Origin of the sequence: Pseudomonas sp. Xaverov 259 (genome assembly GCF_019352915.1) — a bacterium.
Taxonomy (GTDB): Bacteria; Pseudomonadota; Gammaproteobacteria; order Pseudomonadales; family Pseudomonadaceae; genus Aquipseudomonas.
The window spans coordinates 101,391-159,061 of record NZ_JAAAFV010000042.1 but is presented as its reverse complement, the minus strand read 5'-3'; the positions used below and the strand labels follow the sequence as shown (position 1 = coordinate 159,061).

Annotated in this window: 51 protein-coding genes and 1 tRNA gene (1 of these 52 only partly in view); 18 read left to right on the top strand and 34 right to left on the bottom strand. The window is 58.8% G+C overall.

Going from position 1 to position 57,671, the window contains the following annotated elements:
- Positions 1-327 carry the start of a DUF1852 domain-containing protein gene (locus tag K0H48_RS19020; protein ID WP_219268682.1) on the bottom strand. 657 nt of this gene lie to the left of the window's left edge, so 327 of the gene's 984 nt are visible here — the first part of the coding sequence; it begins with the start codon at positions 325-327; the stop codon falls past the left edge of the window.
- 295 nt (positions 328-622) lie between these two features.
- Here K0H48_RS19020 and K0H48_RS19015 point away from each other — a divergent pair, with 295 nt between their 5' ends.
- Entirely contained in the window at positions 623-1,999 is a 1,377-nt protein-coding gene (locus K0H48_RS19015; protein ID WP_219268681.1) for a PLP-dependent aminotransferase family protein, read from the top strand.
- Here K0H48_RS19015 and panB read toward each other — a convergent pair.
- Positions 1,987-2,802 carry a 3-methyl-2-oxobutanoate hydroxymethyltransferase gene (gene panB, locus K0H48_RS19010; RefSeq protein ID WP_219268680.1) on the bottom strand — a complete coding sequence of 272 codons (816 nt, stop codon included), beginning with the start codon at positions 2,800-2,802 and terminating at the stop codon, positions 1,987-1,989. The genes K0H48_RS19015 and panB overlap by 13 nt on opposite strands.
- A 140-nt stretch (positions 2,803-2,942) precedes the next feature.
- Between panB and K0H48_RS19005 the strand changes: the two genes are divergently transcribed.
- On the top strand, positions 2,943-3,110 hold the full coding sequence (locus K0H48_RS19005) for a DUF2986 domain-containing protein (protein WP_017136986.1): 168 nt from the start codon (positions 2,943-2,945) through the stop codon (positions 3,108-3,110).
- Here K0H48_RS19005 and K0H48_RS19000 read toward each other — a convergent pair.
- The 8 genes from K0H48_RS19000 to K0H48_RS18965 all read right to left on the bottom strand — a co-directional run bounded on the left by K0H48_RS19000 (position 3,081) and on the right by K0H48_RS18965 (position 10,691).
- Positions 3,081-4,064: a helix-turn-helix domain-containing protein gene (locus tag K0H48_RS19000; RefSeq protein WP_219268679.1), complete on the bottom strand. Its 984-nt coding sequence runs from the start codon at positions 4,062-4,064 to the stop codon at positions 3,081-3,083. The genes K0H48_RS19005 and K0H48_RS19000 overlap by 30 nt on opposite strands.
- A 4-nt stretch (positions 4,065-4,068) precedes the next feature.
- Positions 4,069-4,611 (bottom strand): cysteine hydrolase family protein, encoded by a 543-nt coding sequence (locus K0H48_RS18995; protein WP_219268678.1) that lies wholly within the window; start codon positions 4,609-4,611, stop codon positions 4,069-4,071.
- 114 nt (positions 4,612-4,725) lie between these two features.
- Complete coding sequence (locus tag K0H48_RS18990; RefSeq protein ID WP_219268677.1) at positions 4,726-6,066, bottom strand: MFS transporter; 1,341 nt, start codon at positions 6,064-6,066, stop codon at positions 4,726-4,728.
- Between the two features lie 169 nt (positions 6,067-6,235).
- Complete coding sequence (locus tag K0H48_RS18985) at positions 6,236-7,177, bottom strand: biotin-dependent carboxyltransferase family protein (RefSeq protein ID WP_219268676.1); 942 nt, start codon at positions 7,175-7,177, stop codon at positions 6,236-6,238.
- On the bottom strand, positions 7,174-7,908 hold the full coding sequence (pxpB, locus tag K0H48_RS18980; protein WP_368862168.1) for a 5-oxoprolinase subunit PxpB: 735 nt from the start codon (positions 7,906-7,908) through the stop codon (positions 7,174-7,176). The genes K0H48_RS18985 and pxpB overlap by 4 nt, the downstream gene beginning before the upstream one ends.
- 132 nt (positions 7,909-8,040) lie before the next feature.
- Positions 8,041-8,466, bottom strand: a complete 426-nt coding sequence (locus K0H48_RS18975; protein ID WP_138814599.1) for a VOC family protein — start codon at positions 8,464-8,466, stop codon at positions 8,041-8,043.
- Between the two features lie 111 nt (positions 8,467-8,577).
- Positions 8,578-9,453: a LysR family transcriptional regulator gene (locus K0H48_RS18970; protein WP_219268674.1), complete on the bottom strand. Its 876-nt coding sequence runs from the start codon at positions 9,451-9,453 to the stop codon at positions 8,578-8,580.
- A 26-nt stretch (positions 9,454-9,479) separates the two neighbouring features.
- Positions 9,480-10,691: a YeeE/YedE family protein gene (locus tag K0H48_RS18965; protein WP_219268673.1), complete on the bottom strand. Its 1,212-nt coding sequence runs from the start codon at positions 10,689-10,691 to the stop codon at positions 9,480-9,482.
- Positions 10,692-11,009: 318 nt separating this feature from the next.
- Between K0H48_RS18965 and K0H48_RS18960 the strand changes: the two genes are divergently transcribed.
- Entirely contained in the window at positions 11,010-12,254 is a 1,245-nt protein-coding gene (locus tag K0H48_RS18960; RefSeq protein ID WP_219268672.1) for an MFS transporter, read from the top strand.
- Here the strand turns inward: K0H48_RS18960 and K0H48_RS18955 are convergent.
- Both K0H48_RS18955 and K0H48_RS18950 read right to left on the bottom strand, forming a co-directional pair.
- Positions 12,229-13,095 (bottom strand): DNA/RNA non-specific endonuclease, encoded by an 867-nt coding sequence (locus K0H48_RS18955; RefSeq protein WP_219268671.1) that lies wholly within the window; start codon positions 13,093-13,095, stop codon positions 12,229-12,231. The two genes, K0H48_RS18960 and K0H48_RS18955, sit on opposite strands and share 26 nt — an antisense overlap.
- 47 nt (positions 13,096-13,142) lie before the next feature.
- The gene (locus tag K0H48_RS18950; protein WP_219268670.1) at positions 13,143-13,766 is read right to left on the bottom strand and encodes a TetR/AcrR family transcriptional regulator; all 624 of its coding nucleotides are present in this window, start codon (positions 13,764-13,766) and stop codon (positions 13,143-13,145) included.
- A gap of 135 nt (positions 13,767-13,901) precedes the next feature.
- Between K0H48_RS18950 and K0H48_RS18945 the strand changes: the two genes are divergently transcribed.
- Positions 13,902-14,342 (top strand): hotdog fold domain-containing protein, encoded by a 441-nt coding sequence (locus tag K0H48_RS18945; protein ID WP_219268669.1) that lies wholly within the window; start codon positions 13,902-13,904, stop codon positions 14,340-14,342.
- Positions 14,343-14,345: 3 nt separating this feature from the next.
- Here K0H48_RS18945 and K0H48_RS18940 read toward each other — a convergent pair whose 3' ends face one another.
- Positions 14,346-15,563, bottom strand: coding sequence for an MFS transporter (locus tag K0H48_RS18940; protein WP_219268668.1), 1,218 nt, complete (start codon positions 15,561-15,563; stop codon positions 14,346-14,348).
- Between the two features lie 121 nt (positions 15,564-15,684).
- Here K0H48_RS18940 and K0H48_RS18935 point away from each other — a divergent pair, with 121 nt between their 5' ends.
- The 5 genes from K0H48_RS18935 to phnX all read left to right on the top strand — a co-directional run bounded on the left by K0H48_RS18935 (position 15,685) and on the right by phnX (position 20,743).
- Positions 15,685-16,329 (top strand): TetR/AcrR family transcriptional regulator, encoded by a 645-nt coding sequence (locus K0H48_RS18935; protein WP_219268667.1) that lies wholly within the window; start codon positions 15,685-15,687, stop codon positions 16,327-16,329.
- A gap of 112 nt (positions 16,330-16,441) precedes the next feature.
- Entirely contained in the window at positions 16,442-17,533 is a 1,092-nt protein-coding gene (gene psrA, locus K0H48_RS18930; protein ID WP_219268666.1) for an iron-containing alcohol dehydrogenase PsrA, read from the top strand.
- A gap of 104 nt (positions 17,534-17,637) precedes the next feature.
- Complete coding sequence (locus K0H48_RS18925) at positions 17,638-18,933, top strand: MFS transporter (RefSeq protein WP_219268665.1); 1,296 nt, start codon at positions 17,638-17,640, stop codon at positions 18,931-18,933.
- A gap of 20 nt (positions 18,934-18,953) precedes the next feature.
- Positions 18,954-19,826, top strand: coding sequence for a LysR substrate-binding domain-containing protein (locus K0H48_RS18920; protein WP_017137003.1), 873 nt, complete (start codon positions 18,954-18,956; stop codon positions 19,824-19,826).
- A gap of 89 nt (positions 19,827-19,915) precedes the next feature.
- Positions 19,916-20,743 (top strand): phosphonoacetaldehyde hydrolase, encoded by an 828-nt coding sequence (gene phnX, locus K0H48_RS18915; RefSeq protein WP_219268664.1) that lies wholly within the window; start codon positions 19,916-19,918, stop codon positions 20,741-20,743.
- Between the two features lie 22 nt (positions 20,744-20,765).
- Here the strand turns inward: phnX and K0H48_RS18910 are convergent, their stop codons facing one another.
- From K0H48_RS18910 to K0H48_RS18900, 3 genes are all read right to left on the bottom strand, one after another.
- Entirely contained in the window at positions 20,766-21,689 is a 924-nt protein-coding gene (locus tag K0H48_RS18910; protein ID WP_219268663.1) for a LysR family transcriptional regulator, read from the bottom strand.
- A 113-nt stretch (positions 21,690-21,802) separates the two neighbouring features.
- The gene (locus K0H48_RS18905) at positions 21,803-22,858 is read right to left on the bottom strand and encodes a D-isomer specific 2-hydroxyacid dehydrogenase family protein (RefSeq protein WP_219268662.1); all 1,056 of its coding nucleotides are present in this window, start codon (positions 22,856-22,858) and stop codon (positions 21,803-21,805) included.
- 173 nt (positions 22,859-23,031) lie between these two features.
- A complete protein-coding gene (locus K0H48_RS18900) occupies positions 23,032-23,928 on the bottom strand; it encodes a LysR family transcriptional regulator (RefSeq protein ID WP_219268661.1) in 897 nt (298 codons plus the stop codon).
- Between the two features lie 122 nt (positions 23,929-24,050).
- On the opposite strand from K0H48_RS18900, the gene K0H48_RS18895 reads away from it, so the two are divergent.
- The 4 genes from K0H48_RS18895 to K0H48_RS18880 all read left to right on the top strand — a co-directional run bounded on the left by K0H48_RS18895 (position 24,051) and on the right by K0H48_RS18880 (position 29,285).
- Positions 24,051-24,716 carry an RraA family protein gene (locus K0H48_RS18895; RefSeq protein ID WP_219268660.1) on the top strand — a complete coding sequence of 222 codons (666 nt, stop codon included), beginning with the start codon at positions 24,051-24,053 and terminating at the stop codon, positions 24,714-24,716.
- 2 nt (positions 24,717-24,718) lie between these two features.
- Positions 24,719-25,927 carry a pyridoxal phosphate-dependent aminotransferase gene (locus K0H48_RS18890; RefSeq protein ID WP_219268659.1) on the top strand — a complete coding sequence of 403 codons (1,209 nt, stop codon included), beginning with the start codon at positions 24,719-24,721 and terminating at the stop codon, positions 25,925-25,927.
- A 94-nt stretch (positions 25,928-26,021) separates the two neighbouring features.
- Entirely contained in the window at positions 26,022-27,302 is a 1,281-nt protein-coding gene (locus tag K0H48_RS18885; protein ID WP_219268658.1) for a cation:dicarboxylase symporter family transporter, read from the top strand.
- A 120-nt stretch (positions 27,303-27,422) separates the two neighbouring features.
- Positions 27,423-29,285 (top strand): DUF3857 and transglutaminase domain-containing protein, encoded by a 1,863-nt coding sequence (locus K0H48_RS18880; protein ID WP_219268657.1) that lies wholly within the window; start codon positions 27,423-27,425, stop codon positions 29,283-29,285.
- A 230-nt stretch (positions 29,286-29,515) separates the two neighbouring features.
- Here K0H48_RS18880 and K0H48_RS18875 read toward each other — a convergent pair whose 3' ends face one another.
- The 9 genes from K0H48_RS18875 to K0H48_RS18835 all read right to left on the bottom strand — a co-directional run bounded on the left by K0H48_RS18875 (position 29,516) and on the right by K0H48_RS18835 (position 43,256).
- Positions 29,516-32,350 carry a TonB-dependent receptor gene (locus tag K0H48_RS18875; protein WP_219268656.1) on the bottom strand — a complete coding sequence of 945 codons (2,835 nt, stop codon included), beginning with the start codon at positions 32,348-32,350 and terminating at the stop codon, positions 29,516-29,518.
- Positions 32,351-32,446: 96 nt separating this feature from the next.
- Positions 32,447-33,412, bottom strand: a complete 966-nt coding sequence (locus K0H48_RS18870; protein WP_219268655.1) for a FecR domain-containing protein — start codon at positions 33,410-33,412, stop codon at positions 32,447-32,449.
- Positions 33,409-33,915, bottom strand: coding sequence for a sigma-70 family RNA polymerase sigma factor (locus K0H48_RS18865; RefSeq protein ID WP_219268654.1), 507 nt, complete (start codon positions 33,913-33,915; stop codon positions 33,409-33,411). Before K0H48_RS18865 ends, K0H48_RS18870 begins: the two co-directional genes overlap by 4 nt.
- Before the next feature lie 1,082 nt (positions 33,916-34,997).
- Positions 34,998-35,480, bottom strand: a complete 483-nt coding sequence (locus K0H48_RS18860; RefSeq protein WP_219268653.1) for a toxin-activating lysine-acyltransferase — start codon at positions 35,478-35,480, stop codon at positions 34,998-35,000.
- Positions 35,477-37,201, bottom strand: coding sequence for a hypothetical protein (locus K0H48_RS18855; protein ID WP_219268652.1), 1,725 nt, complete (start codon positions 37,199-37,201; stop codon positions 35,477-35,479). The genes K0H48_RS18860 and K0H48_RS18855 overlap by 4 nt, the downstream gene beginning before the upstream one ends.
- Positions 37,198-38,319: an SbmA/BacA-like family transporter gene (locus K0H48_RS18850; protein ID WP_219268651.1), complete on the bottom strand. Its 1,122-nt coding sequence runs from the start codon at positions 38,317-38,319 to the stop codon at positions 37,198-37,200. The genes K0H48_RS18855 and K0H48_RS18850 overlap by 4 nt, the downstream gene beginning before the upstream one ends.
- An 80-nt stretch (positions 38,320-38,399) precedes the next feature.
- Entirely contained in the window at positions 38,400-39,818 is a 1,419-nt protein-coding gene (locus K0H48_RS18845) for a TolC family protein (RefSeq protein ID WP_219268650.1), read from the bottom strand.
- Complete coding sequence (locus K0H48_RS18840; protein WP_219268649.1) at positions 39,818-41,971, bottom strand: peptidase domain-containing ABC transporter; 2,154 nt, start codon at positions 41,969-41,971, stop codon at positions 39,818-39,820. The genes K0H48_RS18845 and K0H48_RS18840 overlap by 1 nt, the downstream gene beginning before the upstream one ends.
- A 10-nt stretch (positions 41,972-41,981) precedes the next feature.
- Positions 41,982-43,256 (bottom strand): HlyD family efflux transporter periplasmic adaptor subunit, encoded by a 1,275-nt coding sequence (locus K0H48_RS18835; protein ID WP_219268648.1) that lies wholly within the window; start codon positions 43,254-43,256, stop codon positions 41,982-41,984.
- A gap of 239 nt (positions 43,257-43,495) precedes the next feature.
- On the opposite strand from K0H48_RS18835, the gene K0H48_RS18830 reads away from it, so the two are divergent.
- Both K0H48_RS18830 and K0H48_RS18825 read left to right on the top strand, forming a co-directional pair.
- Positions 43,496-43,690 carry a response regulator transcription factor gene (locus K0H48_RS18830; protein ID WP_257627034.1) on the top strand — a complete coding sequence of 65 codons (195 nt, stop codon included), beginning with the start codon at positions 43,496-43,498 and terminating at the stop codon, positions 43,688-43,690.
- A gap of 499 nt (positions 43,691-44,189) precedes the next feature.
- Positions 44,190-44,333 carry a hypothetical protein gene (locus K0H48_RS18825; RefSeq protein WP_219268647.1) on the top strand — a complete coding sequence of 48 codons (144 nt, stop codon included), beginning with the start codon at positions 44,190-44,192 and terminating at the stop codon, positions 44,331-44,333.
- A gap of 475 nt (positions 44,334-44,808) precedes the next feature.
- On the opposite strand, the gene K0H48_RS18820 is transcribed toward K0H48_RS18825, so the two are convergent.
- Positions 44,809-44,884, bottom strand: a tRNA-Asn gene (locus K0H48_RS18820).
- 86 nt (positions 44,885-44,970) lie between these two features.
- Positions 44,971-45,855, bottom strand: a complete 885-nt coding sequence (locus K0H48_RS18815) for a LysR family transcriptional regulator (RefSeq protein ID WP_219268646.1) — start codon at positions 45,853-45,855, stop codon at positions 44,971-44,973.
- Positions 45,856-45,956: 101 nt separating this feature from the next.
- Here K0H48_RS18815 and lldD point away from each other — a divergent pair, with 101 nt between their 5' ends.
- Both lldD and K0H48_RS18805 read left to right on the top strand, forming a co-directional pair.
- The gene (gene lldD, locus K0H48_RS18810) at positions 45,957-47,099 is read left to right on the top strand and encodes an FMN-dependent L-lactate dehydrogenase LldD (RefSeq protein ID WP_219268645.1); all 1,143 of its coding nucleotides are present in this window, start codon (positions 45,957-45,959) and stop codon (positions 47,097-47,099) included.
- Between the two features lie 282 nt (positions 47,100-47,381).
- Entirely contained in the window at positions 47,382-48,308 is a 927-nt protein-coding gene (locus tag K0H48_RS18805) for a GGDEF domain-containing protein (protein ID WP_017137791.1), read from the top strand.
- A 21-nt stretch (positions 48,309-48,329) separates the two neighbouring features.
- Here K0H48_RS18805 and K0H48_RS18800 read toward each other — a convergent pair whose 3' ends face one another.
- From K0H48_RS18800 to K0H48_RS18770, 7 genes are all read right to left on the bottom strand, one after another.
- Entirely contained in the window at positions 48,330-49,136 is an 807-nt protein-coding gene (locus tag K0H48_RS18800) for a TenA family transcriptional regulator (protein ID WP_138814581.1), read from the bottom strand.
- Between the two features lie 45 nt (positions 49,137-49,181).
- Complete coding sequence (locus K0H48_RS18795; RefSeq protein ID WP_219268644.1) at positions 49,182-51,656, bottom strand: EAL domain-containing protein; 2,475 nt, start codon at positions 51,654-51,656, stop codon at positions 49,182-49,184.
- A gap of 65 nt (positions 51,657-51,721) precedes the next feature.
- The gene (locus K0H48_RS18790; protein ID WP_219268643.1) at positions 51,722-53,524 is read right to left on the bottom strand and encodes an ABC transporter ATP-binding protein; all 1,803 of its coding nucleotides are present in this window, start codon (positions 53,522-53,524) and stop codon (positions 51,722-51,724) included.
- Positions 53,514-54,119: a DsbA family protein gene (locus K0H48_RS18785; RefSeq protein WP_177034541.1), complete on the bottom strand. Its 606-nt coding sequence runs from the start codon at positions 54,117-54,119 to the stop codon at positions 53,514-53,516. The genes K0H48_RS18790 and K0H48_RS18785 overlap by 11 nt, the downstream gene beginning before the upstream one ends.
- Before the next feature lie 36 nt (positions 54,120-54,155).
- The gene (locus K0H48_RS18780; protein ID WP_219268642.1) at positions 54,156-55,097 is read right to left on the bottom strand and encodes a rhodanese-related sulfurtransferase; all 942 of its coding nucleotides are present in this window, start codon (positions 55,095-55,097) and stop codon (positions 54,156-54,158) included.
- Between the two features lie 118 nt (positions 55,098-55,215).
- The gene (locus tag K0H48_RS18775) at positions 55,216-55,512 is read right to left on the bottom strand and encodes a BolA family transcriptional regulator (protein ID WP_219268641.1); all 297 of its coding nucleotides are present in this window, start codon (positions 55,510-55,512) and stop codon (positions 55,216-55,218) included.
- Between the two features lie 6 nt (positions 55,513-55,518).
- The gene (locus tag K0H48_RS18770) at positions 55,519-56,037 is read right to left on the bottom strand and encodes a DUF2059 domain-containing protein (protein ID WP_219268640.1); all 519 of its coding nucleotides are present in this window, start codon (positions 56,035-56,037) and stop codon (positions 55,519-55,521) included.
- Between the two features lie 192 nt (positions 56,038-56,229).
- Between K0H48_RS18770 and K0H48_RS18765 the strand changes: the two genes are divergently transcribed.
- Positions 56,230-57,618, top strand: coding sequence for a class II fumarate hydratase (locus K0H48_RS18765; RefSeq protein WP_219268639.1), 1,389 nt, complete (start codon positions 56,230-56,232; stop codon positions 57,616-57,618).
- The last annotated feature ends 53 nt before the right edge of the window (positions 57,619-57,671 follow it).

Below are 57,671 nucleotides of genomic sequence, written 5' to 3'. Positions count from 1 at the left end.
AATGCGCTCGTTGGTTTTACGGTCCACGATCGTGGTTTTCAACACTTCGATCAGTGGAATCGCCTGTCCATTGCTTTCAACACCGATCTGCATCTCGGCGGACACGATTTCGAGTTCGAGCGCATACCGATCACCGTTGGCATTATCCCAATGCGCCAAGGCGTTAAAGCGGTTATTGATCATCTTCAAGGTATTGCGCAAGTTCTCCTGGCGGCGCTCGCCCCTCGCCAAATTAGCGAAATTGGTGGTGATACGCGTGTTTTCGGAGGGGCGATAGTGTTCGTCAAAACAAATACTTTTAATCGTAAATTCAAACGCGTTGTTCATGACCACCTGGCACCTTAAAAAGTTGAGACAGACTTGAGTTCACTGTTTGCCTTTTAGCAACACGCCGACGTTTGACCCAAGTCTTTACAGTTTCAATAATTAAGGTGGAGTGTATGCTGGCCTTAGAGCAAGAGATAATGAAACGATTTCACTAAACCTTTAGCCCTGTTCATGATCGGTTGCCTGAAACCCAATGGGCCGTAGCCGTGGGCTGTTTAAGCCCTGGACGCGCGCAAATGAGATCGCCTTGGGTGATACTGGCAGGCCCTCTTCGTTTTGCGCAGCGCAAAGGATCATGGATAAACCCAAAGACGCCGGCTTTGCCTATCAAGCGGTCTACCGCTACCTGGTCGAGTTGATCGACGCCAGCCCATCGCGAGGCGAGCGCAAACTGCCGTCCCTGCGCCAATTGGCCGAGCGCCTTGGCGTATCTGTGTCCACCACCAAATACGCCTATGCCTTGCTTGAGGATGAAGGGCGGATCTACGCCCGGCCCAAACAGGGCTATTTCATAAAGGCCATGCCCGCGCCAGTATCTACTGACACCAACCTGCTCGATCAGGTGTTTACCAATGCCCGCCAGCCGGGAATGCTTGCCTTGAGCAGCGATGCACCGGCGATGCTGTTGTCGCTGGAAAACCCGCTGCTGATGCTTGAACGTGAACTGACCCGCCAGCACCCACGCTCCCTCGCGCCGCTTTATTTACCCTTCGGTGAGCCCGAGCTACGCGCGGCACTGGCCGAGCGCTACACCCAATCCGCCGACCGCTACTGGCAGGCCGACCAGGTGTATATCGGTGCGGACTTGCACAGCGTGCTGGATGCGGCACTCAATGCCCTGGACCTGTGCGGCACCGTGGCGCTGGTGGAGTCACCCTGTTCGTGGGCGATCCTGCGCCAGTTGCAGACGGCGAAGATTCGTGTGATCGAAATGCCCCTCGACGCCCACGGGCGTTTCGACCTGGCGGCGCTGGAAGGCGTGCTGATGCGTGAGCCGATTCGCCTGGCGGTGCTGTCGTCGACGGTGAATATCCCCCAGGGCGGGGTGATGCCGGCACAGGACAAGCAGCAGATCTGCTGCTGGCTGGCGGCGCGGGATATCTGGCTGTTGGAAAACGACACCTACGGCGAGCTGTATTTCGGGGCGTTGCCGGCGCGTTATCGCGACTTCGCCGACCTGCAGAAACTGCTGGTGTTTTCGACCTTCGATAAAGTCATCGGCTCGGAAGCGCCGTATGGCTATGTGTTGTGTCGCGGGCACGCGGCGCAATTGCAACGGGTGTTTATGGAGCGCGGGTTTCGGCTGTCACCGATCCGGCAGCGGGCCATTGCCAAGTTGCTCACCTCCAAGCGCCTCGACACGCATTTGAAAGCGCTGCGGGCGCTGCTGCTGGAGCGCATGACCGGCATGAAAGCCTTGCTGGAGCAACACTGGCAGGTAATCGCGCCCCAAGGCGGCGCCAGCTTCTGGCTGCAGGCGCCGCACGCGGTTGATATGCGCCAGGTGTTTGCGCGCCTGCTGGCCCAGCGCATCGTCATAGCCCCCGGCGAGCTGTTCAGCCAGCACGGCGCCTGGCCGCAGCACCTGCGCCTGAGCTACACCCTCGACTGGAGCAAGGACATCGCCCAGGCCGTGAAACTATTGGCAGAGGCGATCGATCAAAGCCCGTAGCAATGCCGCGCTTCAGGGAAACGGCCATGGCGCACGTCATCGGCAAACCGTTCGCAGGCATCGCGAATTACCGCGCCTACATCCGCGTACTGTTTGACGAAGCGCGGCAGGTGCTCGCCGCCCAACCCCAACAGGTCTTCGGTCACCAACACTTGGCCATCGCACGCAGGCGAGGCGCCAATGCCGATGGTGGGCATTTTCGAGTCCAGGGTGATCTGCCGCGCGACGCCTTCGGCTACCCCTTCGAGCAGCAGGCCGAAGGCGCCCGCCTGCAGGTTGGCACGGGCATCTGCGGCAATCACTGCAGCGGTTTCGGCCGTGAGCCCTTGGGCCTTGAAGCCGCCCATCACGTTGACGAACTGCGGCATCAACCCCACATGGGCCATCACCGGAATGCCGCGCGCCACCAGAAACTCCACGGTGCCCGCCAACGCCACGTTGGCCTCCAGCTTCACCGCATCGCAACCGGTGCGCGCCAGCACTTGGGCACAGTTGCGAAACGCTTGCTCGTTGGATTCCTGATAGCTGCCAAAGGGCATGTCGGCAATGACGCAGGCCAGGCGCGTGCTGTCGACCACGGCGCGGGTATGGCCGATGATTTCTTCCAGCTGCATGCTCAAGGTCGAGGCTCGGCCATAGCCGACCATCGCCGTGGAATCACCCACCAGAATGAAGTCGACCAGCGGGTCGATCAGCTTGGCGATGGCGCTGGAATATGCAGTGAGGGAGACGATTTTCTGTTGGCCCTTCATGGCGACCAACTGCGGGACGGTCAGGCGTTTGGTGCGGGTGTGGATGCTCATCGGTGCTTTCCGTTTGTGCTGAATTCACGGCCCGATTATTGGTAAAACCCCAGGGCGTTCAATGCACAGATTGACGCTAAAAAGCGACCCAGGTTTTTAACCTGATATCATCCGCGCCTTCACCCACCAGGCACCGACACATGAACCGCCAGAAAAAACTCAAGCAGCTCTTCAAGGCCAAAGCCAAGAAGGCCAGCGCCAAACTGGCGCCCAAAAGCAAAGATAAATACATCAGCAAAGCCGACCGCGCCAAACTCGAAGCCGAGGCCGATCAAGCCTCAACCAGCGGCGCCGACACGCCCGCTTGAAGGCGTGCCTACCGCATACTTGCTCCAGATACGTCGCAGGTGCCGGGCTGACCCAAAACCTGCGCGCTCGGCGACGGTTTCCATGTCCAGGCTCGACGCCATGAGCAGTTCACGGGCCACGCTGATACGCAGCGTGTGCAGGTAATCCAGCGGGCTGATGCCCACGTGCTCGTGGAACAGCCGCGCCAGGTGGCGGCTGCTGGTACACGCCAGTTCGGCCATGCGGGTGACGGTCCAGGCCTCACAGGGCGCAGCGGCGATGGCGTCCTGCACCCGATGCACCGCCGGGTGCAGGTGGTTGCGACCGGTGATCCAGGCTGAGAGCTGCGGGTCGGCGCCGCTGCGGCGCATGTACACCACCATGTCGCGCGCCACGCTGCAGGCCAGGCGTGGCCCGGCCAACTCGGCGAGCAGGTGCAGCATCAGGTCGATGCCCGCCGTCACACCGGCGCTGCAACTGACCGGGCCGTCGGTGACATACAGCCGGTTTTCCAGCACCCGGGCCTTGGGCGCCAGGGCCTGCAATGCCGCGCACAGTGCGTGGTGGGTGGTGCACTGGCGGCCATCGAGCAACCCGGCGCGGGCGGCACTCAATGCGCCGGCGCACACGCAGACCAGCCGCTGGCCCGACGGTGCAAACACGTTTTGCAGCCATTGGGTCAAGGTGTCGCTGGCCGACTCGAACGCCTGTTGCTGCGCCTTGCTCACCGTCGACGTGGAACCGACCAACACCACCAGCGTGCCGGGCGCCAGGCTGGGCGGCAGTGGCGCCAAGCCGGCCAGCGGCAAGCCGATGGAGGTTTGCAGGGCCGGCACCGGGCTGACGTACTGCAAGTCGAAGTCAAGGGCTGCCGGGTCCTCGCTTTGCGCGGCCAGGCGCAGCACCTCGGCGGGGCCGGCCAGGTCCAGCATCAGCACATTGGGCAACAGCACGAACAGCACCGGCACGCTCACGGGTTCAACTCTCCAAGGCCTGGGCGACGGTGACGATGCGCGCAAAGCGGTCTTCCAGCACCAGCTCGGTACGCTCGCGAATCTCGGCGGCGCTGTACTCGCGGCCAGTGCGCGCGTGGGTCATGGGGAAGGTCAGGGTCGCTTCGCTGACAAAATCCACGCTGAAACCGCTGTCCGACGCCTGCCGGGTGGTGGTTTCACAGCACTGCTCGGTGCGGATGCCACTGATGATCAGCGCGCTCACGCCCATCTGCGTAAGCCGCGCAGCCAAAGGCGTGCCGGCGAAGGCGCTGTGAAAGCGCTTGTGGATGATCAGGTCGGGGTTGATCGACAACTCGCTCAAGGTTTTGACATTGCCCGATGCCATCGAAAAGTGCCCTTGGTCTTCAACATGGAAGACTTGTATCACCGGGATGCCCTGTTGAACACACCCATCGATCAGCGCTTGCTGTTTTTCCAGGAACAATGGCAGGTCATTTTCGGACCAGTAAGCAGAATGACGGAATGAATGCTGCACATCGATAACGATAAGGGCTTTGCGGCTCATGAGAGGTCCTTGTGGCTTGCATCACAGTGGTTGATGCAAGCCATGGTAAGCACGCCAGTCGATAAGCAACAGGCAGGTGAAGGACCACTTAAGGACAGATTCGGACATAGTGTTTCAGCGCCGCAAGTCACCCTGTGAGGTTTCCCGCAGCGTGGTCAAGGCCACCAACGCACACACCGCCGCCCCGGCCATGAAAAACCCCGGCACCAGCAGGTTGCCGGTCGAGCCGATCAACGAGGTGACGATATACGGCGTGATCCCGCCGCCTAAAATCGCGCCCAGGTTGATACTGATCGCCATGCCGGTATACCGCACGCGGGTTGGAAACTGTTCGGCGTAGGTGGGATAGCCCACCGACTGGATCACCGGCATCGGCAATGTCGCGACAAAAAACGCCAGCACCGCAATCAACAGGCTGCTGTTGTTCATCAACACCATCATCGGAATAACCAGCACCGCATAGCCGACAAAACCAATCGCCAAGGCCTTCTTGCGCCCGATGCGATCAGACAGCCCGCCCCACAACGGCATCATCGCCGCCATGCACAGACTGACGCCGGCAATCACCCAGTAGATCTTGGCCTTTTCAAAATGCAGGTAGGTGGTGAGGTAGATGTTCATGAACACCAGGCCGATGTAGTAGCCGGCGTTCTGTGCAAAAGCGAACACCACCACGCGCAGCACAGCCGGCAGGTTCTGGGTGAGCACCTCCTTGACCGGTGCGGTGGGTGGTTTTTCTACCGCCAGGAAGGCTTTGAACTCCGGGGTTTCCTCGACGTTGTGGCGCATGACGCAAGAGAAGATCACCAGGGGAATGGCCAGGAAAAACGGAATCCGCCAGGCCCAGGCTTGCAGTTGTTCGGCATCGACCAGGCCGGTGGTAATGCCGCAGATGATTGCCGCCATCGAGCCGCCAATCGCCACGCCCACCGGAGTGAAGGCGCCATAAAACCCGCGACGGCCTTTGGGCGAAGACTCGGCCAGGAACGCCGCCGCGCCGATGACTTCGCCACCGGCAAAAAAGCCCTGGGCCAGCCGGATCAGCACCAGCAGGATCGGCGCAACAATGCCCACCTGGGCCGAGGTTGGTAGCAGGCCGATGGCCGCCGTCGCGGTGCCCATGCCGATCACGGTACTGAGCAATACTTTGCGTCGGCCGATACGGTCGGCCAGGCGCCCCAGCAGAATCCCGCCCAGGGGCCGGATCAGAAAGGCACTGCCGAATACCGCCAGCGTGGCCAACAACGCCGCAGCGGCGTTATCACTGGGGAAAAATAACGGCGCGATAATCGTCGCCATAAAGCCATATACACCGAATTCGTAATACTCCACCGCCGTGCCCGTAGCGGCGGCGATCGCAGCGCGCCTGGCTATTTTTGTGGCACTGGTGTCGGTGGTTATTTCACGCGCATTAACACGCGGCGATGGCGCTGTAGTAGAGAACACTCGAGACATAAATACCTTCCACTCCGACCTTGGGTCGTTTGAGTTATTGAGGTGGATTGCGCCACCTAGAAGTAAACCCGCCGGGATACCAGGGGTTTTAATGCTCGACAGTAAGAAGGTTGAATGTAGGCTTGATCATGTAGCGCTCCTGTTTTTATTGTTGGGTGGCTACGCAGGTTTATGAGTGGGCGGCCTCCCGTTTTTTAAGCCAGCCCATACGCGCTACCAGCAATGCCTGCGCGGTGGGCAAATCGATCAGTGCGAAGCGAATTTCATCCCCCGGCATCAATTGCGCGAGTTTGGGTAGATCGACACTGGCCACCTGCGCAATGCGTGGGTAGCCACCAGTGGTTTGCCGGTCGGCCATCAACACAATCGGCTGCCCGCCCGCCGGCACTTGCACGGTGCCGAAGGTCACGCTTTCGGAGAGCAGTTGCCTGGGCTGCGTCAGGTCCAGCGCAGCGCCTTCCAGCCGGTAGCCCATGCGGTCCGAGGCGGCCGTCATTTGATAAGGCTCGTTGAGGAAGTCATGACGGGCCGACGCCGAAAAGTCGCTCCATTCGCGGCCGTGCAGCACGCGGATCGAGACGGCATTGGCTGACGGGTCGAGCAGCCAGCCGGCTGGAATATTCACCCGTGGCGGGTTGGCAAATGAAGAACAGATAGGGATCACATCGCCGGCTTTGAGCGCGCGCCCGCACAGCCCACCGAACCCGCCTCGGCTGTAAGTGCTGGCACTGTTCATCACAGGTTGCAGCAGGTAACCGCCGCTGACGGCCAGGTAAGCCCGTACACCGTATTCGCGCTTTTCGAAGCTCAGCACCGCGCCCGGTTTTACGCAGATGGCATGCCCTGGTTTGAGCACCACACCGTCCAGGCGTGCGCCCAGGTCGGCGCCGGCCAGGGCAATCAAGGCCTTGGCCTGAAAGCACAGCACCGGGCCTTGCAGGGTGATTTCCAGGCTGGCTGCGCGGGTCGGGTTGCCCACCAGCAGGTTGGCCAGTGCGTGGGCGTCCTGGTCCATCGCACCGTTGACCGGCACGCCCCAATGCTGGAAGCCGGTACGCCCGGTGTCCTGGAACGAGGAAAACAGCCCGGGCCTGATCACTTTGATTGTCATGGCCGCACTCCGGCCAGGGACTCGAACTCACGGGCGCTGATCGGCACAAAGCGCACTTGATCGCCACCCGTCAGCAGGCAGGGCGGATCATTGGCCGGCGTGAACAGGCGCAACGGCGTGCGGCCGATGATGTTCCAGCCTCCCGGCAAATCCGAGGGGTAAATCACGCTTTGGCAGTTGGCCAACCCCACGCTGCCCTGCTTGACCTCAGTGCGCGGCACCGCGCGGCGGGCCAGCTTCAACGCGGGTTGATGCATGCCGATATAAGGATGGCCCGGCGCAAAACCGACCATCAGCACATCCACCCATTGGCCGCTGTGCGCGGCAATCACTTCGCTTGGGGTCATGGCGCAGGCGTTGGCGATGTGCAACAAGTCAGGCGCGTATTCGCCCTCATAGCACACGGGGATTTCCCACTGTTTAGCGGGCGTGCGAAGTGCGTTTTGCAGGCCCAGCAGGGCGTTTTCCAGCACCTGGGCAACGGCGTCAAAGGGCGTTAAGTGCGGAGACTGCATTGCGAAAGTGTAGGGGCAATAATGCACGCCGACCGTCACCAGTGCCGGAACGACATCCGTGATACCGCACAGCTTTCCACGCGCCTGCAAGTCCTGCAGCGCGGCGCTTAACGCCACGGCACGCCGGTTTGCCTGCGCACTGAACGCCGTGGCAAACACCACCACGATGCAACTGTCGCCACAGGCTTCGAACTGCCAACGCAGCGACGCAGGCACGGGCCTGGTCTCACAGTTAACGTCAGACATCACGGCATATCTCGCATGCGGCAGGCATGAAGATCCGCCCCGCAGGGCTTCACTGTCTTATAAACGCCGTCGCTCTGGTGGCGACGGTCGCACGGTGGGCGCTTACTTGGCGAACAGCAGGCTCATGTCTTTGAACGCCTTGAACTCCAGGGCGTTGCCGCACGGGTCGAACAGGAACATGGTGGCCTGCTCGCCCACCTCACCCTTAAAGCGGATGTAGGGTTCGATCACAAACCGGGTCTCCCGCGCGCGCAGCCGATCGGCCAAAGCTTCCCATTGGTCCCATTGCAGGATGATGCCGAAATGCGGCACCGGCACATCGTGGCCGTCCACCGGGTTGGAGTGCACCGACTCCTGAGATTCGGTTTTGGGATGCTCGTGAATCACCAGCTGGTGGCCGTAAAAATCGAAGTCGACCCATTGCGCACTGGAGCGCCCTTCCGAAAGGCCAAACACATCGCCGTAGAAGTGACGCGCGGCGGCCAGGTCGTAGACGGGAATCGCTAAATGAAAGGGAGAAAGGCTCACGGTGGCTACCTGCTGGTTCTGTTTGGTTAGAACCCGATTCTTCACCAGAAAGCCCCACGGATAAAGCGGATATCCTTCGCCCTGAGCCTCAATAATTTCGATGCTCGCGCCCTACTTCGGCGCACCCAGCACTTCGATGATGCACGCCCTGAATAATTCGAAGAGCGGCAATTGGCGCTGGGTGTACTTGGTCAGCAGCACGATTTCACGGTAGAACGTGAGCTTGTCCAATCGCAAAACCCGCACGTCGCTGCCATGTTCCAGCCACAGGCCGGCCAGGGGCACCAGCGACACGCCGAGGCCGCTGCGCACCATCTTGACGATGGCGTCCAGCTCGTCGAGTTCCAGCGCCTGCTGGGTCTGGAGCTTGTGTTCCTTGAGAAACTGCGTGACCTGGCGCCCGCCGAACGAGCCACGGTCATACCGCACGAAGGGTTGCTCACGCAGGATCTGCAGCGGGTCGTCGCCCTGCACGTCCTTGGCGGTAATCAGCACAAAGGGTTCACGGGCGATCACTTCGATATTCAGGTCTTTGGGCAGGTTGAACGGCGGGCGGATCATGATCGCCAGGTCCAGCTCACCGGCATCCACCTGGCTGAGCAGGTTGAGTGAAACCCCCGGCACCAGGCTGACCTCGATAAACGGCGCGCGGCGTTTAAGCGCGACCAGCGCCTGGGGCAGGATGCCGGTTTGCACACTGCCAATGGCGCCGATGCGCAGCGAACCGTGAAAGTTGTTGGCGCTGTCGGGCGCGCCCATACGCGAGAAAATATCCAGAATCTCCTCCGCCAGCGGCACCGCACGCTGCCCGGCCGCGTTGAGCGTGGCGGAGCGACCGGTGCGGTCGAACAGCTTGACGCCCAGAGCGTCCTCGAGGTGTTTGATCTGCGCACTCACAGCCGATTGCGTCAGCCCCACCTGCTGCCCGGCGGCGGCGAAAGTGCCACGGCGGGCGGCGCTCACGAAGGTTCTCAGCTCTCTGATCATGGGGCTACCTTATAGGTCGTTGGGGTTCAGCAACCGCTCAAGGCCACCTGCGGCCGCTCGCCTGCGAAGAAGAACGAGCGTAGGCGCACGCCGACGCTGTTACCGATAAACGCTGCCACCAACCACACCCAGCCATGCAGGCTGCCGGAGGCGATGCCGCTGAAGTAAGCGCCGATGTTGCAGCCGTAGGCCAGGCGCGAGCCATAGCCCAGCATCAAGCCACCGATCACTGCGGCCACCAGCGAGCGCGCCGGGATTTTCAGGCTCGGGGCAAACCGCCCGGCCAGGCCCGCGGCCAACAGCGCGCCGAGGACGATACCGATGTCCATCACGCTGGTGATGTCTTCCCACACAGGCGCAGCCAGGGCTTTGGCATTGCCCGGCATTTGCCAGAACGCCCAACTGGCCACGTCCACGCCCAAGCCGCTGGCCACTTTGGCACCCCACAGCGCAAACGCCGAGGTGATGCCCCATGGCCGCCCGGCCAGTGCCAGCGTTGCATAGTTAAGCAGCGCCAGGCCGATTGCACCCCACACCAACGGCCAAGGCCCGCGCAGGAAACGGCGCAGGCCGATGTGCTCGCTGCTCACGCCTGCTTCAAGTTGGCCGTGACGGCCCTTTTCCAAACGCACGGTGACCAGCGCAATGAGCGCAAACACGGCCAGGCTCAGAATCATGGCCGGCAACACGCCGAAGCTCTTGACGATGGACACCGCCGGGAACGCCGGCAACGCGAACCACCAATCCACATGGTGCGTGGCAATCAGCGAGCCGCAGATAAAGAACAGCAGCGTCACCAGCATGCGCGCATTGCCGCCGCCCACGGTGAACAGCGTACCGGACGCACAACCGCCGCCCAACTGCATGCCGATACCAAAGATAAACGCCCCGAACACCACCGACACCCCAGCCGGCGCTACCAGCCCGACCACCGGCTGCCCGAACAGCGTGCCCGCGCCCAATGCCGGGAAAAACAGCAACACTGCCACCGCCAGCATGATCATCTGTGCGCGCAAACCGGCGCCGCGCCGATCATTGATAAATACGCGCCAGGCTGACGTGAATCCGAAAGCGGCGTGGTACAGGGTCAAGCCCAGTGCTGCGCCGACCACCAGCAACAACACCTGGCGCGAGCCGACGCTGTTTTGCAGGAATACGGCGCCGACCACCAGGATGATAAAAGCCACCCACGGCGCGATGGGCTTGCGCGCGGGGGTCAGGGAAAGGGAAGTGCTCATGGGGGATCTCGGTTTATTTTTAACAGGAGTGGACTACCAGGGTGTCGAGTATAAAGGATCAGTCTTGTATAAACGCCCAACACGCTGTTGTGGCAAGCAGGTAAGCGCACTAGAGTTTTATGGGATTCTTGAATGACCTGATTGAGGGCTCCCATGGCTGTCACCTCGCTGGACACAACCCCGCCCCGATCATCGAGGACCTGCAACACGGCATTATCGGTTGCCCCTTCATTGATTCGATTGGCGCTGACGTGTTGCCCGCGAATTGGCTCGGATGATCTGCGAAATTAACCAGCAACCGGGGACACAGAAAAGACCATGAGCTTTCTCGGCACATTCCGCTCGCTGCGCAGCCCCAACTACCGCATCTGGGCCGCCGGCGCGCTGGTATCGAACATCGGCACCTGGATGCAGCGCACGGCGCAGGACTGGCTGGTGCTCACCCAACTCACGCCGCACAACGCCGCCGCGGTGGGTATCGTCATGGCGCTGCAATTCGGCCCGCAGTTGCTGTTGCTGCCGTGGACCGGGTTCGCCGCCGACCATTACGACCAACGCAAGCTGCTGATCTTCACGCAAGCGGTGATGGGCCTGCTGGCGCTGACGCTGGGCGTGTTCACCATCACCGGCTTTGTGCAGCTGTGGCATGTGTATGTGTTCGGGTTTTTATCCGGCTGCGCCTCGGCCTTCGATGCGCCGGTGCGGCAGATTTTTGTGGCCGAACTGGTGGGCGAGAAAGACTTGTCGAACGCCATCGCGCTGAACTCCACCTCGTTCAATATGGCGCGCATGATCGGCCCGGCGGTGGCCGGCGTGACCATCGCTTCGGTCGGCACCGGCTGGGCGTTCCTGCTCAATGGCTCAAGCTTTTTTGCGGTGCTGGCGTCGCTGTTTTTCCTGCGGGTTACGGGCCAGAACAGCAAGGTGCGGGCATTGCGCACCAAAGGCAGCCTCACCGAAGGCATGCGCTATGTGTGGGCGCGGCCGGACCTTAAGGCGATCCTGCTGATGCTGTTTCTAATCGGCACCTTCGGCATGAACTTCCCGATTTTTATCTCGACCATGGCGGTCAGCGTGTTCCATGCCGACGCTCGCGGCTACGGCCTGCTGACCTCGACCCTGGCAATTGGCACCATCGCCGGCGCGCTGATTGCCGCCGGCAGTGAACGCCCGCAGTTCAAGTCACTGCTGACCGGCGCGGCGGTGTTCGGGTTTGGCTGCGTCCTTGCAGCATTGGCGCCCAATTACTGGATGTTCGCGATTGCGCTGGTGATCATCGGCGTCGGCGCCATGACGTTCAGCAACACCACTAACAGCCTGATGCAACTCACCACTGAACCTGCGATGCGCGGCCGGGTGATAGCCCTGCGCGTCGCGGTTGCCTTGGGCGGCACGCCGATCGGTGCGCCTATCGTCGGTTGGGTGGCCGATCACCTTGGCCCGCGTTGGGCGCTGGTGGTCGGCGCCGTGTCGGGCATTCTGGCGGTGGGCGTGGCGCTCTACACCATCAAGCGGCAGTTGGACCGGCCGAAGGTGGTCATGTCCGACCCACCGACCCCGTAACCGGCAAATTGCCCAGTAACTTAAGCCCGGTGCTCTTCACAAAGGTGTCGTAGTCCATTGGCTTCTGAATACGGGTTTCGGCGTTGGGCAGCACATAGGCCCAGGCGCGTTTCGACGAAGCGTCGTACACCAGCTTGAACAGGCGCGTCGGCACCCACACCTTGTTGTCGCCGATGGTGCTGTAGCCGGCATCAAACAACGGGCCGGTGAACACAAACACATTGCCGCCGGCACGTACGGCGAACTTGCGCACGTCGGCCTCGACCTTGCTCCAGATCTTGCGGTTGTTGGTGGGGTCTTGCGGCACCATGTTCGACAAGGCGAAGGACTGCGCCATGGCATTCGCGCTTGGCGCATCGGCGGCCGGGGATTGATGGCCGCGGTCCACCGCCGGGTGCTGGCTGCGGTAGTCGCTCAATTCGGCGCGGGCGCCTTTGGGGATGCGCGGGTCGGGATAAAACTGGTTGGTGCGTTCTTCACCCTTGGCGTCTTTCAACTGTGCAGCGTTCAAACGCTCGACCACCACCAAAGGCGTCTTGCTGGTTTGCGAGTAGAGCACCGCAAAGTGATCCGAACACAGCGCCATGGGTTTCATCGAGGCGGGTACGGTGGCCGTGTTGATCGGCGTGGCGCCAGGAAACAGGTCCGCGCAGCCGTCGAAAGAGAGCCGTTGTTCTTGACTGGAATAGAGACCGAGGGCCGCGCTTTGGCTGATGGAGCTTGAGCGCGAAGTATGTTCATGGGCGGGTGGTTTGATCAGGTCCAGCAGACCACGGGCCTGTGCGCCGGGCGAGAGCAGAACAAGCGCCGACAGGCCGACTGCAATAATGCGTAAGTGCATGTTTTATATCTTAAAGTGAGGGGCCTAATGGACCCTCACTTTAAACTTTAGTGCGACGCCTGACTGATCGAATTCCAGGCTGCCTGAGCCAGCAACTCGCGATACTCCCAAGGGCTCTTTTTGACCTTGGCTGACAGCCAGGCCCGCGAATAGCTTTCGGCCGCGCCGATGATCAGCGAAGGAATGAGTTCGGCGGGCAACTGACTGAAATGCTCCTTGCGCCCTTCTGCATTCATCCAGTCTTTTAACTGATGGTTACGCCGTTTATTGCGCTCAACCAGCTCGTCCTTGAACGGGCCGTTGGACACTGCAAAGCGGCTTTGGAACACGAACCGCGCCCACTCCGGCTGTGCCTGCACCCATTCAACGTAGCTGTACACCAGCGCCACGACGCCAGCCTGCGCAGTTTGCGCGTCCTGCAAATAACGCTCGCGCAAGGTGGCTTGGTCTTCAAGGGCGGCAAAAAACAATGCGGCCACCAGCCCCTCTTTACTGCCGAAATGATGGTAGATGGCGCCCACGCTGGTGTCGCAACGTGCGCGAATGGTTTCGATATTGGTCGCCTCGATCCCCGCCTCGTTAAAGCACGCCAGCGCTTCACGCAGGATGCTGCGCTTGAGGTCGCTGCGCCTGCCGGGGAAGGTACGCTCAATGAGGTCGATGGAGTGCATGCGAAGAGGCGCCAAATAAAAACAGTTTATAGGTTCATCGACCGCCAGAGAAAGCGTGGGTTGACGCGAATGGCATTTACAGAATATTGTTCTGTTACGGAATTTTATTCCGCAAACCACAAAAAGGAATACCCCATGAGCCAAGTACTCAGCATGTTCAACAGCGCCGGCCCCGCCGCTTTCAGCAAAATGGTCTGCCAGATGGCGCCGTATTTCAGCACCATCACCCCCGAATTCGTCGAACTGAGCCCCAACCGCGCGGTGGTCAACGTGCCGTTTTGCAAGGAAATCACCAACCACCTGGCCTCCGTGCACGCCATCGCGCTGTGCAACGCAGCCGAGCTGGCAGGCGGCACCATGACCGACGTTTCGATCCCGGCCGGTGCGCGCTGGATTCCCAAGGGCATGACCGTGGAATACCTGGCCAAGGCCAAATCAAATATCCGCGCCGTGGCGGATGGCAACGCGGTTGACTGGCAAACCGCCGGCGACAAGATCGTACCGGTGGATATTTTCGATGAGGGCGACATCAAGGTGTTCACCGCCCGCATCACCATGAATGTGAAGCTCGCTTAACGCCTAGTGACCCGCCACCGCAGGCCCATCGGCCGACCGCCGTCCCGGTTTAAAGCCATGGGCATGCGCCGCGCAGGCAATCACCAACGCCACCAGCAGCAACAGCGCCATTGCCCATGGGAATGAGGCGGCGCCCCACGTCTGCAGCAACACCCCGCCGACTACGCCGCTGGCCGCAATGGCGCTGTTCCACGCCACCACGTTCAGCGACAGCGCCACATCGGCGCCCTCTCCGGCGGCATCGGCCAACGCGGTTTGCAGCAGCGTTGCCGCACCACCAAAGCTCAGGCCCCACACGGCCACGCCGAGGTAGATCACCTGCGGCACGCTGCCCACAAAGCCGAACACCAGGGTGACCGCCGCAAACGTCACCAGACTTGCCAGCACGGTCTTGCGCAACAACGGCTCGACCAGCCTGGCCGTCAACCAGATCCCCAGCAGCGCGGCAATGCCGAACACCAGCAAGACTAGATCCACACGCTCACCCAAGCCTGCACGCGCCACAAACGGGGCAATGTAGGTGTACAGAATGTTGTGGGCCAGCATCCAACTGATCACCACCGCCAGCACCGGCCGCACGCCGGGCGTGGTCAGCACTTGGCCCAGGGACAGACGCTGGTGCGCGGGCTGCGGCGGATAGTCCGGGACTTTCACCAGCACCCACACAATCAGCACCAGCGTCAGTACCGACATCAGACCGAACGTGGTACGCCAGCCCACCAGGCCGCCCAGCCACGTGCCCAGGGGCACACCCAGCGACAGCGCAATCGGCGTACCCACCATGGCCAGTGCCAGTGCCCTGCCCTGTTGATGCGGCGCAACCATGCGCCGGGCATAACCGGCCAGCAGGCTCCAGGCCAGCCCTGCCGCCACGCCGGCAAAGAAGCGCGCCACCAGGGTCACGCCGTAATGGGACGACAGCGCAGTAATGGAGTTAAACAGCAGAAAGCCGACGATGGTCAGCAGCAACACATTGCGCCGCCGCCAGCCACGGGTGGCAATGGTCATGGGGATCACCGCCAGCACCGAACCCAGCGCATAGGCCGTGACCATCTGCCCGGCCATCGACGGCGAAATCGCCAGACCGTCGCTGATCAACGGCAACAGCCCGGCAGGCAGGGTTTCGGTGACGATGCAGATAAAGCCGGTCATGGCCAGGGCGAGCAAAGCGCCAATCGGCAGACGGTCGGATGACGCGGATAGGCTGAGTGAGGGTGTCACGGGAGACTCCTTGGGAAGACTTAAATACTGATCGATACAAATGTTGCGTGCGCACCTACCTCGTTGTCAATGACTTATGTATCGACTAGTATTTATCTCGCTTACCCAGAGGATTCCCGACATGGCACAAATGGGCCGCCCGCGTAATTTCGACCGAGACCAGGCCGTAGAACAGGCCATGCACCTGTTCTGGCAGCACGGTTACGACGCCACCTCCCTCGCCCAGCTCAAAGCCGGGTTGGGTGGTGGTATCTCTGCGCCGAGTTTTTATGCGGCATTCGGCTCCAAAGAAGCACTGTTCGATGAGTGCGTACAGCGTTATCTGGCCACCTATGCCCAGGTCACCGAGTGCTTGTGGGATGAGGCTTTGCCGCCACGCAAGGCCATCGAAACCGCGCTGCGCCAGTCAGCGCGCATGCAGTGTGAAGACGGGCACCCCAAGGGCTGCATGGTGGCGCTGGGCGTGATGAGCGCACCCAGCCCGGAGAATGCGCGGGTCGCGGACGCACTCACGCAATCACGCGTGCGCACCCGTGCGGGCATTGTGGCCTGCATTGAGCGCGGGATAGGTCTTGGGCAATTGCCGGACACCACGCACGCGGCGTCGATGGCGACGGTATTTGACAGTTTCTTGCAGGGCGTTTCGATCCTGGCGCGCGATAACGTACCGCATGCGGCTATCGACGCGGCGATCAGTCAACTACTGCTGGTATGGGATGTTGCAGCGTCAACCGTCGCACCGCGCGCGCACATCAATCGCGGCTGAACCGGCCTGTTATCGGTCCAGCCGATGCACACCCGCGAATTATCGATTTGAGCCTTTGTTGAAGCGCCCCGACTATGGGGCCACTTCCAACAATAAAAACAAAGGACTCGCCATGACTGCCCGATTTCACAATCCAGTAGACACGCGTTTCGGCTGCGGCAGCCTGCTCGAGCTTGCCGACATCACCCAAGGCCAGACCGTGGCGCTGGTGACCTTTCCCGAAGCACGCGGGCTGGGGCTGGTGGAACGCATCCAGGACCTGCTCGGCGACCGCCTGGTGTACCTCATCGAAGACGTGCAACCCAACCCTGACGTGGCGCAACTGCGCGATACCTATGAACGTTTCTGGCAGGCAGCCGGCGACTGTGATGTGGTGATTGCCGTAGGCGGCGGCAGCGCGATCGACACGGCCAAAGCGCTGATTGTGGGCACCGAGTCCGGCCGTTTCGATGAGTTGCTGGCGTTGCTGGCCACCGGCAAACCCTTTGTGCCAGCGCGCAGCAAAGTGTTGATCGCCGCGCCCACCACGGCGGGAACCGGCAGTGAAGTCACGCCCTGGGCGACCATTTGGGACTCGGCGAGCCTGAAAAAGTACTCGCTGCACCTGGAGTGCACCTGGCCGAAGGTGGCGATCATCGACCCGCAATTGATGCTGACCGTGCCCGCCGGCGTCACCGTCTCCACCGGGCTGGACGCCTTGTCCCATGCGTTGGAAGCGGTATGGAACATCAATGCCAACCCCGTCTCGGATACGTTCGCCATCTCGGCCATCGAAGACATCCTCGAATGCCTGCCATTGCTGCGCCGCGATCTGACCAATCAGGAACTGCGCTCGCGCATGGCGTTGGCGGCCCTTAAAGCCGGGTTGGCGTTCTCCAACACCAAGACCGCCCTCGCCCACTCCATCTCCTACGAGATGACTCTGCACTACGGCCTGCCGCATGGCATTGCCTGCTCGTTCACGCTGCCGCTGGTGCTGGGCCTGGCCTGGGGCCGCAATGCAGCGCGTGACCGAACCCTTCAGCGCATTTTCGGCAGCGACTTGCAGCAGGCCCAACACAGGCTGCTCGACTTTCTGCACAGCCTTGAGGTGAAGACGGAGTTTGCCGACTACGGTGTAACAGCCTCCCAGGCCGACGCCATGATCAACTTCGCGCTGCAAGGCGCACGCGGCAAAAATTTCATCGGTGCCCACGCCGACTGAAGCAAGCCGTTCACCCCTGTAGCGACGATTTCCTGCCGCACCTCGCAAGAGTGCGCCCACCGACACCACTCGGTGGGAACCAACAATAAAAAAAGGAAAAGATCATGAACCGTGCCCAAGCCTTGCCTGGCCTTACCCTGAAAACCGCTTCGTTTCGAGTCGCCCAATGGCGAATGCTGCTGGCAGCGATGTTCTGCTACCTGTTTTTCTACACTGGCCGGCAAACCTTCGGTTTTGCCATCCCAGGCATCCAAGCCGAGTTCGGCTTGACCAAGGAAACCCTCGGCTGGGCCTCTGCGGCCATGCTGTGGGCCTACGCCATCGGCCAGGCCATCAACGGCAACCTTGCCGATAAGTTTGGCGGGCGGCGCATCATGACCCTCGGCGCGGTGCTGTCGTGCGCCGCCAACTGGGTGACCAGCTTTGCCGGCGGTTTTGCCAGCCTGATCCTGCCCTGGGGCCTCAATGGCTACTTTCAGGCCTTGGGCTGGGCGCCGGGCAGCCGGCTGATCTCCAACTGGTGGAGCGCGGGCGAACGCGGCAAGGTCTACGGCTTTTATGTCTTCGCCGCCGGTTGCGCGTCGATCCTGTCCTACGTCACCTCGATTATCGTGCTCGAAGTGCTGCAACTGGAATGGCGCTGGATCTTCCGCCTACCGGTGCTGCTGATGCTCGCCGGCGGCATCATCTTTTACCTGGTGGCCCGCGAACGCCCACAGGACATGGGTTTCGAAGCCCTTGCCGATACCGGCGTGGCCAATGCCGAAGACAAGAACCATGAGGTGGCGCACGGCGCCGTCGAAAGCTCGTTGCAGCGCTACAAGGCGGTACTGAAAAATGCCCGCCTGATTATCGCGGCCGTGTCCCTTGGGTTTCAGAACGCTGCACGCTACGGCTTGATCGTGTGGGTGCCGGTGCACTTTCTGGGCGCCAACTGGAAAAGCGGCGACAGCCTGGTCGACCCCAAGTGGATCACCGTCGCGTTGCCCGTTGGCATGGCCATCGGCGCCCTTAGCAATGGTTGGGTGTCGGACAAGCTGTTCGGCTCAAAACGCTACCTGGCGATCATGCTGTACATGGTCCTCGGTGCGGCCACCAGCCTGTGGATGTGGAGCTTGCCGCCGCACAGTGCCATCGGCCTGGTCGCGTTGTTTCTGTGTGGCTTTTTCGTCTATGGGCCGGCGTCGAGTTTCTGGGCGCTGTGCCCGGACCTGGTCGGGGCCAAGCGCGCCGGGACCGCGACCGGTGTGATGAATTTCTCGTCCTATCTGTTTGCCGGGCTGGCGGAACCGCTGATCGGCAGTATGCTCGACAGTACCGGCAACACGTCGCTGATCTTTCTGGTGGTGACGACTGCCTGCCTGAGCAGCGCGGTGGTCGCACTGTTCATCAGACGCTGAGCCAGCCACAGGACCTTTGCATGTACCAGTACCACAAGTGGCTGCGCTCCTTTCATGCGGTGGCGAAGACCGGCAGCTTCACCCTCGCTGCCGAATTCCTGAGTGTTGGCCAGCCGACCGTCAGCGAACAGGTGAATGCCCTGGAAAGGAAGTTCTCCGTTGAGTTGTTCCACCGGCGCGGGCGTTTTGTCGAAATGAGCGCCGCTGGCCATCAACTGTATGCGATCACCCAGGGGCTGTTCGGGCAAGAGGATGAAGCCGTGCAATTGCTGCAGAGTTTCAAGCAACGCAAGCTCGGGATGTTGCGCCTGGGTGCGGTGTCGCCGCCGATTGCGATGAACCTGACGTATGAGCTGATGCAACGTCACCCGGACATCGAGCTGGAAACCTCTTTTTCACCCGAAAAGGAAACCCTGGACCGGCTGTTCAATTTTGATATCGATGTGGCGATCCTGGCGCTGTCCGAATTCGACCAGCGCTTCGACACGCAGCTTTACCACCGTTACCCGATCATCGCCGTGGTGCGCAACGACCATCCCTGGGCCAGCCAGAAGGAGGTGCATGTGGAGCAGATCAGTCAGGAAAAATGGGTGATGCGTGAAAAAAGCTCGCGCACACGCCAACTGGTGGAAGAAAGCTGCACACGCCTGGGTGTCTCGCTCAACTGTGTGATGCAACTCAACAGCCGCGAAGCCATCGTGCATGCGATCGCCAAGGGCATCGGCATCGGTTTTGTATCGGCGGTCGAATACGCCGAAACACCCGGCACGACCCCGATTACCTTTGTAAATCACCCGTTTTCCATCGACTACCACCTGTGTTGCCTGGGCATTCGACGCAATCGGCCAATGATCGCCGAACTGTTCGACTCAAGCCCCACGCCGACCACCTGAATACCCCACACGCTTGACCCCTGAACTGGCCGCCTACCTCTCGCACGCGAAAGGGACGGCCTCCCTGTACCCGCAACTGGAGATTGACCATGCATTACCAACAACCGACCCAACTGCAAGCTGTCGTCCTCGACTGGGCAGGCACCGTGGTGGATTTCGGCTCGTTTGCCCCCACCCAGATTTTCGTCGAAGCCTTTGCCGAGTTTGGCGTGGCAGTGTCACTGGAGGAGGCGCGCGGCCCCATGGGCATGGGCAAGTGGGACCACATCCGCACGCTGTGCAACCAGGCGCAAATTGCCGAACGCTACCGCGCCGTGTTTGATCGCCTGCCCACCGATGAGGACGTCACCGCGCTGTATGAGCGCTTCATGCCCCTGCAAATCGAAAAGATTGCACTGCATTCGGCGGTGATCCCCGGTGCCCTGGACGCCATTGCAGCCCTGCGCAGCAAAGGCCTCAAAATCGGCTCGTGCTCGGGCTACCCGGCAGTGGTCATGGCCAAAGTCGTAGAGCTGGCACGCCAGAACGGCTACATCGCCGACCATGTGGTGGCCACCGACGAAGTGCCCAATGGCCGCCCGTACCCGGCGCAGGCATTGGCGAATGTGATCGCGCTGGGCATCAGCGACGTGGCGGCATGCGTCAAGGTGGATGACACCTGGCCCGGTATTCTCGAAGGGCGCAGCGCAGGCATGTGGACAGTGGCACTGACATGCTCCGGCAATGCCCTGGGCCTGACCTACGAGCAGTTCAAGGCGCTGCCGGCGCACAAGCTCGCCGACGAACGTACTCGCATCGGCCAGCTGTTCGAAGGCGCCCGCCCGCATTACCTGATCGACACCATCGTCGATCTGGCGGCGGTGGTTGAAGACATCAACGCTCGCCTGGCACGCGGGGAAACACCCCAAGGCGTCTGACCGGATCGGGGCACGCCTGCCGTCAAAGCGTGCCCCATTCGTCCCGACACGCCAGTAAAAAATCCACAAACGCTCGCACCCTATGCGGCACATAGCGCCCATGGGGATACAGCAAGGTGAAGGGCCGCGAGCGCCCGCCAAACGGCTTGAGCACTTCAACCAGGCTGCCGTCGGCCAACTCACGCTCAACGATAAACTTGTAGGTCTGAAACAGCCCCGCGCCGTGTTTGGCCAGGGTTATACCGCCCAGCACGTCATGGGCAATGCTGTAACCGGCCTCCCCGGCAAACTCCTGCTCCTGGCCTTGCACCTGGAACAACCACGAAATGCGCCGGCCATTGCTGGGCAACTCAAACTGAATGCACTCGTGCACAGGCAAGTCGTCCAACGTCTGCGGCGTACCGACGCGCTGCAAGTAAGCCGGTGCGGCGACAACCACCAACTCGGCATCTTCCAGCCGCCGCGCAATCAGCGATGAGTCCGGCTGGGCGCGCACGCGAATGGCCAAGTCATAGCCTTCGGCAACGAAGTCGATATTGCGGTTGCTGATATGAATGTCCACGGTCACTTGCGGGTACTGCGCACGGAACCTGGGCAGCAGCGGCAGCAAGCGGTGATGCGCGTAGGTGGTTGGCACACTGATGCGCAAGCGCCCGGACGGCACCGCCTGCGCACCCATCACTTCCTGCTGGGCCTCCACCAGTTGCGTCAGCGCCTGGCGGCATTGCTCGAAAAACGTGCGGCCGCTGTCGGTGAGACGAATGCTGCGCGTGGTGCGCACAAACAAGCGCGACCCCAGGCGTTCTTCCAGGCGCGAAATACTGCGGCTGACGGCGGCCGGGGTAACGCCTGCGGCCTGCGCAGCAGCGGTAAAGCTGCCGGCTTCGGCAGCGAGGCAGAACAGCTCGATGCTGCCCAGCTGCAAATCTTCGAAATGGCGTTTCATGATTGATTACATCGGCTCAGCTCACTATCCGACGTCATACTTACCAGCCTCTTGCCCTTTAATACAGCGTGCCGGGCGAGAATGAGTTATCAGTCTTCCTTGTGTCCGGTAGGTTAACGCACGATGGCGGCGGCACTGAATGCGTGGATCTTGTCGACGATCTGGCGTGAGGCCGTCCGAATTGCCGTGGTGGTATTGCCGGCAATGTGCGGCGTCAATTGCGCATTGGTAATCGCGGTCAATGGCGAGTCGAAGCGGTCTTTCTCCAGGGCAAAGGTATCGATGGCCACCGCTTTGATATGGCTGGGAAACTCGCCCATGAAGGCGGCCAGTTGGTGTTCGTCGACGATCCCTCCGCGCGCGGTATTGATGAGGATTGAGCCCTGGCGCATCTGCCGGAATTCGGCAGTGCCGAACAAGCCTCGGGTCTGCGGCGTGAGCGGTACGTGGATCGATACGATGTCCGCCTCGGCCAGTAACGGTTCAAGACCCGCCCGTCGTTCAAGCCCAAGGCTGCGCGCCACCGGTTCGGTAAAGCGTTCGGACCCGGTAGCGATCACCTTGATGCCCAGCGCCGCAGCCTTGCGCGCCACCTGTCGGGCAATGCTGCCGGTGCCCACCAGCCCAAGCGTGAGTTCGGCGTATTCGCAGGCAGGTGCCAAGGTGCCTTTTGCCCAATGGCCGTTGTGCGTTTCGGCGTTGTAGGCATCCAGATCGCGCGACAGATACAGCGCCTGGGCCACGACGTATTCGGCAACAGCGGCCGCGTTGGAGCCCGGCGTGTTGAGGATCGCCACGCCACACTGCTCGCACGCCAGCCGATCAATATGATTGACCCCTGTGCCAGCCTGGGCAATGGCGCGCAGTGGCGTGGTCAATACCGGCGAGGTGGCAGCGCGGATCAGGCCGGCGCCCAAGGGGATGTTCAGGCGCGTCTTGAACACGCTGTAGCCCCCGGCCTGACTCACGGCGGCAATAAAGCCAGGCTCGTCATGGCAGTTGATCTCGGCATAGTGAATGCGCGTGCCGTAGTGCTGCCGAATGCGCGCTTTGTCTGCGAAATAATGCAGGTTGAGGGTGACGCCCAGGCCCAGTTCAAGAAAGCGATCGACCTCCTCAAACAATAACGGCGGCCCGGGGGCATCCAGTATCAGGGTGGTAAATGCCATACCGTTGATCCTCTTGGAGGGTAGTACCTGCCGATACCCAGGTTGCCCTGGGGATTTTGATCGTTCCCACGCTCCGCGTGGGAATGCCGCCCCGCACGCTCTGCGTCCAGCACTTGAAAGCGTGACGCGGAGCGTCACCGGATGCATTCCCACGCAGAGCGTGGGAACGATCATCACAGCAGTAACCGCGAAAAATCGCAGCATTGTTGCGCCATCTGCGCCACGTCCTGGTTCAAACCGAACTGCCGGTCCACCCGGTGCAACGCCACGTACTGGATGCGCGGCAGTTCGGGCTCGGTGACCAGCGCCCGCAGTGCGCCTTGTTCGATCAAGTGCGACAAGCACGCCCTGGGCAGGTAACTCACGCCAATCCCCGACAGCGCCAACCCCACCTGCACCAACAGGTTGTGGCTCGACAGCGTGCGGGGCATCTGCACGTTGTGCGCGGCCAGCCAACGCTCGTAGATCAACCCGGTGCCCGACTGCGCGCCCTGGGTGAGCACGGTGTAGTTGGCCAGGGCCTCAAGGCTTACCGGGTCGGCATCGGGGATCAGGCCGGGCGCGCAGATCCAGGCGTTTTCCACGCTTTGCAGCGCGGTGCTGTGAAAGCGCGGGTCGCTGAACACGTCGGGCACGATCACCAGGTCAAGCTGGTCGCTTTCGAGCTTGCGGAACAGCTCGCTGCTCAGTTCCACCGAAGGCTCGATCTGCACCTTGGGGTAAGCCTGGCGCAAGGCTTCGACCAGTGCCGGTAACCAGGTCAGCGCGGTCAACTCGGTAACGCCGAGGCGAAACCTGCGCACCAGCACTTCACGAGCGCTGACCCGTTCGAGCAGTTGGTCGCGGCCCTTGAGCAGGTCGCGGGCATAGTCGAGCAGCTCGCCGCCCTTTTCGGTCAGCCGCGCATTGCGTTTGCTGCGGTCGAAAATCTCCACATCAAAGGTGTCTTCCAGCTCCTGGATGCGCTTGGAGATCGCCGACTGAGACATGTTCAGCTTGTTGGCCGCCGCTTCAAAACTGCCCAGTTCAGCGATCCAGTACAGCGCGTCGATTTGCTTGAAGGTGATCATGGCGGCTAACTCATGAGAAAAATCGATGCTATCACATTATAAAATATCGCTAAAACTGTCCGTTTATCACTCCTAAGATCCGGCCATAGCCCTTCGCTATCTGACGACTCTGGAGATTTGCCATGTCCTTGCCCGGTTCACGCATCCTTCCCAACGCCCCGATGGCCCCGGCCGAGTTGGTCGAAGCTTTTGCCCATGTGGTCACGCCGCATATCAGCGACAACCTCGGCCGCCATATCGGCGCCCGAGGGCTGACGCGTTATAACCGCAGCGGCAAGCTGGTGGGCACGGCGATCACGGTCAAGACCCGGCCCGGCGACAACCTGCTGATCTACAAGGCCATGAGCATGATGCAGCCCGGCCATGTGCTGGTGGTGGACGGCCAGGGCGACACCAATAACGCGGTGATCGGCGAGCTGATCAAGCTCTACGCCCAGCAACGTGGTTGCGTGGGTTTTGTGGTCGACGGCGCGATTCGTGATATCGCCAGCTTTGACAGCACGCCCTGCTACGCCCGCACCGTCGTACACACCGGGCCTTACAAAACCGGGCCTGGCGAGGTGAATGTGCCGGTGTCCATCGGCGGCATGCTGATCAACCCCGGCGACTTGCTGGTGGGAGATGAAGACGGGCTGGTGGCGTTTTCCCAGGCTGACGCAGCCGAAGTGCTGCGCCGTGCCGGGCAACATGCCGAACATGAAGAAGCGGTCAAGGCCGAAATCGCCACGGGCGCGGTGCGCCAGAGCTGGATCGACAAAGTGCTGGCGAACGCCGGCTTGGCGGATTGAACATGAGCACAGCCTTTCTTTCCGAGCGCGTACTCGGCATTGCGCCGTCGCCGAGTGTGGCCGCCAATGCCTTGGTGACTGAACTGCGCGCCCAGGGCCGCTATATCGTCAACTTCACTGTGGGCGAGCCGGACTTCGATACCCCGGCGCATATCCTCCACGCCGCCCGCCTGGCGATGGAGAGCGGCGACACCCATTACACCGCCACCACCGGCACCCTCGCCCTGCGCCAGGCCATTTGCCTTAAGCTTTCCCGCGACAACGACCTGGCCTATGGCCTGGACGAAGTCGTCGCCGGCTGCGGCGGCAAGCACATCATTTATCACGCGCTGGCCGCCACGTTGAACCGTGGCGATGAGGTCATCGTGCACACGCCGTATTGGGTGTCCTACCCGGACATTGCACGGCTCAATGACGCTACACCAGTGATCATTCCCGGCGATGAAAACCAAGGCTTCAAATTGTCGCCCGAGGCGCTGGAACAGGCGATCACCCCGCGCACCAAATGGGTGATTCTAAACAGCCCCAACAACCCCAGCGGCGCGGTTTACAGCGAAGCCGAACTGCTGGCGTTGGCCGAGGTGTTGCATGCGCATCCGCATGTGCTGGTGATGGCCGATGAGATCTACGAGCACTTTGTGTATGGCAATGCCCGCCACGTGCCGCTGACGCGCCTGGCGCCGGACCTGAAGCCGCGCACCCTGATCATCAACGGCGCTTCCAAAGGCTACGCGATGACCGGCTGGCGCTTGGGTTTTGGCGCAGGGCCGGCGTGGTTGATCGCGGCCATCGGCAAGTTGCTGTCACAAACCACCACCTGCCCCAGCTCCTTGAGCCAGGCCGCTGCGGTGGCGGCCTTTGCCGGTGAGCAGGCCCCCATCAGCGCCATGCGCGAGGAATACGTGCGCCGCCGTGCACTGATGCTGGACCGCTTGGCGGGCATTCCCGGCTTGAGCGTGACCCCGCCGGACGGCGCGTTCTATGTGTTCGCCAATGTCAGCGGGCTGATGGGCAAGCTCACGCCACAAGGGGAAACCCTGGAGAGCGACACCCAATTGGTGGAGTACTTGCTGCGCGATTACGGCCTGGCCACAGTCAGCGGCGCGGCGTACGGCATGTCGCCCTATGTACGCCTGTCCTTCGCAAGCGCGCCAGACGTTATCGAAGAAGGTTGCCGTCGCCTCCAGGACGCGTGCCACGACCTGCGCTGAGCCCAACGCTGCACCCGGCGGCCAATGGATGGCCGCTGTTTTGACTGCCTAGAACAACAACTTAAAAATCATTGATCGCAAATGAGGCATTCCCATGCACACGCCCCGCATCGCGCTGGTCTGGCAAATCATGATCGGCTTGCTCGCCGGCATCGCCATTGGTGCCCTGTTGCACCGTTTTCCCGAATCCCGGCCGTGGCTGGTGGACAATATTCTGCAACCGGCAGGCGACATTTTTATCAAGCTGATGAAGATGATCGTCGTGCCTATCGTGTTCTCTTGCATGGTGGTGGGCATCGCCGGGCACGGCGACGGCAAGGCCCTGGGCCGTATCGGGGTCAAAGCCCTGAGCTATTTTTTCTGCATCACCACCCTGGCGATCATCGTCGGGCTGGTGTTGGGCAACCTGCTCAAACCCGGCGCCGGCACTGAACTGGCCAGCCTGCATGCGGCGACTGTCACCCTACCTACCAGCGGCGGCGGCGGCCACAGCCTGGGGCAGATCATCGTCGGCATCATCCCCGATAACGTGATCAGCGCCATGGCCCAGGGCAGTCTGTTGTCGGTGCTGTTTTTTGCGGTGATGTTCGGCCTTGCGGTGTCGCGCCTGCCCGCCGAACGCAAAGACCCGGTGATTGCGCTGATGCGTGGCCTCTCGGATGCGATGTTCAAACTGACCTCGATGATCATGGCCTACGCGCCCATCGGCGTGTTCGGCATGATCGCCGTCACCGTGGCCAACTTCGGTTTCAGCGCACTGCTGCCGTTGGCCAAGCTAATCATGGTCAGCTATGTGTCCATCGTGTTTTTCGTGCTGGTGGTGCTCAACCTGATCGCGCGGTTGTGCGGGATCAATCTGTTTGCCTTGATGCGGCATATCAAGGATGAACTGGTGCTGGCCTTCTCCACCGCCAGCTCGGCAGCGGTGATGCCGCAACTGATGAAGAAGCTCGAAACCTATGGCGTGCCGCCGTCGCTGGTGAGCTTTGTGGTGCCGGTGGGTTACTCGTTCAACCTCGACGGCGCCTCGCTGTTCCTTGGCATCGGCACGTTGTTTGTGGCGCAGTTGTATGGCATCGACCTGAGTCTGTCCGACCAGGCCTTGCTGGTGGTGACCATGGTGCTCACCTCCAAAGGGGCTGCGGGCGTGCCGGGGTTTATGTTTGTGATCCTCTCCGCCACCTTGGGCAGTGCCGGGTTGCCACTGGAGGGCGTGGCGATTATCGCGGGGGTTTATCGCTTGATGGAAATGCCGACCACCGCGCTGAATGTGCTGGGCAATGCGTTGGCGCCGTTGGTGATTGCCAAGTGGGAGCAGCGTGAGGCCAAACCGGCTTTACAGGTGGATGCCAAGGACCTTTCCACACCTATCTAGTCAACAAATAAACAGCAGGCCAATCGCCGCCTCTATATAGTAACGCTTCGCATTTAGCGATTTACCAAGGAGCGCGCACCCTTGCTCACAAGGTGCGCGTCATCGCTCAGAAGGATCTTTATGCAAAGCGTTACTCTCCTCCCGACGCGCCTGTTCGGCGCACTGGCGGTGGTCACCTGCCTGCTCTTGACGGCGCAGGCCCGTGCCGATTACACCGACCTATCCCTGACCCATGAAAAAAATATCCAGACCTACGTAGTGAATGCCGACGGCAGCTTCGTACTCGACGTCGAACAGGTGTCGCTGATCAAAGAAGAACGTGCGATCAAACCCAACGCCCAGCACTCGGTGAGCTACAACCGCACGCTGGAAACCCTGGAAATCGTTGACGCCTACACCTTGAAACCCGATGGGCGCAAAGTCGTGGTGTCGGCCGACCAGATCAAGGAGCAGCAAGAGCAAGCCTCGGCAGAGGCGCCAATGTTCCGCGACTCGCGAGTCAAAGTGGTGATATTCCCCGAGCTGCAAGTGGGTGATCGTATGGTCCTGCACTACCAGCGCCATCGCAACACGCCGCTGTTCCCAGGGCAGTTCGAAGATGTGTTCTCACCGGACTTCTACCGCAACGAGGAGGTGCGATTCAGCTACGACATGCCCGCCGCGATGCCGCTGCACGCAGACGCCCGTGGGTTCAAGGCGTCCACCCCCGTCACGGCCAACGGGCGTACGGTGTACCGCTGGGACTTGCAGCCTGCCGAGAAAAATCGCGTAGAAGCAAGCTCCGTCGCCTACAGCGATTACGGGCAACTCCTGGCCGTGTCGACCTTCAGCGACTACAAACAATTTGCCCAGGCTTACGCCACCCGCGCACACGTCGATGTGACCCCGGCCATTACCCAATTGGCCAAGGAACTCACCGCCCATCTCGACACGCCCCGCGCCAAAGCCCTGGTGCTGAGTGACTGGGTGCGCAAGAACATTCGCTACGTAGCGGTTTACGTCGGTGCCGGCGGAGTAGTGCCACATGCGGCGCAGGCGGTACTGGACAACCGCTACGGCGACTGCAAAGACCATGTCGCTCTGCTGGAAGCGTTGCTCCAGGCTGCAGCCATCGAAAGCTCACCCGCACTGATCAACTTCGGCAACGCCTACGAACTGCCGAAGGTGCCGACCCTGGGTATCCTCAACCACGTGATCACCTATGTTCCCAGCCTCGACCTGTACCTGGATTCGACAGCCACACCCATTGCGGCGGGTTACCTGCCCGTTGAGGAATTGGACAAGCCGGTAGTGTTGGCCCAGACCGGTGAACGCGGGCATACCCCCAACAGCCAACAGGGCAGCGTGGCCTCGACCCTGTCGTTCAAGGTCAACGCTAAAGGCGCAGCCGAGTTCTTCCACGAATCCACTGTGCAAGGCTGGGGTACCGAACTCACGCGCTTTATCATCAAGGCCATGCAGCCGGCCGATCGTGATCAATTGGTACAGCAAATCCTGAGTACGTACGGGCAATCCGGCAGCGGCGTAATCGAACACGACTCGCTGGAAGGCAATGCGAACACCTTCAAGTCGACGGTAAAAGGCCATACCGACAACATGGTGAACCTGCCCGGCCCGACCGGCGTTCCCACCCTCTCGAGCCTGGCAGGAGGGATTGCCCACAATGTGTTTTCGTTCATCGCGGAAAACGAGCGCACCCAGGCCTTTACCTGCCTATCGGGTGAAGTCTCAGAGGTGGCGCGGATGGAGTTTCCCGGCAAGGTGAAGGTGCTGGCAGTGCCCAAGGCGGTCTCCCTGAAACAGACTGGCTTCGACTACCGCTCCACCTATGTGAAAAAAGCCAACACGGTGCTGATCACGCGCCACTATACCTTCACCAAGCCGGACGCCCTGTGTTCCCCGGAAGATTTCGCGGCGATGAGGCCGGCGATTGAAGGTATGGTCAATGATTTGAAAAGCCAGATCATTGTGCAGGCGATGTAACCTCCTGAGCGCTAGGAACGGCGCTGCCTGCCAGTGGGCGAGCGTGAACGACGAACGCCGTCACTTGTGGCGAGCAGGCTCGCCCTGCGTTGGGCTGCGCAGCGGCCCCTGCTCCTTCTAGCTGTCTCACCGCGTCACCTGAATTGGGCTGGCTTCGCCACCCAACGCAGGGCAAGCCTGCTCGCCACGTTAAAGGTGTTCAGCCCTAACTGATGGGTGTTGCCTGGCCCTTAGAACTTCGCCTGCACGCCCACCCGCACTGTACGCCCTGGCGCTGGCATAAAACTCTGCGCCAGCGGGTCCAGGTAGTAGCGGTCGGTGACGTTCTGCAGCGATACATTCAGGCTCGCGTCCTCCTGCAACTTATAGTTGAGGAACAGATCCACCAGTGCCACTTCGCGGTAGTTCAGTTGCGGCGTGGTGGCGCCGGTCTGCCAAGGCTTGTCGGCGGTGACGATGGGGCCGCTGGTGTAGGTAATACGTGTGCCGAGCGTGAGGCTTTGGTCAAAGAAGCGCAGGCCAGTGGTCAGGTTGCCCGCAAGTCGGGGCGGGTTCTGGGTGTTGGTGTAGGAACCCATGAAGCTGCCCGGTGTGCAGTTCGGGGTGTCGGCGGTTTTCTGGTAGCTGTCGCTGGTGGCGCGCAGTGTGGCGGCGAAGGCCGCATCGCAGGTTTCGGTTTTCAGGTAGTAGGTGGATGACAGGTCTGCGAACACGCGCCCGGCATCGTAGCGGGCTTGCAGTTCCAGGCCGCTGGTCTTGTAGCTGTCGGTGTTGCTGAAACGCATCTGGCCCCACGAGCCAGGGCTTGGGTCGTAGTAGCGGGTGATGTAATTCTTGATGGTGTTATTGAAGTAGGCGAGCTTGATCGCCGCCGTGTCATCCTCGACCAACAGCCCTTTGCGCAACGTGCTGGCGCCGACCTCCCAGTTGCTTGAGCGCTCGGGTTTCAAACCCTTGCCGGGCAGGGTTTGCAGTACGCCCTGGCTGGTTTCAAACAACGAGGGCATGCGAAACCCCTGGGTGTAGGAGGCATACACGAAGGTGTCCGGCAGCACTTCGATATTGATGCCCAGCGCCGGCGAAAATGCCCCGCCGCTGTTGCTGGCCTTGCCGGAATAGTCATAACCGCTCACCACGTCACTGACCTGGGACGGGTAAACCGTCGAATCGATCACGCCAAAGTCGTTGTAGCGCACGCCCTCGAAAGGGAAGTTCGTGTTCTGGAACACGATGCCGTTGTTCAGGCGCGGATCGGTAGCGTTGGTGTACTCGCCGTTCTGGTCGGGGAACCACATCATGTTGCCGGAATTGTTGCCGTTGTAGACGCGCAGGTAGCGCAGGTCACGCTCCTCGCGTCGCGCGGTGGCATTGGCAATATGGTCTTTGCTGCGATAGTGGGTGTAACGGCCGCCGCCCCATAAGGTCAGGCGGTCCACCGGTTTGTATTCGAGTTTGCCATTGAAGCTGTACTCCTGCCGCGAGCCTTCGCGCAGCATGCGGTTGGCGTTGATATCGTGCTGGGTGGTGGCGACGCCTTTTTGCGGGCGCAGTTCTTCGAGCTGGAACGAGCTGCCGAGGTCGAGCTTCAGATCACCGTAGTCGGTCGCCCAGCGTGAGGTGTTGGCCAGGCCGCCGCCGATGCGCTGGTTGGCCTGCCGGCTCCAGGCGCGGTCCGAGCGATAAGCCTGGGACGCAGGTGCGGCCACCGAGGTGAGCTGGCTGGTTTGGGCGTCGGTCATCCACAGGTCGGCGGTCAGGTCCACCAGCGGGTTGCCCGAGGGCAGGTAGTTGTAGCGAGCGGTGTAGGTGTCGATCCTGGTATGGCCCAGCGGGTACTGATAGATGCCGCCGGTGCCGAAACGGAAGATATCCGACGGCATGATCTCGCCAATGCGCCCGTCATAACGACGATAGCCGAGGTCGAAGGTATGGCCGTCCGCCGGGCGCAGGGTGGTCTTGAGCAGGAACGATTCGGTCTTCGCCGAGGAGTTGAGCACTTCTTCGCCGGCGTTGTAGGTGGTGGCGACGCTGGTGTCTTCATCGCCCCAACGGTTGTAGGTGCGGTAGCGGTCCTGGCCTTTTTTACCGGCAAAATAATTGCCCTGATTGCGCTTGGCGTAGGCCGCCACCACGTCGAAAAACTCATGGGTGTAGGCAAACGCGGCGCTGCCCGCTTCGGCCTGCGAGCCGAACAGCCCGCCGCGGCTCTGGTGCGGCTCGGAATACAGGTCCTGGGTTTTGGAGTGCGGGTCGCGGGAAGCCGGGGCGACGCCGTTGTTCCAAAAATCGCCCTTGAGGCGCAGGCCGATGTTCTGGCCGTCCTTGAGGATGTCGCCAACGCCCAGGGTGCGCATTTTTACCGTGCCGCCAATGGCGCTGGAGGTCAGGCTGGGGCCTTTGTCGATGCTAATGTCGCTGATCAAATCCGGGTCGATGTAACTGCGCTGCTGCGTACCGGCATAGCCGCGATACACATCCAGCGCCTGCTGCGAGCCGTCCACCGTGACCGCCACCCGGCTCTGGCCCTGGATGCCACGAATGTTCACATCCAGCCCGCCGCCATTGCGGCTGTCGCCGACCTGCACGCCGGGCTGGCCCTTGAGCACATCACCCACCGACACCGCGCCAAAACGTTGCATGTCTTCGCCGGAGATGTACACCGACGAACGCGGCGCGCGGTAGACCTCCTCTTCGTCGAAGTTTTCGCCCGTCACTTTTTGCGTCGGCAGTTGCACGGCCTCCTGGCGCAGGCGCAACACATAGCCACCATCGGCCTGGCGCTGATAGTCCAGGCCGGTGCCCGAGAGCACCTGGGCCAGGCCGTTCTCCGTGTTGAATTCACCCTGCAGGCCCTGGCTTTTTCTGCCCGCCGTGAGCAGCGAACTGCCCGCCATGCTGATCCCGGCTTCGGCACCAAAGCGCGACAGCACTTGGTCCAGAGGCCCGGCACTGATGCTGTACGGGCGTTCACCGGCGGCCAATACCAGCTCACCGCACAACGGTTGCAGGCCGAGAAATAACAAGCTGAATGTATGACGACGCAAGACACGAACGGGGGAAATCATGCAAGGCTCCTAGGGATCGAAACCCACCTGTGCGGGTGGGTAATACCTAAAGGCCAAGCCAGATCGAAAAAACTATCGCGTCGGCGAAAAAAAACTTCACGCAGGCACCACCGTCACCCAATAACGGCTTCTTCGCTCGATGCGCACCGGCAAGGTTTTGGCCACCAGGGCCAGCGCGGCATCGGTGTCGTCCAGCTGGAAACTGCCGGTGATGCGCAGCGCCGCCACCGCCTCACTGCAACGCAGCACGCCTGGGCGATAGCGCGAGAGTTCGGCCAGCAACTGATCCAGGCGCATGCGTTCGGCCGGCAGAATGCCGTGCATCCAGGCCTGGGCCAGCAACAAGTCGACAGGGCGTGGATGCCCGATTGCGTAGTCTTCAACGTTTATCTGCCAGCCAGCCTGCAACGGCACGGGCGTCGGTTGATGCCGCGCACTCACCTGCGCCCGCCCGCGCAAGACAGTCACCTGCGTGCCTTGATGATCGTGGCGCACCAACAGGTTGGCGCCCTGGCTGTAGAGCCGCGCGTTCGGGGTTTGCAGTTGCAACGAGGCAGACCCTGCTGGCGTATCGAGTGCCAGCTCGCCCTCGACCAACTGCACACTGCGCTGGTTTGCACTCACGTCCAGGTTGACCGCACTGGCGGTGTTCAGCCAAAGCGAACTGCCGTCCGCCAGGGTCCAGTGTCGGCGTTCGCCAGTGCGGGTGCGATAACTCGCCAGCGCTGCGCGTACAAGCGTGGAGTCCGCACCTTGCCAGGCAACGCCGCCGAGCAGCCCCAGCGCCAACAGGCATTTGAGCACCTGACGACGGCGTTGTGGATCAGTCCCGGCCGCCTGCAATGCCCGGCGTGCGGTGGCGTCGGCCAACACATTGGCGCCTGGTTGCAACAACAGCGGCAAGCTGCTGACCCGCTGCCAGGCGTACTCATGCGCGGGGTTGGCCTGGCGCCATTGCTGCAAAGCCTGATGGTCGCCGGCATTCATCAAGCCGGACTGCAAACGCACCAGCCAATCGATGGCACTGTCACGCACCTGCGGGTCAACCGCCGCACAGCTCATTCAAACCGGCTCGCATAGCAGACACTGAACGCCTTACCCATGGCGCGCTGCACCTGGGCCACCGTCAGGCTCAACTGCTTGGCGATCTGCGGATAGGTCAGGCCATCAAGCTGGGACAAGAAGAAAATCTGCCGCACCCGCGCCGACAAACCGACCAGCAGCGAATCCAGCTGCAACAGGGTTTCGATCATCAGGTGCCGCTCTTCCGGCGAAGGCTCCACGGCCACCGGCCGCGCCGCCAACGCTTGCAGATAAGCCCGCTCGATGGCTTGGCGACGCCAGCGATTGATCAGCAAGCCATTGGCGATCGTGGCCAGAAACGCCATGGGCTGGCGTAATTCACGCACGTCCTCTTGGGAGCGCAGCACGCGGATAAAGGTGTCGTGCGCGAGGTCTTCGGCATCGGCCGTGTGCCCCAGCCGCCGGTGCAACCAGCCTCGGAGCCAGCTGTGGTGATTGGCGTACAGCTGGGCGACGGGCGAGGGGGTGCTGTCGTTGTGCATGTCTGACCCGGCTCAAATGATAATATTTCTCATTTTAGAGTTTTGAAATGGGCCTTGTATAGGGGTGGGGTTGCTGCCATGGGCCAAAAACAAAAAAAGCCCGCATCTCTGCAGGCTTTTCTCTATCTGGCACCCCAATGCTGAATAGAGCCAATAGCAGTGAAGGAGTAGTTTATTTCGGCTAACAGCACACTCACCACACGTAGATTGACGCTTCTGTAAGGGCTACCCAATCTAACTAATGCACCCGACAAACTTTGGTACAACCAAAATAACAAAAGCAATTATCAGCGGAAGAGCAAACATATGTAAGTGCTTACCCTGGATATTTCGGCCAAACTTTTCACCTATAAGAGACGCCGCACCTTTGGCCGCGAACGATAGAACCAAAGCGCTTACGAGCGAGAAGATTATTAGCAATTGCTCACCTGAACCTTTAAAAACTTATTAAGCCGAACAACCACCTTACTCTAATAAAATAGCGCTCTACCAATCGCTATCTCAAACAAATAAAGCAATGTTTTAATTATACCTTTGTGCTCTAGGAGCCATTGGCTAGCCGATTCGCGTTACTTAATATAGCACCCGAGGTAAAACTTAAACCTGCATTACCCAACGTCCGACCTATACCTACCGGCCCAAAAACCGCTCCTCCCAGGGCTCCAGTTCCCACAGCAGCCGCAAACTCACCGCCATTGAAAGACCCCCCACCTATAAGGGTCCCCACATATCCAACAGCGCCCGCCGCCCTTCCAGCAATTGCTCCGGGAACGCCATAAGCACCAACAACAGACTCTGCCTCTTCTAATGTAATCTCACGCATGTCTACTCTCCAATAATAATGAAACAGCCCTTTACACCTACACCTAAACACTGCACTGCACTGCATATTCGTGAACTGTTTCGCGCTTGCCTGTATGAATAAACACACCGTGTGTACATCGATACTAGTTAGATGTACCGTCGCGCTTACGAGACAAAGCACCGGATTGAAAGCAAGGCCACTATGAGATGCGTATCAAACCAGGAGCACTTAGAAAAGTCTCCCAATCCTAGCTCTGGCAAACGAAGACATGCAAGCCCTACATCTGCAGGGGAGAAGCTACTAAATTCCGACAGGAAACCTTTTTCACCGAGTAGTCCATATTTCTACGGACCCAATTCACCTTTTTGACATTCATACTTAGAAACAATTTTTTCAGATCTTGACATGCATACGTCAAACCCCCACTAGGAAAACAACAGTCAATGATCCACGTGCTGCTGCCTTCATCCCACTCGGACTCATGCAACAAAAATTTAGAATCATTCAATAATCTCTGCTCGCTGTCAGGCGCTAAATTTGCCCAGACCACATAGCCAGTGGGGTTGTCGAAGTCATCAAAGAAGAATATGATTTGCTTATGGTCGATCGCCGGAATAAGCCATACTCTAAAATCTATAAAACGGAGCATAGAATAACGGCGGCACTGCATAAGTATCCAGGAGGCAAATCCTATCAGCCTGGCTTTCTCGATCAAGTTATTTTTTCGGCACAGTGTAAATAATTTAAACTTTTTACTCATGGCAAAAACTCCTTTACATCATTATAAAACACAAGCAGATCAGCCCCACCCTTCGCGACCGCAGATACATCAAGAAGTTTACTGAATTTAACCTTACCGCCAGCACCATCAACCTCGACAAAACAACCACTCAAGCCATCAAAATAGATGACAACTTCATCAGCGCGCCATAACAACGTTTCAAATGAAATGCTTTCATTATAGGCTAACCAAGCATCTCGCCGCGCGCCGTCAAATAAAGCACTATAAGAACATATCCCAGCATTGTTTGCGGAGGTAGCTCTCAATTCAGTAATTCTTTCAAAAACATTCAATAGCGAAGCACCTACCCGATTCAGTCGTGTGGTGTTAATCGCCATGCAGGCAATGAAATTTTGACGAGTGACCTTGTCGACCTTCGCTTTAGCTATCGCTTTTTCGACTAGCTGATCATAAGCCTCCACAAGCCTCGTTATAAGCACTTTATCCTTACAAAACCAGGATAGATCCTGCGACGCTTTGGTGAATTTTTGGACCAGCAACTGTCTGTATAAGAAAGCAACATAATGCTCATAGCCCTGCCAACTAGCGGATGGCGAGACCGGTACCAGCGAAAAGTCATCATGATCCAATACTTTTTGTAATGCCACAGAGAACTCGACAAAGAGCGGATCATCGCGCATATCCTGAATAACCCACAAGGGGAATCCGACTTGCACAGCCGTGTACACATACAGGTGATGTTCATATTCACGAGTAAACGCCACCACGCATTTTTCCCAAATGTCATTTGAGCGAGTAACGCTAATAACTTTATACTTGCTCAGATAAAAGCACATACTCTGTAGACTCTCCATCGCAGGAGAATACTCATTCATGAACCTGCTGATATTAAATCCGTCCCACCATAATACATTTGAAAATACGGTTGCACCCGCCAAATCCATCCACGCACCGTCTAATGTTACATTGGACGCACTGATACTCTGATGAAATATTCGTTTTGCCCTTGCGGCAGCGAACTGATTAGCGAATCGTTTCGCCAACTCCTCCATCCCTATTTCAAGACGCTGCTCCATACTACCGACGTGTTCCTCACCTCCTTTTTTGGGTAGGAAATGCACTAACTTTCTGACGACCAACATAACTCGCTTGGCGTCCTCGCTCAAGTCACCGTGTTTTTTTTCTTTAAAATAAACAGCCCTGATAAAGTGTGCGGGACGCACGGCAGGCACTCTGACCAAGAGCCCGCGAGGGTGTATCTGATCAGGTTCCTTAAAGTCAACCTCCAAGTCTATGACTGCTGCTGACCTTACTGAACCATGAGGTAACGCTATGTCAATTATTTCGGCCCAAATAGATTCATAGATCGCGATATTCAGTGATAGAAAGCCATTTCCATGGGAGTTGCCATAGCCATCCGGCGGCCTAGCGCCGACCAGTTGATTAGCGCCTAGCCCTTTCAAATGAAAGATACCGTCGTAGCCGCATCGCCCACCGCCGCCGTTGGTTAAAATTCCGTCCCCACCATAGCGTTCCGCATAAAATATTTTCTTTTCCACAGCGCGCTCTGCCTCAGCTTCACTGCCTGCAATGACATAATTGTATTCAGACAACAGCGCTGATTCGCTCAAGTTCCATTCGAGCTTTTCATTATAAAAAACAATCTTTCCTAGTTTTGCCTTAACAGTCTCAAAGGATACCAAAACCTCTGGCAAATCAGACAGTATCAACCGCCTCATGACACTTCCTTATTTACAAATCCATCTGAATGCGTCAAACCAAACTTATTTTCGGCGTGCCGCGCCAGTGCATCATCGAACGATATAAGTCTATCGGTCGTCGCCTTCCACTCAGCGATATTGTGATAAGCACTTATAAACCAACTCAAATTTTCACATAAATTTCCAAACGCTGAATTTATCTGCATGACATCACCAAACATAATGGAGCCCGAAAAAAACCGCGGAACTGCCAACAAACTACTCAGGACCAGGGATAGCTGACTATAACTTTCCGTAAACAACGAAAGTCGCACCTTGACATGGATAGTGCGAAGCCTATTAGTCAGGCTTACCTCAAGTTTATCGCTGATATGGTTTCTTTCATACTTTCGCGTAGGCTTGGCAAAATCCAAATCTTTTCGGTCGCGAAACTTAACTAAAAAATACCTAAGATCAGCCTCAGATTTTTGCTGACCATTATTCAATGAGATTAACTTGAAACCGATTTTCTGGCTGATATACATACCTATAAACGTGTATAAAATAGCGCTCCAGAACATATAAGCAGGAATCGTTACCCCCCACAATGACGCACTGCCCGAAATAGCGATTAAAACCACGCTAAATGACACCACGCTTGCCAATGTATAAATCAGTCCGCAGGCTAGGTAAACCGAAGAAAACGTAAATTTATTTATATCTTCAGCAATACGTTGATCTGGATTATCTACGTAACGCCCAACTTTCTCGGGTTGCGGGGTTCGAATGATCCATGCCGAAAGATAATGGTTAGTCAACCATCGGCGCCATTTCAACGCTAATATATCCACCAGATAGGTCGTCAGCACTGAACGCGCGACCGAAAAACACACAATTCCGAAAAAAATGCATACTAATGTATAAAATCTACGGGCATTTAGCTCTTGAATAGCGTTATAGAAATGTTTATACCACTCATTAAGCGCCAACGCAGTCGCAACCCCTAGGAGCGAAAGCGTCACCAAGGCAACCAATGCGCACCATGCGAACACCTTCTCTTCTGACTTCCAATACATCGAAAGTAGTAATAATGTATTTTGCAAAAAGCTACTTTCATTAATTTTTGTCGCATCCGTACTCGCAGTATCGGCATCCATCACGGCTTCTCGGTTTGTTTACATTTATATTTTTTTATTTTTTAGTTTGTTTTTTTGCAAGATACTTTCAGACAGGGACGCTATAACACCCAGAATCCCAGACGCCCTAAACTCGCGGCTAATTTCAAGCGCGCCATTTGCCAACTGTTCAATGCACTGATGTGTTGCTGCTCCGCCGTCGCGTATGCAGTCAACGCGTTGAGCGATTCGATCATGCTGCCAACGCCGGATTGGTAGCGGCCCTGAACAACGTCCAGTGCCTGGTTGGACTGCTCAACCCATTCGGCCGTTCTTTCCAGTGACCTCGTTTCAATGATGAGCGCCTGGTAGTTACTCCACAGGTCTATTGAAATCCGCTGCTCAACATCGCTCAGCTCAGCCTCCCTAGCCTCCAGTTGCGCCTGAGTACCGCGCACCTGGTAAGTTCGCTCAAACCCTTCAAACAAGGGAATATTCAGTTGTAGCCCAATGCTGTTGTCACGTACTCGACTATTGCCGTTGAACGCCATTGACTGGTTGAAACGCACGTCTGACGCATTGGCGATAAATGACAACGTAGGACGGCCTTCGGCCTTGCTCTCGTCGATGGTAGCTTTTGCCGCATCCAGCCGAGCCTTGGCAGCGAGGAGCGAAGGATGATCCTGCTTGGCTTGCTCAAGTAACTCGTCAATACCTTTGACAAACTGGGTGTCCGGCCGCCGAGTCAAACTTCCTGCCAGCTCCAGCTGTGTTTGTGGCGCCAGCCCCATGCGCAGCGCAATCAACCCTTTGGCATTGACTAACGCACCATTGCTGCGGACTTCATTAAGCGCTGCCTGCGAATACGCTGCTTGAGCCTGGAGGCGGTCTGAAAGCGCGGCAGCGCCTGCATCATATTTGGCACTGGCCGCCTTAAGGTTTTCGGCAGCCAGCACCGCCACTCGGGCAGCAGCAATTTGGTTGTTTTGTGCCGCCAATGTGTCGTAGTAAAGCTGGGCGGCGAGCACAAAGGTTTCCTGCAATTGCTGATCTTGACTGGCGTTTGCGGCAACCAGCAATTGTCGTGCGTTACGCAAGGCCGCGTCGCGCCGACCAAAATCAAACAACACCCAACTCAAGGCCAATCGGTGATCGATTTGGCTTTTATGACCGTGGCTGGAGTACTCCCCGCGCTGGTCATAATCCGTGTCGTTACGACCCGTAGTAACACCAGAGCTGGCGTTGAGCCTCGGCAAATACGCCGACTGTCGCACCCCAACATTCGCAGCCAGAGCCCTGGCATTTGCCCAGTTCAGGCGTGCTTGTGGATCGTGACAGAGCACCCGTCCTATCATGTCCTCCAGCGTTAAACGTGCAGGTACCGGACCGGCTTCACACAAGCCGGGGACGCTGTCGATGTGCTGAGTGGCTGTGCGCGAGACCGAGCTCCCAGTCGCGAACACATCCAAATCTGCAGCCTCGCAGAACTGAGAGCCGGCGTAAAAATAAACTGCCAAAACAGCGACACGAACAGCTCCCATCAGGAAGTGACCGTGCCAATCGTGGGCATGGCATGAGCCTCGACAGGTTGAACCGATACAATCCGCCCGTTTTCTAGCACCAATACTCGATCTGCCGATGCAATCGTCTCTGCGCGGTGAGCAATAATAATCCGCGTCACTTGAAGCCCTCGAACCGCCTCATTCACCTGACGCTCGCACGCCATATCCAGATGGCTGGTGGCCTCATCAAGAATCAGGATGTCGGGCTTCTTGTAGAGCGCCCTGGCTAACATCACCCGCTGTTTTTGGCCACCCGACAACACCGTCCCCATATCGCCCACCAAGGTGTTGTATCCCATCGGCATGGCCATGATGTCGGTATGGATGGACGCCATGCGCGCGCACTCCATGGCCCAGTCCAAATCAGGGTTTGATTCAAAGAACACGATGTTGTCTGACAGTGAACCGGCGAACAGGCAGTCGTCCTGCATGACCGTTCCGATCTTGCCGCGAAACTGCTCGGCGCCCAATTGCTGCAGGTCACCTCCAGCCATGAATAGCTGGCCTTCAGTGGGTTGAAAGATTCCTAACAGCAAGCTGACAAGGGTGCTCTTGCCACTCCCCGAAACGCCTGTAATTGCCACCGACTCGCCTTGAGCGATGTACAAATCAACGCCATTGAGTACAAAAGGTTCTTGGTCGGAATAGCGGTATTTCACACCTTTGAGTTCGATATCCACCGGAGATGTGGGCCATGTCGCGCCCGCTAATGTGCCACGGCTATCTTCCGGTGGATGCATGACAATATCGGCCAACCGCTCACCCTGCAAACGCAGCATGTAAAGCTCAAAAAAATGATCGATCAAGTTTGCGACGCGACTGACAAACTGATTTTTGTATGCCATAAACGCGATCAATACACCCACGGTGAACTGGTTGTTCATCACCATCGATGCGCCCAGGCCGATGGCAATGAGATTTTCCAGCCCGAATATCAGACCGTTCAGCTGTGTGTAGATCAGCTGCAACTTCTGCGTTCTCAAACCAGCGTTGATCTGTTCTACCAGCAAGCCAAGCCAGGCGAGACGCCGTTCGTTCTGGCGCTGAAACAGCTTGATCGGTCGTATGCCGCGCACGGTTTCCAGAAAGTGACTTTCCTGGCGAGCGGCATGCACAATCTGTTCTTCACTGGCGCGTCGCAACGGGTAGTACCACGCCCATCGAACCATCACGTACAGGATCATTGCCGTAGCGGCAATGGCCGCCAGCAACGGGCTGTAGACAAACATGAGGATGAAAGTGGCGATGGTCATCAGTCCATCGAGCACCGCAGAAAAAAACGCCGCTGTCAGGGTCCCCTGAATCACATCGACAGCACCGAAGCGCGAAACAACATCGCCTAGATGCCGCTTTTCAAAATAGTGGATTGGCAGGCGTAACAGGTGGCTGAAGACATTGGCTCGCCATTGCACGCTTAACAGCGTGCTCATATGCATCATCACCCAGGCCCGTATTGCGCTCACCACTTGCTGCATCAGCAACAACAAACCAAAACCAATGATCAAGGTTGTCAGCAAATCACGATCTTGGGTGACGAGCACGTTGTCGAGCGTCCATTGCAGCAAAAACGGACTGACTAACGAGAACACTTCCAGCGCCAGTGCCAAGACCAGCACCTGTCCAAGGGAGCGGTAGAGACCACTCACTTTTCCCAACATACTCATCAGTTTGACCTGAGGCTTAGGCTCCTGTTTTTCAAAGCTCCCGCCTGGCCAGACTTCTAGCGCTACGCCTGTAAAAGACTTGCTGACCTCGGCCAAGCTCAAATGCCGGACGCCACAGCCAGGGTCATGCACAACAACGCGCTGGTTTTCCACCGCCTTGAGAACAACAAAGTGGTTAAAGTTCCAGTGCAAAACACAGGGCAACTTGAGTTTGCTCAGGTCTTCAAGTTCTAACCTGACAGCCCGAGTACCGAGGTTCAATTGGTCGGCCGTCTGTATCAGTTGCTTGAGCGTACTGCCCTTGAGTGACACATTGAATTGGCGGCGCAGATCCATCAGCGTTACGTGGTGACCATGGAACCCCGTGATCATCGCCAGGCAGGCCAAGCCACACTCCGTCGCCTCGGTTTGCAGGATCAAGGGAAGGCGTCGGCCCACTCGCAAGGTGATCGCATCGAGGTAGTTCATGCCATCGCTCCTAGAGTTTGCCGGTCAGGCTGTAGAGTGGTTCAAGGACCCACTCATAGAGACGACGGGTCTCCTGCAGAATGTCAGCCTCAACCAACATTCCGGTTTGCAGCGACCGTGGCTTGCCGTATGCCAATACGGATTGCGCTTCGATATCAACGCGAATGCGATATATCTGCTCACCGTCCAAACCAAGACCAGGCACGCTACCGGTCATTGCCGCCAATTCAGTAGCCGACAGCGTTGCCTTGGAAATAGAGATAACACTGCCGTTGTGTTGTCCGAACTTTTGGTAGGGGTACGCCTGATAACGCACCCTTACAGGGTCGCCTGCATGAATGAAGCCGATGGCTTTGCTCGGCGCATATAGCTCGGCTTGCAGGTGAGAGTTTGCAGGCACGATGCTCATCAAGACGCGCGAGCTATCAACCGTCTGGCCAGGTTCAACAAGAATCGCCGTCGCCACACCCTCCTTGGGAGCAGTGATGACTACAGCGCGCTTGGCTTCACTTTCGATCAGCTCTTGCTGAATGCCAGACAATGAACGCGCAATGCCAGCGAGCTGGTTCTCATGCAGTGCCGAAAGACCTGCAGACTCATGCTGGGCTTCGACCAACTGCTGGTTCAGCGCCGCGGTTTCGCGAGCCAGCCCCTGAAGAGTCTGGTGCTGACCCAACAGCTCCGACTGACGCTGTTGAAGCTGATCCATGGAGATATATCCCTTCTCCATCAGTCCTTGATAACGATCAGCCGCATTGCTCGCCAGCTTCACAAGCTTCTCCTGACTGGCGGTCTGCTGCGCCAAAGTCCGTAACTGTCGCCGCAAACTTTCCAGCTTGCTATGCAGGCTTTGCCGCTCTTGTGTTTGAAGTTGCTGCTTCTTTACCAACTCATCGCCCAAGGAACGCTGCCGCAAGGTGAGTTGATCACTTACGTCCGCTTGGACCGGCCGCGAATCCCCTGAGTAGCGCTCGCTGGATATTCGCAACAGTGGCGCTCCCTGCTTAATCGGCTGGCCTTCCTCGACAAATCGTTCAAGCACCAAGCCATACTGAGGCGCGTATATTTTCAGCTGTCCCAAAAAGGGCACTAACTGACCTGGAACGGTAATACGCTTGGTGTAGCTACCCCAGAGAAAAAAAGTCACTACCATCGCAGCGAAGAGACCAGCAATGAGTGTCAACACGACGAACGATACCGGCCTGACAAGCACTATTTCTCCCAGCCAGTTCACGTGCCGCGACGTCAGCGCTTCTGGCCGAAATAATGGATTTCGCAATGTCACAGTTCGTCCTTTATCGGTTTTTTGTGCAGGTTAAAAACTGGAGCAATACGCACCATTCAAGGTCGAAAAAAACCTACTGATTAGCGACTAGCGTGATGCCTGATAAAAAATCAGCGCACTGTGTAAATTTATGATGCCTTCATTCGTAAGCCATATAAGCGCGAAACACCGGACCGAAGGGAGCTTGCTTTCTAGATCCGACTCATATATCCCGCAGTGATCGAGCAAGGAACAGTGTATTGAAAATCACCAATAGGGAGTCCGCAGTAATAGATCTTCTTATTCGCGGCCTGACCAATAAGGAAATTGGTCGGGCACTAGGAATCAGCAACCACACTGTCAGGGACCACATCTCAACGATGATGAGAAAGACAAATACAGTAAGCCGTGTGGAATTGGCGGTTCTGATTAGCACTCGCGAAAAATGCACCTAGTGTCTCTCGCATTATCTGTATCCTCGGACGCCCTCAGCATTTAAACACTCACCTACGCGCCGCAGTTGTTAGAGCATGTTAAAAAACAAGCCTAGTAAAGAGCACATCGAAACCATGTGCGCGTGTAAAATCGCCTAAAACGGAGGCGGAAAATAGACGCACATGTCAACGCGACACACAACGAGATGGGACACTCAACCATCGCTCTTAGCACCTGAGAAATCGTACGTCACTTAACGATCTCAAACCCAAAGATCAGTAACCATGACGTCCCCACGATCATTGCCCTCCACACCAGCATATTGAAAATACTAGCCCATACCGGGATACCTCCCAACAACCTGACCGAGATACAAGAATGATCAGTCAGAGAAATCTAACGCAAACCAGATCGTTTATAACAACGTCACCCATTAGAAGATCAACAACTACCGAAACACACGACCTAGCGAATGAATAAGACAGAGATGCCACTTGAAAACTTCAGACAGATCATTATATGAAAACCTATCTGACCCCACTTCAAAAAACCGTTAACCATCAAAGCATACTAAACAAGAAAAACCCAGTGCCCCCCCCCAACATCATCGAAGCGTGTCCAATGCTGAAAGAAGACCGCGATCAGTATCAAATGGCAAAATAAGGGTACCATCACTCCGAATATCTAAACCACTAGCGGCTTAACGTGCAGCTTGTAACCAAAAATTTATGACCCATCAAAACTAAAATAGAAATCAAATACTAACAAATGCTGTGTGCTCTTTGCCCCCCTACACGTGTAGGGGCAGCCAAGATCTTAATGCTCAACTCAATCTAAATTTCAGCTGAACAAATGTGGTTATTGTGCAAAACACATCAAGCCTATTAAGCTAAATCGGCCACCCGCAACATAAAGTAACTATTTACTCCGTTATTTGAACAGATCATTCGAATAGACCAACAATAGATAAGACTTGAAGGCATTAGAGATCACCCAGCCAATTTGTGCTGCGCTTTAAATGCGTAGCGCGATAACATATGGAACAAGAACGACGATGCAGTTTATCGGCCTGCACACCTAAGCAGAGCCAAATCCAAGGCAAAAAAAAGCCCGCATCTCTGCAGGCTTTTTCTCTATCTGGCTCCACGACCTGGACTCGAACCAGGGACCCAATGATTAACAGTCATTTGCTCTACCAACTGAGCTATCGCGGAATGCGCCGTATGTTACTGATTAAAAAGAAGAAGTCAAGCACAGAGGTGCATTTTGACGAATTCCTACAAATAGCGGCCGCAACCCGCTAGCCCGGGCTGGCCATTTCCTTGGCCAGATCCAGCCACGCACGCGCCGCCGGCGGCAGGTGTGCGCTGGCCCGCCAGGCCAGGGCGATGTGCCAGTCGGTGTGGGGTTCGTCCAACGCAATCAAGGCGATGCCCGCGTGTTGATGTTTGAGCGCGAGCATGCGCGGCAGGAAGGCGACGCCCAGCCCGGCCGCCACCAGGTCAACGATAAAATCGATTTGCCCGCTGCGCGCGGTCACGCGGGGCGTGACGCCTTTGCGTTCACAGGCAGCGAGGATCTTGGCGTTCAGGGCAAAGCCGGCTTCGAACAAAATGAACGGTGAATCGGCCAGGTCGGTGAAGTCGATGCGTTTGCGCTTGGCCAGTGGGTGGCTGATGGGCAATACCGCCATCAGCGGTTCATTGCGCACCGGCTGGTAGTCGAAGACTTCGTCCACCGGCAACAGCAGCGCGGCGAGGTCGACCTCCCCTGCTTCCAGGCATTCGCGCAGTTTTTTGCTGCCGTATTCGGTGAGTTCGATCTCGATCTCCGGGTAGCGGCTGCGGTATGCCGCGAACATCGCGGCAAACAGCACGCCGCAGCCCACCGGCGGCAGGCCGATGCGCAGCACGCCGCGCTTGAGGCCGCGCAGGTCGTTGATCTCGGCCACCAGGTTGTTGTGCTCGGCGAGCAACACCAGAGCGCGGCGGTAGGCGATTTCACCGGCGGCTGTCAGCTCGTTACGGTGCCCCAGGCGATTGAGCAGCGGCGTGCCGAGTTCGTCTTCGAGGGTCTTGACCGCCTTGCTCACGGTGGATTGGGTCAGGGCCACCACCTCAGCGGCCTGGGAGAAACCGCCCTGGCGCACTACTTCGACAAAGGCCCGCACGGTTCTCAGGTTCATCGGTATTCCTATAACGACTGGGTCTTAGTAATAAAAGTTGTTTTTATCATGCCAGCTTTTTGCTTATGGTGGTGCGACCCAGCTCTGTGGAGAACCCGTTCATGATCATCTCGTCCGCCTCCGACTACCGTGCAGCCGCCAAACGCAAGCTGCCGCGCTTTCTGTTCGATTACATCGACGGCGGCGCCTACGCCGAGCACACCCTGCGCGCCAACAGTTCGGACCTGGCCGAGATCAGCCTGCGCCAGCGCATCCTGCGCAATGTCGACAACCTGAGCCTCAAGACCACGCTGTTCGGCCAGGAGCTGGCCATGCCGGTGATCCTCAGCCCTGTGGGCCTGACTGGCATGTACGCACGACGTGGTGAAGTGCAGGCGGCCAAGGCGGCGGCCAACAAGGGCATTCCGTTTTGCCTGTCGACGGTGTCGGTGTGTCCGATTGAAGAGGTGGCGTCGCAAAGCCCGCAGTCGATCTGGTTCCAGCTCTACGTGCTCAAGGACCGCGGCTTTATGCGCAATGCGCTGGAGCGCGCCCAGGCGGCGGGAGTGACCACGCTGGTGTTCACCGTCGATATGCCGACACCCGGCGCGCGTTACCGTGATGCGCATTCGGGCATGTCCGGGCCGTACGCGGCGCAGCGCCGGATGCTGCAGGCCGTGTGCAAGCCGCAATGGGCCTTTGATGTGGGCTTGATGGGCCGCCCACACGACCTGGGCAATATCTCCAAGTACCTCGGCAAGCCCACCCATCTGGAAGACTACATTGGTTGGTTGGCGAACAATTTCGACCCATCGATCAGCTGGAAAGACCTGGAGTGGATCCGTGAGTTCTGGAAAGGCCCGATGATCATCAAGGGCATCCTCGACCCCCAGGACGCCAAGGACGCGGTGAGTTTCGGTGCCGATGGCATCGTGGCCTCCAACCACGGCGGGCGCCAACTGGATGGCGTACTGTCGACCGCCAAAGCCTTGCCACCGATTGCCGAGGCCGTGGGCGATGACCTGACCGTGCTGGTGGACTCCGGCATTCGCTCCGGGCTTGACGTGGTGCGCATGCTCGCCCTGGGCGCAAAGGGTTGCTTGCTGGGTCGCTCGACTGTCTACGCGCTGGCCGCCGCCGGCCAGTCCGGGGTGGAAAACCTGCTGGATATCTTCGCCACGGAGATGCGCGTGGCCATGACCTTGACCGGCGTCACCTCGATTGACCAGATCGATCACAGCACCTTGGTTCAAACAGCCAAATAACTGACGTCACTGCACAGCGACTGTTTTAGTATTTTTAAAACAGTCGTTGATTTATAAGGCATTTTTAAAAGTTAAACAAAGTGGCATGAATCTCGCTCTAACCCCTTTCAAGCAGGTTAAGCGATGACAAGACGTGTGGCAGGGCCCAGGGGTTATAACCCATGGCAAAGCGGTTTAAACTGTTTCCAATGTTTTACGGAACTGAAGGAACAGTAAGACGCTTGGCATTTGCCGCTCTCGTGCAGCCTGTAAGACAGTTAAGTGCTTAGAGGCCGTCAGCTTATGAAATCACCGACCCAGACCAACGCAATTGACTTCGACAGTGCCAAATTGCAACGCCTGGGGTTTGGTCAGCCTTCCCTGCTTCCACGTCGTCCCACCACACTTGCGCAACTTCGCCAGCAACTGAACCAGCAATTGCAGACCAGCCTTGAGCCGGAGCGCATCCTCGCGCTGTTCTTTCGCGAAGTTCAGCGCCTGGTGCCGTTGGACGCGCTGCAATATCGCCATGAGGCCAGCGATTTACGCCTGGAGTTCGGCCATCGTGGGCATCACTCGGTGAGCTACACCTTGAGCCATGAAGGCGAGCATCTGGGCGAGTTGATATTCCGGCGTAACCAGCGCTTGCTGGACGATGAGCTGGCGCAGCTTGAGTCCTTGCTGTCGACCTTGCTGTACCCGATGCGCAACGCCCTGCTCTACCGCGCGGCCACCCGCAGCGCCCTGCGTGACCCGCTGACAGAAACCGGCAACCGCATTGCGATGGACCAGACGCTGCAGCGGGAAATCGACATGGCCCGGCGGCACCTGAGCCCGCTGTCCTTGTTGATGCTGGACATTGACCACTTCAAGAAAATCAACGACACCCACGGCCATGCGGCGGGCGACATCGTATTGCGCGCAGTCGCTGACTCGATCAAAAGCCAGTTGCGCAATGTGGACATGGTGTTTCGGTTTGGCGGGGAAGAGTTTTTGATCCTGCTGTCGAACACCGGCCGGGACGCGGCAGGCATGGTCGGCGAACGCCTGCGTCGGGCGGCAGAGGCTCAGGACTATTGGGCGGACGGTAAGCGGATTGAACTGACGGTGAGCCTGGGCTGCTCGACCCTGTTGGCTGCCGAGTCGGCCGAAAGCTTGTTGCGGCGGGCCGATAACGCTCTGTACGTGGCCAAGCGCGAAGGTCGCAACCGCTTGGCAATGGCGGGGTAAAACCCCGCCATCACGCTTACATCACGCCTCGCTGGCGACGCGAACCTGACGTTCGCGAACGGCTGCTGGCGCCTTTGCTTTTTCGTTCTCCAACCGCATGCAACTTTCCAAAAACAGGTACATGTAGTCGTAGCTCTTGCACACCGCCTGGCGCAGTTCTACCTGCAAGGCTTTGCTCGGGTTCATCCCGGCCAGCGTGCAGATGATTTCGAGCGCTTCCCAAGGGTGGGCATCGTCGTATTGCGCGTGCATCTTCAACCATTTCATGGCGCGCTTGCGGTCTTCTTCAGGGAAGGCGGCCGCATACACACCCGTAGAACACACCACGGCGGACCACTCCCCGGTCGCCCCCTCGATCGCGTAGTTGGTCGCGGCAATCGCCACGATCAACGAATCGGCCGAGCTGGTGTGCCAGCACCAGTGACTCAGTGCGTGCAACTCCGGTGGTACGTTCTGCGCTTGCAACTCTTCCAGGCTTACCCCGTGGGCACGCGCCCAGTGCACCCAATAGTCGGCGTGGTTGAGTTCCACGCGAATATTGCGCATCAGCCACCGGCGCGCCATATCCTCCCCAGGATGACGGGCAAACTTGGTCTTGGTGAGGTTCTGTGCCATGTACAAGGCAAACTGTTCAACCACTGGCCAGCCACCGATAAGGTAGTGGCGCATGGTCTTGGCGCTGAGCGTGTTGTCACGCATGCGCTGGTACAGTTCGTGTTCGACAACGCGGCGCTTGCTCTCGCTACAGTCCAGGATCAATTGTTGCGCCCAGGCTGGGTAACTCGAGGCTTCCATAAGCGGGCCGGTTCGGTTGAAGGTGTCGATCACTGTAGGGCTCCTTTTCTAATGTGATTGTACAGACCGTCGGATGCTTCAGCGGAATGTGCCGGGCGCCTTGAACAACAGTGGCTGCGGCCGCACGGGTCGGCACTGCAGACTATCAAAGGTAAACAATTGCGGACGTTCGATCAGGTATCCCTGAGCATAATCCACACCGATCTCAAGTAAAGCCTGTTCGATCAGCGGTGTTTCAACAAATTCGGCAATTGTGCGCTTACCCATGACATGGCCGATGTGATTGATCACTTCGACCATGGCACGGTTAATCGGGTCGTCCAGCATATCCTTTACGAAACTCCCGTCGATCTTCAGGAAGTCTACAGGCAAATGTTTAAGATAGGCGAACGAGGACATTCCGGCACAAAAGTCATCGAGTGAAAAATGGCAACCTAAGGCCTTGAGTTCATTAATAAAACGGATTGCACTGCCCAAATTGGCAATAGCACTGGTCTCTGTTATTTCAAAACAAATCATTTCCGGCGGAATGCTGTAAGCCTCGAATTTCTCACGTAAAAATCCGAGAAAATCATCATCTCCGATAGTTATGCCTGACAGATTAATCGCACACATAGCCATAGGACGGCCCGCACGCTCTCGCATACAACCGGCAATAATCTTAAATACGTTTTCCACCACCCAACGATCCAGCGAAGTCATCAGACCGTAACGTTCGGCAGCCGGAATAAAACTGTCCGGCAAGATAATCCGGCCTGCCTCGTCGTGCAGGCGCAGAAGGATCTCAATGTGGCCATTGCCGCCATCGGTGTGGCCCAGTGGTGAGATTTCCTGGGAGTAGAGGCAAAAACGATCTTCCTCCAGGGCCATGTGCAGGCGCTGTACCCAGGCCATTTCGCCAAAGCGCAGGGACAACTCCGAGTCATCGGCATGGTAGACCTGCACCCGGTTACGGCCCTTTTCCTTGGCCATATAACAGGCCATATCGGCGGCGCGCAGCGAGGTTTCCAGGGTGGTCGGCGATTGCGAGATATGCACCAGGCCAATGCTCACGGTGGTCATGAACGGCCGACCCTTCCACACAAAGTGCAGGCTTTGCACGGTATGGCGCAGGCTTTCGGCGATCTTTTCCGCCACCGCTGCCGGGCAGTTCTCCAACAGGATGCCGAACTCATCGCCGCCCAGGCGCGCCAGGGTGTCGCCTTCGCGCAGGTCCGATTGCAGCAACGCGCAGATATGCCGCAGCAATTCATCGCCCGCCGCATGCCCGCAGGTGTCGTTGACCAGCTTGAACTGGTCGAGATCGAGGAACATCAAGGCATGCCGCCCGCTCTGCTGGCGCGCTACCTGTTGCAGCACCTGCTCCAGCCGGAACTCGAATTCGCGGCGGTTGGCCAGGCCCGTCAAGGCATCGTGGGTCGCCTGCCACGACAGGTTGGCGATGTACTGGCGCTCCTGGGTCATGTCGTGCAGCACCAGCACCGCGCCACTGACCTTGCCGGCGCTGCGGATCGGCGCGCCTACCAGCGTGACTGACACTGTGCTGCCGTCCACGCGCTGGATCAGCTTGGAATGCTCGCTGCCGCCACTGAGTTCGCCCTTGATGATGTGCTCGATCAGGGCGAAGCCATCGGGCTCGGCATTCTCATCCAGCAGGTTGAATAACGCCGCCAGCGGCAACCCCTGGGCCTGGGCTGTCTTCCAATGGGTCAGCGCCTCGGCGGCCGGGTTCATGTAGGCAATGGCGCCGTCGACATCCGTGGTGATCACGCCGTCACCAATCGACTCCAGGGTGATCTGCGCCCGCTCCTTCTCGGCTTGCAACGCGGTGGCGAAGGCGTGGCGCTGGGTCAGCAGCTTGTGGGTACGCATCAGCGCCAGCACGATCAAGCCCAGCGCAGTGGCCAGGTTGGTGATCAGCAACAGGCGCAGGATCATCCGCGAACCTTCGCCCAAGGCATCACTGAAGGCCTTGGCGGCCGGCGTCACGCCGTCGTTGACGGCGATAATGCGCTTCTTCCAGTCAGCAATGTCGCCAGGGCTGACCTGATTGCTGCGGATCGCGCGGTGCATCGCCTGGGCGAGGTCATCGAGTTGCACCAGGTAACCATCGCCCACGGTCCACAACTCGATGGCTTTTTCCAGGTAGCTGAAATGACGAAAGTTGAGGTACAGCCAGATCAGGCTGGACACGTCATCGGGGTGGTTGCCGCCCTTGAGAATGCCCAGGCGCGCGGCCGCAAGGTCAGGCGTGGGATGGTCCAGCGCCACCCGCAACTCATGGCCGCCCTGGGGCACGGCGATAGCTTGCTGGTACTTGAGAAACGTCGCTTCGTCGCGGTTATCGGCGTAAAGGGTCAGGTAGTAGATGGCATCTTTCTGGCCCTTGGACCACAAGCTCTCGCCTGCCACGTAGCCGCGCACCGCCGACAGCACGTAAAGGCTGACGCAGCCCAGCAATGCCTGGAACAGCACGACGGCGATAAAAGGCCAGACAATGCCCAGCAAGCGCGGCCTGCTTAACGTCACTCCGAGAGTACGCTTTTGCTTCATGAGGTCCCTTGCACATGCACTGCTTGATACGCACGCGAAAATCCGCTCTCGATAGCTCAGCTAAATCAACGCACTTGTTGCAGGTGTCCGTAGAGCTTGGCGTACAACCCTCCATCGGCGATCAACTGCTGATGGTCGCCATCTTCGGCGATATGCCCACCATCAAATACCAGTACCCGGTCTGCCTGTTTCACTGCAGATAGCCTGTGGGCGATGATCAGTGTAGTACGCCCACTGAGAAACCGCGCCAGCGCCTGGTGCAGGTTGTACTCGGTAGCGGCGTCCAGGGCCGAGGTGGCCTCGTCCAGTATCACCACTTTCGGCTCGGCCAGCACCATGCGCGCGATGGCCAGGCGTTGGCGCTGCCCGCCGGAAAAACGCACACCCGAACGCCCCACCACACTGTCCAGGCCCAACGGCAGTGCCTTGACGGTAGCATCCAACTGAGCGATTTCCAGTGCCTGCCAGCAGGCTTGGTCACTGCGAGCGCGGCCCATGGTCAGGTTGGCGCGCACGGTGTCGTTGAACAGCGCCGGGTGTTGCAGCACCACCGCGACGTTCTCGCGAATGGTCGCCAGGCCGATTTCCTGCTGGGTGGCACCACCAAAACGAATACTGCCGGCCTGTGGCGTATAGAGCCCGAGCAGCAGTTGCACTAAGGTGCTTTTGCCGCCGCCGCTGGCGCCCACGATCGCGACTTTCTCGCCCGGTGCGATGGCCAGGTTCAGTTGGTCGAGCACCAACTCTTCGCCATATCCGAAGTTAAGGCCACGCACCTCGATACCGACGGTTTCACGCCCGGTGAACGGGTCTTCGCCGCCGGCATATTGCGGCTCGTCGGCGCGTGCCAGCAGCTCGTTGATACGCGTGAGCGCACCCCCTGCCGCGTAGTAGGCGTATTGCAGGTTCAGCAGTTGTTCCACCGGACCGATCATGAACCACAGGTAACTGAACACCGCGAGCATCTGGCCGATGGACAGGTCGGAAAACAACACGGTGAGCATCGCTGCCGCGCGGAAGATGTCGATGCCGAACTGGAACAACAAGCCGCTGGCTCGGCTGGAGGCGTCGGTTTTCCATTGCGAGTGGATCGCGTAGTCACGCACTTCCTGGGCGCGCTGGCCCAGGCGCCCGAGGAAAACGCCCTGGCGGTTGCCGGCGCGCACTTCCTGGATGGCGTCCAGGGTTTCGGTCAGCGCCTGGGTGAAGCGCGAGGTGCTGTCGTTCTCCAGCTTCTTCAGGTGTTTGACGCGCTTGCCCAACTGCACCGTGGCGTAGATCACCAAGGGGTTGAACAGCAGGATCAACAACGCCAGTTGCCAATGCATCCACACCAGGATCGCCGAAGTGCCGACCAGCGTGAGCATCGCTACCAGGAAGCGGCTGAGGGTTTCGCCGACAAACTTGTCCAGCGTGTCCAGGTCGGTGACCAGATGCGTGGTCACCGTGCCACTGCCCAGGCTTTCGTATTCGCCCAGGGAGATCCGCTTGAGCCGTTCGATCAGGCGCACGCGGATACGGTACACAATATCCTTGGCCAGCCGCGCAAACAGCCGCGCCTGCACCACGTTGAACACCAGCGCGCCGCAACGCAGGCACAAGGTCACCAACAGCATCAGGCCGATATAACCGACGGCCTTCTGCCACCCCAGTGGCAACGCGTGGTTCATCACCTTGAGCGCGGCATCACCGTGGCCCAGCAGCACTTCGTCCACCAGCAACGGCAACAGCAAAGGGATAGGCACGCTGCACAGGGTCGCCAGTACGGCAACGCCATTGGCGATCCACAGGGATTTCTTGTGACGCAGGGCCAGGCGGCGAATTTCCGCCCAGGTCAGTCGGTCGATGCGTTTGGACTCATCCTGCACAGGTGGCTCGCTCCAGCCATCGGGCGAGCAAAGGCGACAGCTCGGACAACGGCTGATAGCCGTTAGTCAGCAACGCCAGCTGGCCATTGCGCTCGGCCAGCAAGGTCGGGAAACCGGCAATGCCCAGGTCCTGCACCCAAGTAAAGTCGGCCGCCGTTGCTGCATGTTGCTCGGCGCGGTCGAACGCACCGGCAAACTCGATGCGCGGAATTCCGGCCTGCTCGGCCAGTTCCACCAGCACGCTGGCGAGGGTTACATCGCGGCCTTCGACATAAAACGCACGCTGGATCAGCCCCAGCAGGGTCCAGGCACAATCCGGCGCCAGGCTGCGCGCGGTGACGATGGCGCGGCATGCAGGCTCGGTGTCATAGACAAAACCGTCGGGCAACGCACCTTCGCGCTTGAACGGCTGGCCGGTGGCGTCGGTGACGGCCTGCCAGTGCTCAAGGATATAGCGCCGCGTGGTCGGCTCCAGCGCCGCGCCGCTGCCGGTGCGCAAACCGCCCACCACCAGGTGCACGTCCACGCCGGCCGCCTGGGCCTGCTCAACCAGCGCCTGCGCCACCGGGGCAAAGCCCCAGCACCAGGAACACATCGGGTCCATCACATAGAGCAGGCGCGCGGGCATGGGTCAGGCCTCGGAAGGGGTTTGCTTGTAGTTGAAGCCAATCGGGTGCGGCATGTTGCGGGCCTTGGCCAGCTCGATCTGCTTTTGCCGGTCGATGGCGCTGCGACGGGTCTTCTCCGGCAGCTTATCCCAGCAATGCGGGCAACTGATGCCAGCCACATAGTGCTCGGACGCGCGGTCTTCTACGCTGACCGGTGTACGACAGGCATGACATTGATCGTAGTCGCCTTCGCTCAGGTCGTGGCGTACGGTCACGCGATTGTCGAACACAAAACAGTCGCCCTGCCATTTGGTTTCTGCCTGCGGCACTTCTTCCAGATACTTCAGGATCCCGCCTTTAAGGTGGTAAACCTCGTCGAAACCTTCGCTGAGCATATAGCTGGAAGCCTTTTCACAGCGAATGCCGCCGGTGCAGAACATGGCGACTTTCTTGTGCTTGGCCGGGTCGAAGTTGGCTTTGATGTAGTCGGGAAATTCGCGAAAACTGGTGGTTTTCGGGTCGATTGCACCTTCAAAGGTGCCGATCGACACTTCGTAGTCGTTACGTGTGTCGATCAACAGTACTTCAGGGTCATTGATCAGTGCGTTCCAGTCCTGCGGCTCGACGTAGGTGCCGACTTTTTTGTTCGGGTCGACGCCTTCGACGCCCAGGGTCACGATCTCTTTCTTGAGTTTGACCTTGGTGCGGTAGAACGGCTGGTCGTCGCAGTACGACTCTTTGTGGTCGATGTCGTCCATGCGTGGGTCGTTCTTGAGCCAGGCCATCAGGCCATCAATGCCTTCACGGCTGCCGGAAACGGTGCCGTTGATGCCTTCTTCGGCGATCAGCAAGGTGCCTTTGATGCCGTTGTCGACCATTGCCTGCAGCAGTGGCTCGCGCAGGGCGACGTAGTCTTCGAGAGTGACGAACTTATACAGTGCCGCCACGACGATGGGTTGAGTCATGGGTGTTCTCTCCAGGTGGCTACCCTCGTAAGGGGTGAACCGGATGCAAAAAAAACGCGCCGGCTAAGCGGCGCGTTGCGGATTCTAACAAATGCCGGGTGTCAGAGACACCTGATCATTAGTCATGCCCGCCGGCGCAGGTCGGCGAGGCCGGGGCTGCGTCGATTTTCGCCCATTCTTCGGGCGTGTAGGTATGCAGCGCCAACGCATGAAATTCGCTCATCAGGTCACCCAGGGTGGCGTAGACCGTCTGGTGGCGCTTGACGCGGTTGAGCCCCTCGAACTGCTGGCTGACCAGCACGGCCTTGAAGTGGGTCTGCAACCCACGGCTGTGCATATGGCTTTCATCCAGCACGTTCAAGTGTTGCGGGCTCAGGGCGGCAAGTGCCGTTTCGATACGCTGTTGCATGGTCATTCCTGCTTACTTCTTCTTGGCCGGTGCGGCGGCTTTTGGCGCCAGCTGGTTGGTCATGTCTTCCAGCAGTTTGTTCACTACCGGCACAGCGCTTTCCAGCTTGGCCTGGGTCATCTCGGCTGATTGCTGGGTCAGTTGCGGCATTTTTTCCAGGACTTTCTTACCCAGCGGCGACTGGTAGAAGGCTACCAGATCCTTGAGTTCGGATTCGCTGAAATTGGTAGTGTAGAGCTTGATCATGTCCGGCTTCAGCTTCGGCCAGCCGATGGCCTGGTCCAGAGCGGCGTTGGCCTTGGCCTGGTAGCTGTCCAGTACGGACTGCTTGTCGGCAGGTGCCTTGGTCTGTTGGAAACGCTGGGCGAACATTTGCTGCACTTGCATGTACACCGGGGTACCCAGCTTGTCAGCGTGGGCCAGGGTAAGGAAGGCTTCGGCACTGGCGTTATGGCTGGCGGTATCGGCAAAAACCTGGCCGCTGGCGCAAACCAGAGCAACCGCGGTACAGATGGCACGAAGACGAGTCATCGAGTTTCCTTTCTAGCAGGCGAGGTAAGACCCCAAGGGCGACCATTCTGCGCCTAAAAAACGCCATGTCTCAACCCCAGCGCTCTTTGCTCCTACATTCGCGGTGGATTAATCCGATGAAAAGTCTTTTAGGGAACCCCCAACGCCAACCACAGCCTAAACTGCGCAAACGAACCTGAAGGAGTGTGCCCGATGAGCCGTATCGAAACCGACAGCCTGGGAGAAGTCAGCGTCCCGGATGACGCTTACTGGGGTGCGCAGACCCAACGCTCACTGGTGAATTTCGCCATCGGCGAGCAACGCATGCCCCTGGCGGTATTGCACGCCCTGGCCCTGATCAAGAAAGCCGCAGCGCGGGTCAATGACCGCAACGGCGACCTGCCCGCCGATATCGCTCGCCTGATCGAACAGGCCGCCGACGAGGTGCTCGACGGCCAGCACGACGATCAGTTTCCACTGGTGGTATGGCAGACCGGCAGCGGCACCCAAAGCAATATGAACGCCAATGAAGTGATCGCCGGCCGCGCCAACGAGCTGTCGGGCAAGGCCCGTGGCGGCAAAAGCCCGGTTCACCCTAACGATCATGTGAACCGCTCGCAAAGCTCTAACGATTGCTTCCCTACGGCCATGAGCATTGCGGCGGTGCAGGCGGTTCATCAACGGCTGTTACCGGCGATCGCCACGCTTTCCGGCGGTTTGGCGGAGTTGGCCGCACGCCATATGAAGCTGGTGAAAACCGGCCGTACCCATATGATGGACGCCACGCCCATCACCTTCGGCCAGGAAGTCTCAGCCTTTATCGCCCAACTCGACTACGCCGAGCGCGCCATCCGCAGCGCCCTGCCCGCCGTGTGCGAACTGGCCCAGGGCGGCACCGCCGTGGGCACCGGGCTCAATTCGCCGCATGGCTTTGGTGAGGCAATTGCTTCGGAGCTGGCAGCCTTGTCCGGCTTGCCGTTCGTCACCGCCCCCAACAAGTTCGCCGCCCTCTCCGGCCATGAACCGCTGGTAACCCTGCATGGCGCGCTGAAAACCCTGGCGGTGGCGCTGATGAAGCTCGCCAACGACTTGCGCCTGTTGGGCTCTGGCCCACGCGCCGGGCTGGCCGAGGTCAAGCTGCCGGCCAACGAGCCCGGCAGCTCGATCATGCCCGGCAAGGTCAACCCGACCCAGTGTGAAGCACTGTCGATGCTGGCCTGCCAGGTACTGGGCAACGACGTGACCATCGGTATCGCCGCCAGCCAGGGTCACCTGCAACTGAACGTTTACAAGCCGGTGATCATCCACAACCTGCTCGAATCGATCCGCCTGTTGGCCGATGGCTGCAACAACTTCCAGGAGCACTGCATCGCAGGCCTTGAGCCGGATGCCGAGCAAATGGCCGAGCACCTGGAGCGCGGCTTGATGCTGGTAACGGCGCTCAACCCGCATATCGGCTACGACAAGTCGGCGCAGATCGCCAAGAAGGCCTACGCCGAAGGCTTGACGCTACGCCAGGCCGCGTTGGACCTGGGCTACCTGACTGATGAAGAGTTCGATCAGTGGGTGCGCCCGGAAAACATGTTGGAAGCCGGGCACTAGGAAAACTGGCGAACAAGCACCCTGTGGTGAACGCGGTTTCCGTGGCGAGCAGG

Excerpts from the sequence above, each read along its gene's own strand:
- K0H48_RS19015 (WP_219268681.1), top strand. The coding sequence starts at position 623 with ATGGATAAACCCAAAGACGCCGGCTTTGCCTATCAAGCGGTCTACCGC.
- K0H48_RS18825 (WP_219268647.1), top strand. The coding sequence starts at position 44,190 with ATGAAAACCTATCTGACCCCACTTCAAAAAACCGTTAACCATCAAAGC.
- K0H48_RS18885 (WP_219268658.1), top strand. The coding sequence starts at position 26,022 with ATGCACACGCCCCGCATCGCGCTGGTCTGGCAAATCATGATCGGCTTG.
- K0H48_RS18795 (WP_219268644.1), bottom strand. The coding sequence starts at position 51,656 with ATGAAGCAAAAGCGTACTCTCGGAGTGACGTTAAGCAGGCCGCGCTTG.
- K0H48_RS18995 (WP_219268678.1), bottom strand. The coding sequence starts at position 4,611 with ATGAGCCGCAAAGCCCTTATCGTTATCGATGTGCAGCATTCATTCCGT.
- K0H48_RS18880 (WP_219268657.1), top strand. The coding sequence starts at position 27,423 with ATGCAAAGCGTTACTCTCCTCCCGACGCGCCTGTTCGGCGCACTGGCG.
- K0H48_RS18910 (WP_219268663.1), bottom strand. The coding sequence starts at position 21,689 with ATGAAACGCCATTTCGAAGATTTGCAGCTGGGCAGCATCGAGCTGTTC.
- K0H48_RS18925 (WP_219268665.1), top strand. The coding sequence starts at position 17,638 with ATGAACCGTGCCCAAGCCTTGCCTGGCCTTACCCTGAAAACCGCTTCG.
- K0H48_RS18845 (WP_219268650.1), bottom strand. The coding sequence starts at position 39,818 with ATGGGAGCTGTTCGTGTCGCTGTTTTGGCAGTTTATTTTTACGCCGGC.
- K0H48_RS18855 (WP_219268652.1), bottom strand. The coding sequence starts at position 37,201 with ATGAGGCGGTTGATACTGTCTGATTTGCCAGAGGTTTTGGTATCCTTT.
- K0H48_RS18945 (WP_219268669.1), top strand. The coding sequence starts at position 13,902 with ATGAGCCAAGTACTCAGCATGTTCAACAGCGCCGGCCCCGCCGCTTTC.
- K0H48_RS18955 (WP_219268671.1), bottom strand. The coding sequence starts at position 13,095 with ATGCACTTACGCATTATTGCAGTCGGCCTGTCGGCGCTTGTTCTGCTC.
- K0H48_RS18905 (WP_219268662.1), bottom strand. The coding sequence starts at position 22,858 with ATGGCATTTACCACCCTGATACTGGATGCCCCCGGGCCGCCGTTATTG.
- K0H48_RS18780 (WP_219268642.1), bottom strand. The coding sequence starts at position 55,097 with ATGACTCAACCCATCGTCGTGGCGGCACTGTATAAGTTCGTCACTCTC.
- K0H48_RS18775 (WP_219268641.1), bottom strand. The coding sequence starts at position 55,512 with ATGACCATGCAACAGCGTATCGAAACGGCACTTGCCGCCCTGAGCCCG.
- K0H48_RS18865 (WP_219268654.1), bottom strand. The coding sequence starts at position 33,915 with ATGCACAACGACAGCACCCCCTCGCCCGTCGCCCAGCTGTACGCCAAT.
- K0H48_RS18785 (WP_177034541.1), bottom strand. The coding sequence starts at position 54,119 with ATGTGTTCCTGGTGCTGGGGCTTTGCCCCGGTGGCGCAGGCGCTGGTT.
- K0H48_RS18960 (WP_219268672.1), top strand. The coding sequence starts at position 11,010 with ATGAGCTTTCTCGGCACATTCCGCTCGCTGCGCAGCCCCAACTACCGC.
- K0H48_RS18875 (WP_219268656.1), bottom strand. The coding sequence starts at position 32,350 with ATGATTTCCCCCGTTCGTGTCTTGCGTCGTCATACATTCAGCTTGTTA.
- K0H48_RS18950 (WP_219268670.1), bottom strand. The coding sequence starts at position 13,766 with ATGCACTCCATCGACCTCATTGAGCGTACCTTCCCCGGCAGGCGCAGC.
- K0H48_RS18805 (WP_017137791.1), top strand. The coding sequence starts at position 47,382 with ATGAAATCACCGACCCAGACCAACGCAATTGACTTCGACAGTGCCAAA.
- K0H48_RS18895 (WP_219268660.1), top strand. The coding sequence starts at position 24,051 with ATGTCCTTGCCCGGTTCACGCATCCTTCCCAACGCCCCGATGGCCCCG.
- K0H48_RS18990 (WP_219268677.1), bottom strand. The coding sequence starts at position 6,066 with ATGTCTCGAGTGTTCTCTACTACAGCGCCATCGCCGCGTGTTAATGCG.
- panB (WP_219268680.1), bottom strand. The coding sequence starts at position 2,802 with ATGAGCATCCACACCCGCACCAAACGCCTGACCGTCCCGCAGTTGGTC.
- K0H48_RS18970 (WP_219268674.1), bottom strand. The coding sequence starts at position 9,453 with ATGATCAGAGAGCTGAGAACCTTCGTGAGCGCCGCCCGCCGTGGCACT.
- K0H48_RS18815 (WP_219268646.1), bottom strand. The coding sequence starts at position 45,855 with ATGAACCTGAGAACCGTGCGGGCCTTTGTCGAAGTAGTGCGCCAGGGC.
- K0H48_RS18770 (WP_219268640.1), bottom strand. The coding sequence starts at position 56,037 with ATGACTCGTCTTCGTGCCATCTGTACCGCGGTTGCTCTGGTTTGCGCC.
- K0H48_RS18985 (WP_219268676.1), bottom strand. The coding sequence starts at position 7,177 with ATGACAATCAAAGTGATCAGGCCCGGGCTGTTTTCCTCGTTCCAGGAC.
- K0H48_RS18870 (WP_219268655.1), bottom strand. The coding sequence starts at position 33,412 with ATGAGCTGTGCGGCGGTTGACCCGCAGGTGCGTGACAGTGCCATCGAT.
- K0H48_RS18965 (WP_219268673.1), bottom strand. The coding sequence starts at position 10,691 with ATGAGCACTTCCCTTTCCCTGACCCCCGCGCGCAAGCCCATCGCGCCG.
- K0H48_RS18935 (WP_219268667.1), top strand. The coding sequence starts at position 15,685 with ATGGCACAAATGGGCCGCCCGCGTAATTTCGACCGAGACCAGGCCGTA.
- K0H48_RS18900 (WP_219268661.1), bottom strand. The coding sequence starts at position 23,928 with ATGATCACCTTCAAGCAAATCGACGCGCTGTACTGGATCGCTGAACTG.
- K0H48_RS18890 (WP_219268659.1), top strand. The coding sequence starts at position 24,719 with ATGAGCACAGCCTTTCTTTCCGAGCGCGTACTCGGCATTGCGCCGTCG.
- K0H48_RS18850 (WP_219268651.1), bottom strand. The coding sequence starts at position 38,319 with ATGGATGCCGATACTGCGAGTACGGATGCGACAAAAATTAATGAAAGT.
- phnX (WP_219268664.1), top strand. The coding sequence starts at position 19,916 with ATGCATTACCAACAACCGACCCAACTGCAAGCTGTCGTCCTCGACTGG.
- K0H48_RS19005 (WP_017136986.1), top strand. The coding sequence starts at position 2,943 with ATGAACCGCCAGAAAAAACTCAAGCAGCTCTTCAAGGCCAAAGCCAAG.
- K0H48_RS18840 (WP_219268649.1), bottom strand. The coding sequence starts at position 41,971 with ATGAACTACCTCGATGCGATCACCTTGCGAGTGGGCCGACGCCTTCCC.
- K0H48_RS18765 (WP_219268639.1), top strand. The coding sequence starts at position 56,230 with ATGAGCCGTATCGAAACCGACAGCCTGGGAGAAGTCAGCGTCCCGGAT.
- lldD (WP_219268645.1), top strand. The coding sequence starts at position 45,957 with ATGATCATCTCGTCCGCCTCCGACTACCGTGCAGCCGCCAAACGCAAG.
- K0H48_RS18920 (WP_017137003.1), top strand. The coding sequence starts at position 18,954 with ATGTACCAGTACCACAAGTGGCTGCGCTCCTTTCATGCGGTGGCGAAG.
- psrA (WP_219268666.1), top strand. The coding sequence starts at position 16,442 with ATGACTGCCCGATTTCACAATCCAGTAGACACGCGTTTCGGCTGCGGC.
- K0H48_RS18860 (WP_219268653.1), bottom strand. The coding sequence starts at position 35,480 with ATGAGTAAAAAGTTTAAATTATTTACACTGTGCCGAAAAAATAACTTG.